The following is a 50,973-nucleotide window of genomic DNA, read 5'->3' as shown; positions in this document are numbered from 1 at the left end:
CTTGGTCATGATCTTTCTTCTGTTACTGTGGATGCTACTTGTTTGGTTGCTGGTTCGGTTACTACTACTTGCAGTCGTTGTGATTATGAAGATGTTGAGGTTCTAGCGGCTCTTGGTCATGATTTCTCTATTTTGATCGGACACAAAGACCCTACTTGCGAAGATTATGGGTATGATCGCCTCAAATGTAGCCGTTGTGATAGAACCATCACAAGTTATATTTCCCCTCTGGGTCACAACTGGAGTGAGTGGACTGTAACCAAAGAACCCACCTGCGAAGAAGAAGGCGAAGAGACCCAAATATGTCTCAATGACTCTTCCCATATCCAAATCCGCCCTATTCCAAAACTGGATTGCTACACTGTAATCTATGCACCCGGCGACTTTGGTACCTGGGATGCTGAAAACAATACCTACAAACATCTGCTCTATGGCGACGCTACACCTGATTTCAAAGAAGACCCCTACACAAATCACATCTCCGGCTGGACCTTTATCGGATGGGATCCAGTGATAAACACAACCGTATCTTGCTCAGTAACATACACAGCACAATGGGAACAAGAAGAACTGATAGTAGAATTCAAAGACTGGAATGGCTACCTTCTAAAGTCCGAGAAAGTTCTATATGGCAATAATGCAACTGCCCCACCCAACCCCACCCGGGCAGGCTACAGCTTCACTGGCTGGGATACAAGTTTCATCAATGTAACATCAAATCTCGTCGTTACAGCACAATATACCCAAATAACCCAAACCAATGGCTCCTCAAGTTCCTCTTCGTCTAGCAGATCATCTTCAAGTTCCTCTTCGTCTAGCAGATCATCTTCCAACACCGATATGCCAAACGATGACGTAGAATACAGCGATACTAAAAATTCCTCTCTACCTGTGGATATCGAAGAACCTTTGGTGATGTGGGCATTTGTAAATCTAGCATTGAGCATTGCTGGTATTATATTGCTACTTATAGCTGTTATTGGTGTGCTGTTAAAACAAAAATCAGAAAACAGCAAAACCAAGCAAAATGTTGCAGGCCATGGTAATTCGCACAGCACCGTGTGGTTAGTTGTAATGCTTGCTTTGAGTGTTGCAGGAATTGTAGTGTTTCTTCTCACACAGAATCTGCAGGGCAGTATGGTAATGACGGACAATTGGACAATCGTAAACGCAATAATCTTCGTGGTAGAAATCATCCCCATAGCACTCATATTCAAAAGCAAAAAATCGCCGAATTAAAAACCCAATTGCAATCCCTCAACAATCCCCTACACGGGGATCTTTCTCCTTTTTTATTTAATTTATGTCCGCTTGTTATGATGATTCCTTGTGAAACGCCTAAACATAAATCATCCAAAATCCTGTATAACTGTTCAATCATTTTTGACATCCTCGTTGATCAAATTAAGCATCTCCTCTATGCTAACTACCTCCTCTTTGCCGCTACATTACGATACATGTAAAGTATAATTTCCCTTATTTGATCGAACAGGAAGATTTTTAATTAGATAACCTTAAATTTCGCTTGGGATATGGACTATCCTGCGCGGCCGTCGTCTAGTCTGGTTTAGGACTTTAGCCTTCCAAGCTAATGATCCCGGGTTCAAATCCCGGCGACCGCACCACACTACCTTGATGTTTGCATTTGTTGTTGGTTGTTTTGTAGCACCGCTCCAGCAACCGTTGCTAGATTATTTACATATGGCCGTACAGATTCCTGTAAAGAACAACGTTATTGGTTAGATACTTCTGACATTACAGAATTTGATGCACCTATCACCTCAATAAATTGTAAAGTGGTCCAGTTGGTCTGGCTGGTATCCTTCTGCTGATCTTGTTTATGTCTGTGCTATACTTAGTGTATACAGAAGAAATGTTGATTAAAAAATGGAGTGATCTGTTGTGCTGTGCATAGATGTTATGAAAATTTGGCCCGAATTGGGTGTTTGATTTCATCGGAAAACCTGTATTGGTTTCAAGTTTGCCTAATACTAGTATAGAAACCTTCTTTACCCGAACCCGGTGTCATCGTATAGGAGTTATGTTTATGCCTTTAGCGTTTATTATTGGGACTGCGGGTTCTGGTAAGTCTCTTTTTACAGCTGCTTTTGCTGAGTGGTTGAAGCTGAGTAAACAGGATGTTGCTGTTGTTAATCTTGATCCGGGGGCACTTAAATTGCCTTATCAGCCTGATGTTGATGTCCGTAATTATGTGGATGTTGGCGATTTGATGGAAAAATATGGTCTGGGGCCCAATGGAGCTCTTATTATGGCGGCGGATTTGATTGCTGATGAGATTGACAATTTGACGCGTGATATTGAGGAGGCTCATGCGGATATTGTCTTGGTGGATACGCCTGGGCAGATGGAGCTTTTTGCTTTTCGTGCAAGCGGACCCTACATCGTTAACGAATTAACTAAAGAACCTAAGGCGCTTGTTTATCTGTTTGATGCTGTTTTTAGTGTTAATCCTCTCAACTATGTCTCTAACATGTTTCTCTCTGCTGCAGTGTATAATCGTTTCTTTCAGCCGCAGTTGCATGTGCTCTCTAAAGCCGATTTGGTTCCACCAAAGGATGTGCAGGCGGTTGCGTCTTGGTCAGCTAATCCCATGGCGCTCGAAGATGCTATTGAGGCAAAGCTCGATGGTACCAAACGCCTCTTTAGCCGCAACATGATGCAGGCTATCAACAAACTGGGCCTAAAATTCCTTCTATCACCCGTTTCCTCGAGGACCAATGAGGGTATGGTTAACATCAACACCGTATTGGAACGTATCTTAAATGATGGTGAAAAATACACTACTTAGCCATTGATTAGTGACCATGTGGCGGCAAATGCGCCCCGCTTAGCTTTTAGTTCTGACTCGGCACCTGCTACAACAATTACATCGTTGTCTTGGGGCTTTAGTTCTTCAAGCAGATGGCTGGCAGCATTTGGAAACTGTTTTTCTATATTATCACTCACCGACTCAATCCCAAGCTTGCCGTCTCTGTATACTATAACCAGTGCTTGGCGTGCGCCTGCAATGATGGCGGCATCCCGTTGGTTGATGCCTGAGCCGACTTTTTCTGCTCGGCCTCTCAATAAATAGGCATGATTAAATTCTGAGGGGGTTAAATCTGATTGGGGGATGGTTGCTTGTTTGGGAAACGCGGCTTCGAACTGTTGCCAGATTTCTCTGCCCTTATCGGTCAAGTTGGCGCCTCCTTTGGAGGTCTCAATCAGTTCGGCATCTTTGAGCCGGCTAATTATGGTGCGAACTGCCCCATCGCCGACCTGAAGCTTTTCTGCTAATTTATTTCTACCCAATGGTCTCTTAGCTAACAGTTCAAGTGTGTAGTATAGATGAAATATAGTAAACGATGTGAAGGGTCCAGGCGCTTTTCTATCTGCAATTTGTTGCATAAATTTCTTCAAAGACGCCGCCATATTTCTACCTCTACATACTTAACACAGCTAACTACTTATAATTTATCTGTTCACAGCGTATTCCTTTTTGTGGCTTGATTACAACCCACCAATAGCCTGTTGCTTAGCATTTTTAGTGTTGATGATGATGTAGAACTTTTTGTGTGAAGTTCTATTGGTTAAATTCACCACCAGTGTTGTGTGTTTGGGGTTGTTTGTTTGTGCTGGTTGTGGTTGTGTTGTGTTGATCATTTCAAATGGATTTTTTTTAGCAGAAAGGAATATAAGAAAATTGAGGGGTAGTGTACGTCAAGTTGCTTAACGGAAGAGAACCCCATGAAGCGAAACGGAAAATACTTGTTTACATCTGAATCTGTCGGTGAAGGTCATCCTGATAAGGTTGCGGATCAAATTTCTGACAGTGTTCTAGATGCTATTTTCACCCAAGACCCCAAGGCTCGTGTTGACTGTGAGACTATTGTTATGCAGGGCACAGTTATAATTACCGGCCAAATTACTACGCCTGTTTCTGTGGATATTCCAAAGATTGTCCGCGGAACCCTAAAAGACATCGGCTTTGATAATGCTAAGGACGGTTTGGATTGGGAGACTTGTGGTATTTTGGTATCCTTGACCGCTCAGAGTCCTGATATTGCTATGGGTGTTAACGAGTTTAATGGTCATGAGCAGGGTGCGGGTGATCAGGGTATGGTTTTTGGGTATGCTAGCAATGAAACCAAAGAACTCATGCCACTGCCCATCATGTTGGCTCACAAACTTGTGAAGCGATTGGCTGAGGTGCGAAAAGACGGCACTATGCCCTATTTGCGTCCAGACTGTAAATCTCAGGTGACTGTTGAGTATGAGGGTGGCAAACCCAAATGCGTCAAAACCGTTGTTATAGCGGCTCAAAACAATGGCTCCATCGAGGATGCGGTTCTTAAAAAACAAATCATTGAACAAGTCATAAAACATGTTATTCCAAGCGAGCTAATCCCTGCTGATATTAAATATGTTATCAACGGTACCGGTCGTTTTGTTATCGGTGGAACCCTTGCCGATTCAGGCTTAACCGGTAGAAAAATTATTGTTGATACCTATGGTGGTGTGGGTAGCCACGGTGGTGGTTGTTTTAGCGGTAAAGATCCCTCCAAGGTCGATCGTAGCGGTTGCTATATGGCACGTTACATCGCAAAAAACGTCGTTGCCTCCGGCTTAGCAGATCAATGTGAAGTTCAAATCAGCTATGCCATCGGCGTCGCCCAACCCATATCGGTGCTGGTTAACACCTATGAAACCGGCAAATTAGCTGATGAGCAAATTCTTGAGCTGGTCAAAAAACACTTCGATATGCGCCCCAAAGCAATCATCGACCAACTCAACTTATTGCGACCCATCTATAGGCAAACTGCCTCGTTCGGTCACTTTGGACGCGATGAACTCCCTTGGGAAAAAACCGATAAGGCAGACAGCCTCAATAAAGATCTTGAGGCAACCAAAGTCTAACTTATCTTTTCTTTTTTGTTTTTATTTTAGCGTCTTTTTGTTGTTTTCTGGTGTTTTCTGTATTTGCTACTCTGATGTGGTTTCCAGTGGTTCTCCAAAGCAACAACTCAGTTTGGTTTATCCGCCGCCTGGTGAGCCGTGAAAGGGTGCGCCTTCCCAGAGTAGCTTCCACCAGTCATCCTCAGTTATAGTTTCACCCTGCACAATTATATCTAACACTCTCTTCAACATCGCATGATGACGGCACTCATCCTCGAGTATGGCGTTTAGCAAAAAAATGACTTTAGCGTTATCTATTTCGGGAATTTTTTCTTTAAGGACTTTTATAAGCTCCGCCTCTATCGCAATATGTTTCTCCACCAACGCCCGCTGTTTATCAAGATCATCCTGAGCTAAGGCTGTCGAGGTACTGCTCAGCAAGGTGAGTGCTGAGGTATAGAGATCGGCATGTTTCACAGAATCCAACGAAACACCCCTTAGCACACCCTTGACAGCGGGATTTTTCATACCCACAAGTGCGCTCTCCAAAGAATCCACAATCTCATTCTCAACTGTTACTTGTTTTTTAAGAAAATCCACTAAACTATTGCTATTTTTCTTATCCTCAACCATAAACCAAACCTCATTTTTATTAAAATAATTTTTATTAAAATATCAATCGTTAAATTTTTGGATTAGCCTATTCTATTTTCCCTATCTCTTTTGTTACGTCAATGGGTGACTTGTAGGTTTTATTGGGAAGTTTAGCAATCAAATCCATGACATCTTGGGGTGCGGTTTTGCTTTGGGCACTATCCACCATGTTCTCTTTACTCGCAGGATAGTTCATACCCTTGAGATACTTTACAAGAATGGCTGGACTGACATGGCCTGCCTTTTCACTTCTATCTATCTGTTGCTTTTTTGAGCCTTGTCCTTGCCCAATTCTTCTACGATGGGTCGTTGTTGTTTGTTCACTCGTGTGGTTCCACCTCCAAACATCCTGGTTAAAAAATAAAAAAGGCGTTGACTCACCATCGTTATTTTTCAAGTTCTTTGCCTTCTTCGATGAGTCTTTTTACTTTTTGACCGCCTTTATGGCCGATTTCGCTGTAGAATTCGGGGCCGTGGGTTTCTGCGGTTTTTTCTCCTCCGAGGCGGCCTGCTTCTTCAACGGTCATTTTTCCTCTTTTTCTCTCAGACAACATTTCACCTCCTCCTTATTTGGTCTGGGGTTAATTTGTTTGTAAGATGAACTGATTATCGGGTTTCGTGTGCTTTGCCTTGTTCGATGAGTCTCCGGACTTTTTGTCCGCCTTTGTGTCCTATGGTTTCATAGAATTCTCTGCCGTGGGTCTCCGCAGTTCTTCGTCCGCCTTTTTGTCCGCCTAATCGTCCTGCTTCTTGGACGCTCATCGTTCCTTTTTTTGGGTAATCAGCCAACAAATTCACCTCCGCCTCCTTCTTCTAAAATTCCCACCCTTTGCTGGGTGTGTTTTTAGTTATTGTGTTTCGTAGCTTTTGCCTTCCTCGACTAGTTTTCTGACTCGTTGTCCGCCTTTGTGTCCGGCTTCTTCGAGGCTGGTTTTGCCTTCCGCGGCACGGGTGCCTTCATGTTGTTTGGCTCTCTGGGAGCCGCCTTTGCTGCCGATTTCGCTGTAGAATTCGGGGCCGTGGGTTTCTGCGGTTTTTTCTCCTCCGAGGCGGCCTGCTTCTTCAACAGTCATTTTGCCTCTTCTTTTGTCTTCGCTCAATATTTCACCTCCAAAAAATTAACGGCGCTTTGCTTTTCTTCCAGTGTCTAGCCCCAAGCATTCTTCATAAACATATGTGACTATATACAAACAGCAGCAATAAACCCCTAAATTAGATGCAAAAATATCTATTATAGTAGAAAAATAAACAAATGATTGGATGGTGAAAAAACAAACAATAGGTGAACGGCCATTACTATTTGTTTTCGTATTTTTTGCCTTCTTCGATAAGTGTGCGAACGCGCTGGCCTCCTTTTGGTCCGCCAATTCTTCCGCCTTTGCGTCCAATTTCACTGTAGAACTCTTCACCGTGGGTTTCAGCGGTTTTAAGCCCGCCTTTGCGTCCGGCCTCTTCTACAGTCATTTTTCCCTTTCTTTCTTCCAAAAAAACTTCACCTCCATCAACTCATCACCATCATCTAAAAAATAACTACAAAAATGGGAACCTATCACACTACATTTGTTGATCAGCGGGTTTCACGTTCCTTTCCGGCTTGAATTAGACGTCGAACCCTCTGCCCGCCGCGGTGTCCAGCTTCTTCAAGACTGGTTTTACCCTCAGCTTCTTTTGTGCCTTCATGTTGCTTAGCCCGCTCCGAACCGCCTTTGCTACCGATTTCACTGTAGAACTCAGGCCCGCGCTCAGCTGAAACTTTTTCACCGCCCTTACGACCAATGGTCTCATAAAATTCCCGTCCATGAGTCGAAGCGGTTTTCTGCCCGCCTTTCCTTCCGGCCTCAGCAACAGTCATTTTTCCCTTTCTTGGTTCTTCAGTTCGTGTACTCAAAAAATTCACCTCCTAATATACTACGGAAAAGTAAACAACAATAGAGCCGGATAACCGCTCATAAACATATGTTGTTGTGCGACACCAATAACACACCCATCCAAAAACACACAACCCAACAAATCAAAGCGCCTAGGCAGATATGTTAAGCTATATTTGGGAGTCTAACTAATGGTTGGGTATGCCGATAAAGATCCTCTTGATCAACCCACCTCAGACGTTTTATCCCGGCTCGGAGCTTCCGGCAGGCAACTTACCCTTGGGTTTGATGTCTATAGCTGCAGTGCTCAAACAGGCGGGTTATGAGGTGGAGATTTTGGATGCTTTCTTTATGGATGCGGGTTCTGCGCCTGCTGGTGAAACCGTTACCCTTGGTTTGTCTTTTGCTCAAATAGCCCAGCAAATTCAAACACGCAAACCCGACATCGTGGGTATTTCGGGGCCCTTCACGAGCCAAATCGGCAATGCCATCCAAACCAGCCAAACAGTAAAAGAAGTTGATTCCAAGATTCTAGTGGTTGTAGGGGGTCCGCATGTGACTTTGGTACCAAAAGAGTTCCTTGAACAAACTCCCACCGTTGATATAGTGGTCTGTGGGGAGGGTGAATACCCTATGCTTGAGATCGCCCAATACTACCAAGGCAAAACATCTCTTGAGCAAATCAAAGGGATTGCATATCGCCAAACCAATGGTGTCACTCTAACTGCTTCGGCTCCGTTTGTGGTGGATCTTGATGGGTTACCTTATCCGGCTTATGATTTAGTTGATATGGAGCAGTACCTAAACTCCAAACACATTGGGTATCGGAGTTTTCAAAAACGTGCCATATCGATGGTGACCAGCCGTGGGTGTCCGTTTAATTGCTGTTTTTGTGCGGTGCATCTGCACATGGGCCGAGGTTTTCGTGCTCACTCCGCCAAATATGTCCTAGATCATATCCAATATGTTGTGGACAAATTTGGTGTGAAAAATATCTTTTTTGAAGACGACAACCTCACCTTGGATCTCAAACGCTTTGAGGCCATATGTGATGGTTTAATTGAGTGCAACATAAAAGTCGGTTGGGAAACCCCCAACGGTGTCCGTGCCGACTGCCTCAACTTGGCACTGCTCAAAAAGATGAAGCGATCCGGTGCTAAGAGTGTTTTTGTGGGTGTGGAATCAGGTGATCAGCAAATTCTCGACCAAGTGATTTGCAAGAGTCTTAACCTTGAGGCGGTGGTAGAGTTTGCCAAAAACGCTAAAACGATTGGATTAAAAACAGGTGCTTTCTACATTATTGGTTTTCCGGGGGAGACCAAGCAGAACATGCGGCGCACCGTTGATTTTGCGCTGGGGTTGAAGCGTAAGTATGATGTGGGGATGCATTTGTTTATGGCTACGCCCTCTTATGGGACACCTCTCTATGAACTCTGCAAGGCTAAGGGTTATATTGCGGCGGATTTGTCTTGGGATGCGTTTGCGGCGGCGCGTCAGCCCAGTGGTATGCCTCTTATTACTACTGCGGAGTTTGTTCCTGCGGATGTTAAGGCTATAGCGGCTGAGGCACTTGCTCAGTATAGGCGGCTTTCATTGGTAAATCATATTAAACATCCCCGGAAGGCTTTGGGGACGGCTTTGGCTCAGCCGCAGCTTATTATAAAGTATATCAAGAGTCTGACTAAATAGTTGTTTTTGATTATGTGCCTGCGTGACACATGTAGAAAATCATGCCAAGATACACCTAGATGTATAGAAATGATAACATTTATATTGAAACACGTGACAAGTTAATTTAGTGACTTGCAAAATGAAGCGAGATGAAGCAGTCGCGTGTCTAAAAGACATAAACAATTGTTGCCGACAAATGTCCCCTGATGCCATCACCCTTATAAACTCCCCAGCCAACGACCCCCTCTCTATCGGCTACCAAGTCCACATCCAAACAATCCTAGACAACGAAACAAAAACCCAAATCCAAACCATAACCAAAGAACACCACCTAGCCGTCAAAGAAGAACCCCACAAATTCGTCATCTACCAACCCAAACCCCAACCAACAATCTAAACACACAAAACAAAAACAACTAATTCTATTATAGACAACGCGAACCCTAAACAACACTAACCTTTTACCTCCTCTCCCAAAACCCAGCACATACCCCAAATCCCTATTAGCACACCTACTTTTTAACTAAAAATGAGTTGTAAAGCAGACGCGCCAATTAGTTGCTAAGTGCCCACTTCTGTTGATAACTCAAAATTGTTAGTACATGCCTGCTTGATGGAAGTAATAGTTCTCCTCTTTTTTAGAACCAAAACTCCGCACCCCATCCCGTCGAAGCTGACTGCGTAGCTCCTCAGCATATTCTTGGGTAATTTCACCTTTTTTCTGCAGATACGAAATAATCTCCTCCGCCTGCTCAACAGTATCACATCGACGCAAAAAATCCACCGCCTCCGGATTAAAACTGCGTAGTTTATCTGGCATCTGAATTCGCTGTGTTGTCTTCTCTATCTCATGCTGATGGACCTTTTCACATTCACAAGCTTCCCGCTCAACCGCTTCTGCATTTTCACAAACCCCTTCAATGGGAACCTGATTTTCTCCCCCTTCAAGCTCACGATAGAGATTAGGAAACATTTTCCTAAGATCTTTCTTGCTCACAGCCATAATAATCAATCACACAAAAAACCCAACGAGCCTTATGTGCTTTTTTGCTAACAACACCACAACCACACAAGATACTCTACAACCAAGATCTCACGTTGCTGTTTGATTTACTCTTTGCGCCAATTGTGTTTTTTGCTTAACTGAAATTTTGCGACAAACCGAGTAGTGTTAACCGTTCGGTGTTTTGTTTATTTGTTTGTTGGTACAAAAAAAGGGGGTGATTATTGGTTTATTGTTTTTTTCTTAGGATGAGGATGCCGACTATGGCTATTGCAAGGACGCTGGCAATTGCTGTACCGATGGCGTATATCATGAGGTCTTGGGTTGTTACTAGTCCCGCTAAGTTGTTTGTGGTTGGTGTGGGGTTTGTGTCTTCGCCAACGAGCAGGTGGGTTTGTGCGGCGGAGTTATAGTATGAGTCGGTTCCGCTAAAGGTTGCTGTGACTGTATAGAGGCCCGGTACGTCAGGTTTGAATGCTAAACTGTATTGTCCGTTTGCGTCGCTTGTGGCTTTTCCTATGACGTAGTAGTTATCGTTAGGATCAACAATTGACACGGTGACCTCGACTCCGGTGGCCTCGTTTGGTTTTGGTTGTTGTTTGTAGAGATAGGCCATCCAGTCGCTCATGTAGCAATCCGCAATGGCTGGTGTGCCTGCTGCAGGACAACCTAGACAAGTTTGACCGGGTGATTGGTCTGTTATTGTGCCGGTGATTAATACGTTGGTTCCCAGAGCTGTTTCGGTTTGTGGTGCGGTGACAGTTGTTGCTGAGGGGCCTTTGCCAATTGCGTAGAGTTTGTTGTCATAGCCGTCATAGCCTGTTAGTATGCCGTCTGCTTGTGCTATGGAGGCAAAAAACGCTGGAATTTCCCAGATTTTATCTCCGGTGGTGGCGTTTATGGCAAAGAGTTTGTAGCCTCGATACATAGGCGTTTGCGGGGTATGCTGTATGGGTCCATAGTAGACCACGCCATTTGTGATGGTTACTCCGCCATAGGTGGGCAGGGTTCCAAAGGGATTATCAATTCCGGTGTCGCCTACATCAAATACCCACATACACGCTCCGGTAGTGGTGTTAAAGGCACAGACTTTTCCAGAGTAGCCCGCGGTATACATTATGCCTTTATCGATATTGGCATGCCAGTCATAGTAGGCCCAGTCGCTGACTCCCGGTAGAGTATTTAGGGGTGGGGTTACGGCTTGCTCACGTCCCGTTTTGATGTTGATTATGTGCCACTGCAGGGTTTCTCGTTCAAAGAGTCCATACACTCCGCTACCAAAGGTCGCGCCGCTAAAAATATATAGTCCAGGGTTTGAGGGTCCGCCTTGTCCCCAGCCGATGTTTGTGCGATTAACATACCAGAGTTGTCCACCGTTGGGGTTTGAAGCTGTGATTGGCATGTGCTCGGTTGAGTAGCCTACTTCGGCCCAGATGGGGTTGGTGGTGTTTGTGTAAAAGCTTCCAACCGCAACCAAGACACCATCGCGGTAGTCTAGTTGGCCTGAGGAGAAACTGGGCAATGAATTGTTTCCGGGGATGGAGGTGTAGGTCGTGGGTATGGTTTCGTTCCACTGTATGCCATTGTTCCAGGGGCGAACCATGGTTGTGTAGGGTTGGTATGATTCAGCTTGGGGGTTTAGTGTAGAAGCTCCTGAGTCTGAGCCGCCGGTTGCTTGGATCGCCCATGTTGAGTTCCAAAGTGTGAGCCAATGGTTTGCAGGGTTGAGTGTATAGACCAGTATTTCGCCGTTTGGACCCTGAATTGGCGTGAAGCTTTGTGCGCCTGTGTAGACTGTTATCAATTTTCCTGTGAAGGCATCGATTTGATACCAATTTGATCCGCTGGCATACCATAAATATGCTAGGGACCCTGAGCCTAGGCCCATGTTTAGGGTTGTTACTTGTCCGCAGGATATGTTTGGCATGGTTAGGTTTTCCCATACTAGTGCACCGGTGCGTAGATTTAGGCAGCGTACGCCGGCGTTTAGTTGGGGTTGGATGTTGTAGATGTAGTAGCCATTGATTATGAATTGTGTGAGTTTGTTTTGATAGAGTAGTCCGGTGAAGTAGTTTAGTCCCGTTTGGTCATATAGAATGGGTGAGCCAACGTTTGTTTCATCGACGCTTACCGTTCCTCCACTTAGGCCTCCATATGCTAGGGGTTTGGTCCAAAGTATGTGAGATGAGAGTGGTCCAGTGGTTGAGGTGGGTGCGTTGCCGCCAATGCCGCCTAGCCAGTTGCTCTTTAGAGTGTACCACTCAAAGTTGGTGCTATAGATGGGACTCTCCCAATAGCCTTCTGGGAGGGGTACATTGGGCCGGGGCAGTACTTCGGTGGTTGTTACTGTGAGGTTTTTAACTGTGCTTTCACTGGCTGTGAATGTGTAGAGTCCGGGTATGAATCCGCCTGCGCCAGGATCGGTAAACGTTAGGTTTAGTTGTGCAAAGAAGGCTTGGAATTGATAGGTACCCAATTTTGTGGGTATGAATGCCATGGAGGTATATCCGTTTGGTTGACTCATTGGGGGTGTTAGAGTGCTTTTTTGTCCATCGGGGTCAGTGACAGTTACAGTAAAGTTCCAGCCATAGTAGGGAGTGTTGGCAACTGTGGGGGTGTCTAGATTTGAAAATATGTAGAGGGTGACGGCTTGGTTGATGCCTGCGGGGTTGGGTGAGATGCTCATAAAGGTGTGAGTGGTAAGAGTGCGTAGGGGTGTGCCATTGCCGCCTGTTGTTGGTTGATTGGCCGCATTTGTGACAGCGATAAAGGATAGTAGCAGTATCATTAAAAGCATTGTAGGTAGAACTGCTTGAATTTTTTTGCTAGTTTTTAAAATTATTGTTTTTTGTTTTTGCATTTTCAGTCCTCTTTTAAGACTGAATCCTATTTTATACGGTCTGCATTTAATACTTGTGGTAATCCGAGTTTTAGCATTCCACTCACATATCTCGATTTAAATCGAATACCTGCCTTACTGATTTAACAAATATTGTTGATTATTAGCTGGCTAGAAATTTCAATAGTTGGTTGCTTTGTTGTTTTGGTTGAGGTGCTTTTTGTCTACCTGTTGATTAGCCGTTTTTGCTCAAATCAAGACCAAAGTAGCGGTTAGTTGCAAGTTAGCGTTTGGCGATGGTTTGATAGAGTTCAATGGTTTTTTGGGCGATTTTACTCCAAGTAAACTCTGCCAAGACGCGCTTTCGACCGTTTTTACCCAGCTTGGTTGCCCAATTATTTGTTTCAAGTGCACTGGTTACCCCCCAGGCAATATCACTTGGGTTGAAGGGATCAATATGGTAGCCGCACTGCTCCGGCCCGCAACAAATAACAATCTCTCGCATCCCACTCACTCCTGAGGCACCCACAACCACCGGTTTTTCCATACTCATAGCTTCCAGAGCAACAATACCAAAGGGTTCATAAAAACTAGGAAACACTGCTATGTCACATGACGCATAGTGAAGGATACGTTCTTCTTCGGGGATAAAATCAAAACAAAACTTGACATACTCCCCCATCTTGGTCATCGCTGTAAGATTAGTAAGATACTCTTGGAGATCACCCACACCCACAATAACCAATTTTGCTTGGGGTATTTTTGCTAATATGTGGGGCATGGCTAAGATGAGTTTATCCACGCCCTTCACCCCGACTAGGCGGCCTATGAAGAGTAGCATATAATCATCAGGTTTTATGCCATATTTGGCGCGCAGACGCTCGATGTCTTCTTTGGACACGTTTGCGGGATTATACTTCTCAGGATCCACTCCGTTATAGCTGACCTGAATCTTTTCCCGTGGAAACCCCAATCCAATAAGCTCATCTTTCATAGCATAAGAAACCGTAACCACCAAATCCGCCATCTTACCCGTGCGCAACTCAATATTACTAACTACTCCTGAACCCGTACCCATGGTGCGCCCCTTCTCGGTTGAGTGCACATGAAACGCAAACGGCAACCCCGTCTCACGCTTAACCGTTGTGCCCCCCATGGCCGAGAGCCAATCATGCGCCACCACCACATCATAGCGCATCCCCTCCTGGCGAATCAAATCATTGATCAACTTAGCCGCCGAGAGATAATTATAAACCATCAACTTACCAAACAACCGTTGCCCCCGACCCCACTTTTTAATATCCTCCGATATAACATCCGGCAACGAATCCGAGATATCGATATGGAGCGGTCGATGAACCTCAATCCCCCGCCAAATCTCACGAACCGGCATCGACCCCACATCATCATTCATCGTAAAAACCGTAACATCATGATCATTCAAAACAAACCGACGAGTAATCTCCGCCCCATAAGTACCCAACCCACCAACAATCTTGGGAGGAAACTCGTAAATAAAAACCGCAAGTTTCAAACAAGCCACCACCAAACAAAAAGAAACCTCAATACAAAAACCTTACCCCAACAACCCACCCAACCACCCACAACAAACGTCCTCCGTATACACAGGAAAGTTTGATTAGCCCCAAACCCTACAACATAGTAGGTTCTGCTATGAGTCTCTCCCCTATCAAACAAGAAATCCTCTCATCAATGCTACTAAACCAGCAACCCCAAACAGCCCAAGATATTGCCCAAGACATTCAAAAAGAACTCCAGCCCGTCACCATAAACCTCCTAGGCCTACAAAACATGGGCTATGTACTAAATGAAAAAGACCACTACACCCTAACAAAAAGCGGCAAACAAATCCTGGGCATACCTGAGCTCACCAAAGAGAAAGCAGAAGCTATTCTTGCATATGAACCCCACGATAAAGCCTTCAATTTTTATGCCGCAGACAACCAACCACTGCATGTCCATGCTCATAATCTGCGTGATTTCACCACCAAACTCGAAAAAGTTGATCTTGCATCCATTGAGTTTCACCTAAAGCGCGGTGACTTTGAAGCATGGTTTAGCTGTATAGGCGATGAAGAACTCACCAAAAAAACAATTTTGCTTAAACAAAAAAACCTCCCGAGCAAAGAACTGCTCAGCCAACTCCAAATCATCACCAAACAACGCTACATCGAGCTCGCCAAACTCGCAGACATACCCCTACTCCCAACCGAACAAAACGACCACTCCCACCATCACCATCACCACTAAGTGTCAACAATACGTATGGTATGACGAATCATATGTTGGTATGCGGTCGAATTTCTGAGGCAACCGTTTAAAAGATGAAAAGAAAGGGCGATGAAAAGAAGGGTTAGGTTATGTGGCTGTAGACGGGGTGGCCTTTGAATTTGAGGTTGGTTTCTGACCACTCGACGCTTCCGCTTGGGAGTCTTGTGCAGAGGGATTTGACGATGGCGCCTGTGGGTGTGAATCTGACGCCGTCTAGCATCTCGCCTTTGGTGATGCCTGATGCTGCAAAGATCATCTCGTTGCCTTTTGCTAATTCGTCCTCAGTGTAGGTTTTGTTGACATCGACTCCTGCGGCTTCTAGTCGGGTGAGTCGGTTGGCGTCGTCTTTTTTGTCACGCCAAACTTTGACTAGCATGGTGCCGCCTAGGCATTTGACTGCGGTGGCTGCGATGGTGGCTTCGGCTCCTGCACCTGCGCCTATTAGTAAGTCGATACCAGAGTTGGGCAGGCAGGTGACAATGGAGCCTGCGATGTCGCCATCAGTTATCAAGATGAGCCGGACCCCCATTTTTCTGAGGCGCTCAAGCAGGCCTAAGTGGCGTTCGCGCTCAAGCATGATTACTGTAAAGTTGGAGAGATCTAAGCCTTTGTTTTTTGCAACGGTTTGCACGATTTCTTCAAAGGTCATATCAGCCGATAGCTTGCCCCTAGATTGGCCATCAGTGGCGATTTTAAAGTAGTATCCATCATCGGGTAGCACTTGGAGACATCCCGCGGGTGCGCAGGCTAATGCCGAGATAGCGTCCTTTTTGCCCTTGGAGGTGGCTGTGGTGCCATCAACTTGGTCGATGACAAACTCGACTTTGGGGCCATTGCCGGTGCCGACTTTTTCTTTGTAACTAAAGGCCGGGGCATTATCTTTGGGGCCTTCACAGCATATGACCTCGCCGTCTACCTCGGTTTGGTTGAGAACTGCTCGGGAGAAATCCAGCGCAGTTTGATCTACTTTATCAGAGTCGCCTTTGCCTATGTGAAGAGCTGCTCCCACGGCTCCAGCTATGGTTATACGCGTTAGAGATGGAGATAACGATCTAAGAGATGTCATGTTATTTTTTCCTCTGGGTTTGCCATAAATCTACAAATTCAATATAGTTCTGAGCAATCTTTTCAGCCGCTTGTGCCTTATCTATTTTTGCAGTTCTAAATTCAACTAGGGGATCCCAAAATATGGTTCGTCCAACCGCGAACCCAATAATGCCTGGTATGCTGGCGCCCACTTTGAGCCACTCCTGAACTTTTTCTTTAGATTCCCCTCGTCCCAAGGTGATGACGCCTGCTTTGCGACCATTGCTTTGGGCTTGTGCAACAACTGCTTTGGCTGCCTCAGCCCTATCAACCCCTTCGAGTTTCCAAATCGCCGGCTCAACCCCGCCGTCTTGGATCTGTTTTATGCTCTCAACCATAAGCTGAGGACGTAGCTCAGTGTCATATTTCTCTTTTGACCCACCCAATTTAGCTAACTGCTCAGATGTAGCGGGCACGATGAGCTCAAAGAGAAACGGCCGATTGATCGATAGGAGATAATCACTGAGTTTTTTAAGACGTTGCAACTGCCGCACATTGAGTGCTACCTCGCTCTCAGGATTGTAGCGCACCAACACCTTAAGAAAAGTCGGCTCAAACTCCTCAATATGTGCACTGAATTGCTCGCCGTATTCAAAGTCAAACTCGTCTTGACCGGATTTTTCTGCCGGCATAGCAAATTGGAACCCTTGTTGCTTGGCTTCCCGAAGAATCTTTGACCCAAACTCTTCATCAACCAACAACCCTGCAATTTCTTTGGGAACCTTTTTTTGAAGCGCTAACTTGAAGCCTTCAAAAATTATTTGTTTAGCTTCTTGGATACTTTGCTTCTCCTCAGCCGTGGGGGGACGCCCTTTGATCCCAAATAATTTCTCGATAAACGATGCACGATGATCAAACGCTAAAATCAACAAGTCACTCTTCGACCAATCAGTCATGTGTTGTTACCGTACTTTTATCTGTTTTCTCTCCAATAAATGCATTATTGCTGACCAGCTTTAGGTCACCTCAAGCAGTTTTGGGAGAAAATAAAAATAATAAAACAACCATAACACTAAAAGAACAAACATGACCGAGCTACGTGTTGTCACCGTCAAATTAGCAGAGGAAATCTACCAAGAACTCGCCCTGCGCATCCCCGAAGGCGACCGAAGCACCTTTATCCGCGATGCCATAGCCGAAAAACTCCAAACAACCCCCAAACCCGACAAACTCTTAGCCCTCCAACAACGCATAACCCAACTAGAAGAACAATTCGGTCAAATCCAAAAATACCTAAACGATCTTGACATCCTCACATTCCAACACGGCAAAATCAACCCCTACCAATACGCCCAAGACGAAGTCGACCGCCAAATCATCGAATACCTCCTAAACTACAAATCCGCCACCACACCCGAAATAGCAGACTACCTAAAAACCAACCGCTGGCTAGTCCTAAACAGACTACAAAGAATTGAGAAAACCAGCCAAAAACAAGCCGGCAAATCCATCATCGAATACTACGCAGGCGAACGCTCAGGCAAGAAAAAAGCCTGGTGGCTAAACGAAACAATAATCCAAGAGTAACGATAATGAATTCAACTGGCCCTCTCTTATTTCTACTGCAGGCAAGTTGTATCTTTTATCAGTGGGTTTTTTTGGGTTTTTGTAAGTTATGCTGATAGTTTCAGTATTTCCTACATAAAGAAACGGAACGTCTGCTGACTCTTGATTTGACTCTATATTTTAATCCAGAAAACCCATATTAGACAGAACCCAAAAATGAAGGTGGGCTATCTGTGAAAGGTAGTAGGGGCTCGTAGTCTAGCACGGATTAAGGCATCGGCCTCCGGAGCCGAGAATCCTGGGTTCAAATCCCAGCGGGCCCGCCAACATTTCTATGCAGAATCTTATTTATCCAGTTAAAAGCATGGGTGCAATTTTTGGCGGGCGGTCTTTTATTTTGGTATGTTTCTATACTGAGACGACTGGTTATTGTTGGATTTTGAAGATGACGTATCGGTCGTTTGAGTAGATGAGTTGTAGGATTTTGCTGTTGATGATTTGGGTGTCGAGTTGGTTTCGGTCATAGACGATGAAGCCTATGTTGTTTTCGCAAATGTCGTCGTTGTAATCTCGAGTCATTATTGCAAACTCGGGTGTTAGGTTGCTAAGTATGCCCTCTAAGTTGTTAGGGGTGAGTTGAGGGTAGCTGTTTTTTGCGAGTGATAAGATCTGGTAGGAACACGTAACTGTTTGGTTAATGTCAACGTTGCTAAATGAGTATTGGAACCGTACCGCATCGATATTCCGGTTTGATAGGGCACCAATGTTTCCCCATTGGGGTCGGTCAGTAAAGTTGAAGGCGAAGGCGATGTCGTTTTGGCTATCATAGAGGCCTAAATAACCATTTTTGAGATCAGTGTTTACAAAGCTGGCAACAGCCCAGTCCGTTTGGGGGTTACCGGTTTCTTGTTTTTCTACTCGATTGCTGTCTGCATCCCAAGGGTTAACCCAATCCATTACTTGGGGGATTTGGGCTTTATCAAAGCTAAAGCTAAGATCCAAAAATGTGCTCAAATATAGCGTAACATTGGCTACTCCGCTTACTTGGGGTGTAATGGTCCATGAGATATCTATGGGGTAGGTGATGTTTTGGGCTTGCAGGGTTTTAGTTATGGTAAAGTTTTCATTCGAATAAATACAATTGATTTTTTCAATCCCATCTTGTTCTTCAAGGGTGATTTGCTTGCTAAGAGCTGAAAGGGGCAGTTTTTGTTCGATACCGTTTTGAGTGAAATACAAAAAGTCCCCATTAGTTGCGCTATAGGACGCTCGGTGCCAAACGTGATCTAGGGAGACATAGCTTTCATCTACAATGTCTCCTTTTGCTCCATAGGCCTTTAGCAGAGTTTGGGGATGCTCTATCTCATAGGACAGAGTTAAAACTGACTCCGCAATTAGGTTTCTTTGGATAACGGGGTTGGTTTGGGCAATCACGGGTTTATCTGAGAACTGCTGGAACCAAAACCCAGGAATCTCGGTAACCACCACGGTTTGGTTTTCGGGGTAGTGGTCTCTTAGCCAAATGCCTGCTTCGTAGGCCTTTATGTCTGTGGTGGCATAGAATGTGCCGGCTTCCATTATTTTCCCATACACAACCTCAGAGCGAACTCCCACCGCCAAACACGTCACCACAATCAAACCCACAGTGGCTACTCTAACCCAGGTTTTGCGGAATTGGGCTCGATGGTTAGCATAAAAGCGTGGTATTTTTTGTGCGGCATATGCGATGGTGACTGCTGCGAAAATAGCCATAAGCGGTGTGAGGTAGTAGATGAACCACTGAAATGGCAGATAGAGGCCAAAGAGGTGTGATTCTGCTAGTATAAATGGAACAATTAATGCGGAGAGTAAGCCTATGAAATATACTGTGCGTTTGGGGGTTTTGAGTTGTTTGTAGGCAAAATATACTCCTGCGATGGTTAGAAGGGTTATAAATCCAAAGTTAATTATAAACGCGTTTAGGGTGGTGGCGCCTATTTGGTAGGCGTAGGCTTTTTGGCTAAAAAATACATGTTCTAGCATTACGCCCAGATAGCCTATCATGGCGCCAAAGTAGTAGAGGAAAAAGACTATCCCCCCTCCAAGAACTAAAGCCGCTAGTACTTTGAGGTAGGCGCCTCGGGCTTTTCCTTGGGATTTTTTGAGCATATAGATTAAAACGGGGATTAGAGCCAGTACTGCTACAAAGGTTGCAAGTTGGTGGGCCATCATGACTGAGAATGCGGCAAAGAAGGTAACCATCAGATAGCCGAATTTTTCAATTGCCAACGGGAGATAGATTAGTAGTAGCATCAGAAATGCTATGCCCAATGCGGTTGTGCTACCGCCCCATTGGTTGAGTTCAAACACTGGAAAACAGAACAACAATAAAATTGCGGCGATGGCGCCTGTTTTTTTGCTAAAGGCTCTTGAGGTGAGCAGATAAACTGACATAATCATGAGCCAGTCAACAATGACTGCTAGTATCTTGACTAGAAAGATGAGTTGTCCGATGTCGCTTGCGCCGCTTAGAGATATAAACATGGCCAAAACGATCTGGTAGAGCGGTGGGGTCCAGCCTAGGTTGCCTAACGGTATTTGTCCGGTGTTTAGAAATATGCGTGCTTTCTCAAGATGCACCGAGGGGTCATTGCCCAAAATCACCCCATTCATTGATAAGATGGAGTAGAAGAGAATTAGAATAACTGCTGAGAAAACTGTTATGAAGGCCAGTTCCAGTTTCTTTTTATCGTTTAGCAGGGTGTGTATTGCAACCGTTGGGTTCAATCTTGGTTTGGATCCCCGTTTATTCTAAAGATTGCAACTTCTTTGTTAATAAACACAAGGCTAAAGGTTGGGTCAAGACGAAACTTGGGTACGATTTTCGCCTCGGCGGGATCGCTTAAGCGGCAGATAACATAGGCAACGCTTCTGGTTTGCAATTCAAAGCGATAATCAAAGATAGACATGGCCTGGTCTTTTTCCATGGGTTGCAATGCGGTAACTAGGTTATCAGTTACTATTTGGCTAAATGCATTGTTTATTGTTGTGGGGTTAGTGTATAGGTTTGGCTTGTTGGATGCTGAGTAGGCGCCTGCGAGTATCTGAATTTCTCCTTGGGGTTGATCACCTAAACAATAGGTTAGCTCGATGACTTTTACAACCTCTGAGTCACCTATGGTGTTAAGATCCACCTCTTCTGGGGGGGTAGTAAAGATTAGTTGTCCAAAGGATTTGGTGCCTGTCTCAACTAGAGCGATGGTGGCTTTATTGTTGTGGGGTATTTGGAAACCGGTGGTTTCTACGTTGATATGCACTCGATTAAAGATGACCCCTGAATGGAGACTGGTTAGCGTTGAGGTTACATTAGCAAATCGTACATTGCGATAAAGTGTTGTTGAGAGGGTGTAGTTAAAGTCGGTGTTGCCTCGTACAACTGTTATTGTTGCTTGGGTTTCATCGTTTTGTATGGTCATGTCTTTTACGGGGAGTTCTGAGAGTCTGATGGTTGGTTGGGTTTTGCCGTTGAGTTGGTATTCGATTTTTGTGGTTTCACTGTTAAAGTTAAAGAATGAATAGGTGTAATACGTCCAGTTTTGTGCAACTAGAATTTGGGGGTTGTGGCGGGCTATGTATCCGCCGTCATCGCGGACTTGGAGATAGCCATTATCAATTACATAGTTGGTGTCAAGAAGAGTTCGGGCAAATGTTGCGTTGTCGACTTCTCGATTAACTGTTAGGTACTGGGGATCAACTGCGCTAAGGGTGGGTCTTTGGGCAAATCCGCTAAACCACCAGCCATACCATGCATCGGCAACAAATACGGCGTTGGATGCCGTGTTTGTTTTGGCCCACTGAATGGCATCCCAACCCGGTTGGGTCATGGCTTGATAGAAATTTTGCAGTGTGTGACCCACCTCAAGATCTGGGGTCATAAAGATGGGCAGTGCTATAAAGGAGAATAGCAAAAAGAGCACTATGAACCCTGAGTAGAGCCGTTTTGTGGTCAGAGCGGCGGCGAGGCGTTTTGGAATTTGTTGCCATTTGGTTAGGTAGCTGTTTAGAGGTTTGGCAAAAAACGCTGAACCATACTCAATTAGCACGGCTATAAACATCAATACCGGCAGGATAAGAAAATACATAAACCGATTATAGTCAACAGGAATGCCCACCAAGTAGCTCTGGGTCAAAATTAAGGGCAGAAACACCCACATAGAGAGGAAAAACGCGGGTAGCGTAAGCGTTTTGTTGAAGAACTTTTTAGAGAAAACAAAAAAGGCAATAACAACCCCAAAGAGCGGTAGCACAATCTCTAACGGTAACAATTGGGCGGAGAGGGTTGCTCCAGCAATCTCACTTGAGCCATACTCACTTAGATATGCCGGAATCGCCTTGATTAAAAAAGGCAAAACCAAAACCGCCCCAAAACTTATCGATAGTAGCCAATAGAACACAGTTTTTCTTGCGGTCTGGAACTTTTTGGGGAACAGCAAAATAAACAGTGCCACCCCCACTGTTATACCTCCGAACATGGCCGCGCTTAACGAATGTGTCAGAAACAGGGTGGCTGTTAAAATTGAGGTGGAAATTAGAAACGGTACCTTGGAGAAACGATCTTTTTGGATATAGAGATAAAATGTTAATGGAATTAGCATAAGCGTTATGATGTTGGGATAGCCTGCCCAAAACAGCATCTCCATATCAAAGCGTGAAATCATTGCTAAGAACGCAACGATAACAGCTGCCGGGGTTGACCAGACTTTTTTGGTTATCAAAAACGCACATACAACCGTGAGCGCTGAGAAAAGACACACCACCACAGCGTGGGCTACGTATTCAGGCAGACCTGTTAGTAGCATAGTGCTTGCTGTGAAAATATGATAACCCGGAAAAGTTAGTGAAACTCCACCGCCTATATGGTAATAGTTGTAGAGAAAATCCGTAGGACCCGAACCAGTGATGGAGTATATGACACTGTTGTGTAATCCAATGTCTGCTCCTGGGGGGAACCCTGACCAGAACAACAAAAGCATCCGATACACAAACGAGAACACAAATATAGCAAGTACCACGATATGGGTTCTGGTCGATTGTAGCATTTACTTTACCGCTTAATATACATCGTTTGATTTGTTGGTAAAAGGTTAAATATGGATTTCGAGTATAAAAAGCCCAGAGTATACAAACAGGAAAAAGGTGTTTAATATGTCATGGCTTAAATCTATGATGGAAAAAGAACCACCAGAACCAGAGAATCCCTTAGGTATAGTAGTTATCGGCAACATTGAACCAGACATGCATGACACTGCAAAAGAAGCAGTCCGCCGCACACTAAAACGCGCAGGCTTCAAAACCATTGACGTCGGAAAAAGCGTTGCACCCCAAGTATTTATCGACAAAGTAAAAGAAAACAATGCAAACCTAATCGCACTCTCAGTCAACACTGTCCCAGCAAAAAACAACCTAGCAAAACTTGACGAACTTCTCAAAGCAGCAGGTCTCAAAGACAAAGTCGGCATCATCATGGGCGGCGCAGCGGTCAAAAAAGAAGATGCAGACGAATTCGGCGCACTCTTTGGTAAAAACAAAGAAGAAGCACCAGAACTCGCAAAGAAAGCAATCAAGAAATAATCGTAGAAGTGGCATAGATGTCATTTATATTCAAAACTCCACAAAAAACATACGATATTGGGAACGCCAAAATTGGCGGTCAACCAGGCGAAAACCCAACTTTTCTGATTGCTTCAATCTTCTGGCTAGGCCAAAAGATGGTAACAGATGCCAACAAAGGTATCTTTGACCAAAAAGCAGCTGAAGACGTCATCAACACAATCCAAACACAAAGCGATATCACCGGCGTAAAGTTTGCACTAGACATCGTCGGCACAACCGAGACTGCATTTGAAAAATACATCGACTTCATCCCCTCACACACCGACGCCCCACTCATGCTCGACGCAATGAGTCCAAAGACCCGTATGGCTGCTGCCAACTTGGCAAAAAAAATGGGCCTAACTGATAGATGCATCTACAACTCTATCTACAAAGGCGTAACCGACGCAGAACTTGCAAACCTCAAAGAAAGCGGCATCAAAATGTCCATTGTTCTAGCAGATGATCCAAAAGACACAACCCTTGACGGCAAAATGAACGTCCTAGTCGAAGCACTAGCTATGGCTGAGAGAGCCGGTATCACAAAACCACTCGTCGACACAGCCGTCCCCGCATTCGAACCAGACATGGGTTCATCTGTAAGAGCCATACCAATCATGAAAGAAAAGTATGGTCACCCTGTAGGTCTAGGAAGCGGCAACCTCGTCACAACCATGGGCTGGGTCAAATCAAGCTTTGAAAAAGAATTCCGCAAAGGAACCGTCTGTTCAACCAACACCATCATGCAAATGGCAGGCGCCAACTGGCTCATGACCGGACCAATTGAACAAGCACAATGGGTCTTCCCAGCAGTAGCAATCACAGACACATACCTCGCATCCATCGGCGCAGACCTAGGCACAAGACCAACCGACGAAAGCCACCCAATCTACAAAGCTTTCATGTAAAATTCCCCTCCTCCTACTTTTTATTTTTTTTTAGAGTATTTAACTTGAAACCCCTCAAATGGCTCGCAATAATCCTCATCTTCACAGCCCTGACTCTGCTTGTAACTTATCTCCTCCCAGTCCCAAGTGATGCCGTATTCTCCTACAACCTCATCCCACGCTACATCTTTAGCTTCACATTCATAGCATTCATACCCGGCTACTGCCTAGTCACCATACTATTCACCGGCAAAAACAAACTTGATCTCCTTGAAGAACTCGTACTCTCAGTTGCACTGAGCTTTGGATTAACAGGACTATTGGGATTGTTCTTAGGACTCTCCCCCATAGGTATCAACTTTACCTCAGTAACAGGCTCGCTAAGCCTACTGGTGCTAGTACTCGCAATTATCGCCTATATGCGAAAACTAAGAGAGCCTAATACGTAAAGCGCGTAACAGATACGCCCCTGATGTTTTCACAGCTGATCGCCCATAGGTTCCGCCCTTACGCATCATATGCAACACATAGCCCGGTCGCAGGTAAAACTGCTGATAGGCCTTATAGCGCAATTGCGCCAACTTTTCCATACTCATCGTAGGTGTCTCAAAGATGGGTCCTGCAGTGTCATATTTATCAAAATCAGTTACCCGTAGCCAGCCGTTTTTAACAACTTGCTCATACATAGGCGTCCCCGGATAGGGCGTGGCTAAATAGAAACCCACATCCTCAGGATTTAATTGTTGCACAAAACGAATGGTTTGCTTAGCCGTCTGCTCAGTTTCTCCTGGAAAACCCAAAACTACATTAGCAATAGTCATCAACCCCACATCATGCGCTGTTTTATAGGCTTGGCGGGTTTGTTCTAATTTTATACTCTTATTCATAGCATTAAGAACGGCCTCGGAGCCTGATTCTACACCCATCCAAACAGCAATACAGCCGGCGTCTTTCATGGTCTTTAACAGTTCCCGATCCACCATGTCCACGCGGGTGCCACAGTCCCAAATTAATTTGAGGTTGCGGTTGTGGAGTTCTTTGCAGATCTGAAGCACGCGTGCTCGATCCACACTAAAGGCATCATCATAGAAGGTAACCTGGTCTACACCATAGGTTTGGTGTACAAACTCCATTTCATCCACTACATTTTTTGCACTACGCATGCGATATCCTCGACCAAACATGCGCACTGTGCTACAAAAATCACACCAATAAACACACCCGCGGCTACTAACTAGGGGAATGAGGAGTTTGCCGTTGTGCTTGAGATTATCAAGCGGCATCAAGTGATGGGCCGGGAAGGGGATGCTATCGAGATCTTTTATGTAGGGCCGATCAGGGGTGCGACAAATTTTATCGTTGTCACGATAGGTAATGCCCAATACACCCGATAGGGTTTGGTGATTTTCTATTTTTTCTGCCAGATCAACCAGAGTCTCCTCTCCCTCGCCACGCACAATAAGATCCACCGCGGGGTATTCCCTTAGGGTGTTTTCATCCCAAAATGTGCCATGGCTCCCACCCACTGCGGTGATGGCACTTGGTTGAGCCTCTTTTGCGATGGTGAGAATCTGCATGGCTGATTTGTAGAGCAGGGTGGTGGCAGTTACACCGATAAAATCAGAAGGTGTTTGCAAAATCCGATCCCGGAAGGTATCGTAGCTGAGTTTTTCGGCTTGGCAGTCTATAATTTTAACTTGATGACCTGCTCTTTCAGCTACAGCGGCTAAATATCCAAGACCCAGCGGTATAAATGGCGGATGGGAATGCACACTGGGCGGATATGGCGGATTGACTAAGGTTATCTTCATGAGGGTTGCCTGAAGGGACTTCTAAATAATAGAAACATATAATGCTTTCTTACAGCAAGCACGTACAATTCTAAATTATGATGCTTTTCAGTTTTATGTCATTTCGCTGATGGTTTGAATCTTTGACTCCTAAAAGTTGAAGAAACAGAAAATAGGAAACTAAAATTTTCCTCCATAGAAACAATACTCAGCTATTAGGCTACTCCAGTACTGTGGAGGTATACAAGGAGTAGCAACAGCCTATCTTTATTATTTGTTTGACCTGCAAAGTGGTTTACAGTTTTGTATATCGGGCATATTTGGTTTGCATGGTTTGCAGTTGGACACATTTTGCTTGTTGACAAATGTTATGGATACGTATGTTCCTGCTTCTAGGTTGATGGTGGCTGTTCCTGTTTCTAGATTTATTGTTGAGCCGGTGTTGGGGTCTATTATTATGATGTCTATTAGGCCCATCCGGGTGGTGTTAGTTCGTTTTCTATGGCTACGTATCTGTTGTACTTGTTCACAGTAATGGCGGCTCTTGTTTGTGCTGAGAGTTCTATGTTTATGAAGCCGACTGTTGGATTGTTGCTCGAGAGGGTTTGCGTCATGTTAACAAAACGCACCCCTGATAAACGCTTACTGTTTGAGTGAAATTAACTCACACTCGTTTCCCATATAGTGGTCAGTGTTGCAGAGGTAGCCTTGATTTTAGTGGTCATCTCTCTACTCGAAGCTCAGAGAGCTTAAGAGTGTGAATACTCCAACGCGTTTCTTGAAAACCTCTCTCTTAATTTTTCATCTCCAAACAATGCCCAGCTCTTCTCTGCTATAGCTAAAATATCTCCGTTCTCCACCAAAGCCCAGTCACATTGTTTTGAACTGATTGTTCTATGTAGTAACTTAGTCTGCCAAAAAGGGGTTAAGAGAGTTTTATATGCATGGCTCGCAGTGCATATGCCGCTGAAGTTTTTAGACCCGATCTGCCATAGGTTCCGCCGCGGCGCATCATTTTAAAGATGTAACCTGGGCGGAGGTAGAATTTTTGGTGGGCTTTGTATTTGATTTCGCGGATTTTCTCCATACTTAGCTCAGGGGTCTCAAAGGTTGGGGTGGCGGTGTCGTATTTGTTAAAGTCAGTTACGCGTAGCCAGCCATTTTTGATAACTTCTTCATACATGGGGGTTCCTGGATAGGGGGTTGCAATGTAGCAACCAATGTCGTCGGGGTTGAGTGAGTTGATAAAGTTGACTGTTTCCCATGCTGTTTCCTCTGTTTCGCCTGGAAAGCCGATGACTGAGCTTGCAATAGTCATCATTCCGGTTTTTTGTGCGAGTTTGAAGGCGTCGCGCACTTGGTCACGGTTAATTTTTTTGTGCATTTTTCCTAAGATTTTTTCTGAACCCGATTCTACGCCAAACCATACCGTTATACAACCGGCATCATGCATTTTCTCAAGCAATTCTTTATCCACTGCGTCTACTCGGGTTTCGCAGTCCCATTCAACGTTGAGTTTTTTTGCTTTGATATCTGCGCACATTGTTAGGGTGTGTTGGCGGTTGATGGTGAAGGCGTCATCATAGAATGTGAATTGGCTCTCGCCATACTTGTTTTGGAGCATTTCCATCTCATTTACGACTGTGTGGGGGTTGCGGGTGCGGTATCCGCGGCCAAACATGCGTACGGTGCTGCAGAAATCACACCACTGGACACATCCTCTGCTGGTGACTAGGGGAAAGATGGTTTTACCCATGCGATGAAACGCATCTATGGGCAACAAATGATATGCGGGGGAGGGCAATGAATCTAGATCAACAAGAAAGGGTCGGTCTTCATTGCGGATGATTTTGCCGTCTGTGTTGCGATAAGTTATTCCCAAAACACCTGAAAAGCTCTGTTTGTCTTGTAGGCGTTGGAGTAATTCCATAAATGTGATTTCGCCTTCTCGGCGTACAATCACATCTATCGCGGAACATTCGTTTAGGGCATTTTCATCCCAAAACGTAACATGGCTTCCACCCATCATGGTGACGGCCGTTGGATGTTCTTCTTTGGCAACTGTGAGAACATCTTTGGCTGAATTGTAGAGCAACGTTGTTGAAGTTATGCCAATTACATCTGGTTTTTCTTTACTGATGCGTTGCTTAAATGTCTCCACAGTTAAACGTTCAGCCTGACAATCGATAACGTTAACTTCATGGCCTGCTTTCTCAGCCACTGCTCCTAAATATGCAATGCCTAATGGAATAAACGGAGGATGAGCATGTGCATTTGGAGGATAGGGCGGGTTAATGAGTGTAACCTTCACGTCTATTACCTTGTAGTAGGTGGATAAACAGCTAAACGAAATATAACGTTTACGTAAACTTGAGTTATATGGGTGTTAGGTGTAGGCAACGAAATTTGGTCATGTCTTTATCGCTTTTAGAGGTTTGGTCAGTTCATTGATCAGGTGTTTATAAAGGGTCGACCTAAAGTCTCGTTACGACTAACCGCACAAGCAATTCACCAATTTTTTCCAAAACTGCCGAACGTGAATTATAAGGTTGTATCTCTGGATTTTAGTGTCTTCTTGCTTGTTTGATAGTAAGCCGGTTGCTGTAGTGCCTGTCTTCTTTACTGTTGCTTTTTTTTGTAGATAGTGCATATTTTTTCCAAAACTCGTTAGCGATGGAGCTGGTTTCTGCGAAGACTTAATAAGGCTGCAAAGTCATGTTTTGGTAAAATTAATGGTGTATTAGACTTGAAATTTGGCGTGTTTCTCTATCAACCTGAGCCTGTTGAAGGCGTCGACTATAACTTTTACCGTCAAAAGTCCGAATCTGGCATTGTCGGTAAAGTAAACCCTGAAATGTACACAAACATCGCGGTTTTCGGCGACAACAACATGGCCGCACAGCGTCCTGACTGGGTATCTGTTAGCAGCTTTGGTCCCGCGTTGCGCACAAATCCACGCTTTAATCTGCGCTGGGACGTTGTTTGCATGACTAACCCTGAAGCCCGCGAATATAACCTTAAAATCATCAAAGAATCTGCCAAACTCAGCCCCGGCATAAGCATCAGCAGTCAGCACTTCGCAGACCAAGGCTTCTGCACCTGCCCCCGATGCATTGCCGCACAAGCCAAAAGCGGCTTGAGCTGGGTTGAGTGGCGTGCAAAGACCGTCACTGACTTCCTTGCTGAGGTCAAAGAGATCGTCTCTGGTAAACCCCTCTTTGTCAACTGCTTACCTGACCCCATGCTGGGCAAACTACGCTTTGGTTATGACTTTGAAGCAATGGCCCAATACGCCGACTACTTTGTCATACCCATGTTTAGCAAAGGCTACCCCACACCATGGTACTGGGAAACCATCGCAAGAGGCTTCAAGAGTGTCCTCAAAAAACCTGTCTTTGTCAACTTTTATGTCCGCGGACCCAACGAAACCTGGGACACTGTCGCACCAACTAACCAAATCATGACAGTTGCTACCCGTGTTGCCCGCCAGGGTGTAGATGGTATCATTTTCCTAGCCGAGAAAGCAGAATACATCCAAAAGTTCCAAAAAGAAGCTGCCGCAGACAAACAAACACGTGAAGCCCTAAAAGGCCACGGCGGCGACGACGTCTTGGAACTATTTGCCCGCTGGGAAAAACTCTACAAATAATCCCACCCCTTTCTTCTTTATTCTTTTTTGTTCTTAATAGCATTCCATTCTGTTTATCCTAGAAGCTCGCGTTTTACTTGTATAGTGATCTGGTCTGGATATGCTGTAAGTATTTTTCAGTCTTTTGAGGTGGTTGCTATTTGTTGTTGGTTTGCTTAACTTTTCTGATCTTAGCGCTGTCTTTTAGAAATCTGGTGTCTGAATGTCTCTCCACAGACGGTTATGGTTGGGTGACGTTTGGGTATTTTATGTCTGAATGTGGGTGTGTTTAATTGACTTCAAATTAGTTGAATCAATCGCTAAGTAGTTGTTATGTATGTGTGATTATTGTGTTTTTTTGGTGTTGTGTGTTGTGATTTGGATATATTCTCTATATTGAAATGTTATTTAAATATCATCGAAACTTTGGGGGGTTGGCAATTTATGATAAACCATAAATTTGCTTGGTGAATATGATGAAAGAAAAAATTAAAAGTTTTATAGCAATAATGCTAACGCTGTCTCTTGTTGTCGGTTGTTTTGCAACCTTGTTGCAGACAACAAACGCAGCAGACAATAGTGTCTATACACTCACCGCATGGGTAGACGACACTAGATCAACAAACACTATCTATCGCAACGGCGTCTCAGCCCCTGCAATATCCACCCTTATGAAACTAGTCAACGACAACGATGGCACTGTGATTTATGCCATGTGCGTAAACCAAACAATCACAACCGACCTCAAAGTAAAGTATCAAATGGTCGACCTAAACAACTACCCTGACCTCACCTCAACTCAAAAAACTCAAATCTTAACCCTGCTCAACTATATCTCCATCAACTACGGACTTGACACCAAAGAAGGTGCCGCACTAGCACAAACTGTCATATGGCGCATAATCCACCCCGACATCGACTATATTATTCCCCAAAAAGACGTAGGCATAACAAAAGAAGACATCGACAACGTATATGCACACATCAACGACCTGCCACTAAACTATAATTTTAATGTAGCCATAGACGGCACAGCCAACACAGCAACCCACAAAGATACCGACTATAGCTATTATGGCCCCTTTAGCATTTCATATGACCACGAACTATCTGACCTAGACTACCGATTGACTGACCTGGACTTCGATTTAACATTCACTCCCACAAAAACAGATGCAATTTTTACAGATAAAACCTATACAGAAATAAACCAAGTAAAACACGGCAAGGACTTTTATGTAGGCGTACCCAACGACACAACCGAAACAACCTTCAGCTTTAACGCAACCGCCTCAACCGGTGTCACCCTAATAACGGGTATAAACTTTCTAGTCAGTACCAGCGGCACAAACCAACCCCTAGTCGTCTACCAACCCCTCATCCAACCCCTTGTCAACCACGAAACTACCCTCTACCACTACTCCTGCAACGCCAGCTTCACCCTAGCACCAAAAGTACTCAATGGCACACTCATAGTCAACGTAGAAACCGGCACCAAAGTCAACATCAAAGACTCCATAACCGGCGGCTACACCAAAGAAGCCATACCCGATGCAAAAGGCAAATACGACCACGCTACATACAAACACAACCTCGAAACAGCCCTAGGCAACAAAGGCAACTGGTTTCAATACAACGAGTTTACCACCGGTACCAACCAACATTTCGATCTCGTACAAGGCGATAAACTAAATCTAGTCGGCGGTTACACAATCACCTATAATCCTACAACTAACGAATTTACCCTAACCCTAGACGATGCCCTCATAGCAAGTGGTGCCCAACTCTCAATTTCTAACACCATCTTGGTTGCAAAGAACAAAAACGACAAAAACTATAACGCAAACAACATCTGGACCTCAGCTCCAGGCCAACAACAATTCTCCTTCAACGGCCACTCCTACACCTTTAAAGCAAACTGGGTAGACCCCTCAAAACCAGTTTATATCTACCTACACCTCGACGGCCTCACAGGCTATACAAACACCAAAGGCACAAACATCGGAGACACATACACAGTTTATGTGATCGATACAACCGGCAAGGTAGTAGATTTCCAAACCATGACCCTGGCCAGCGGCACAACATCAATCATTGGCTCTGCTACATTTAACAACCTCAAACCCGGCCAATACACAATCGAAGTAGTCGGATTCAAAGATACCAAACTATACACTGTCTCTGCTGAAGTCAAACCAAACGAAACTACAACCATTAAACTCTAGTAATCTAAAAAGTACCCTTGAGGACAAGCCGTCCTCTTTATTTTTCTGATTTATACTATATTGATAGTTCTGCAGTGGTAGTAACAGATTGTTGATAAACCCAAAAGAAGAACCTACCCTTACTTGACAAATTGCTTCGTGTTAGTTACCCTTGATAATTTGGATTAACGCCGCTTTTATGAAGGGCGGCAGATTAACTGTAGCATATTTTGGGTTATCGTTGGTTTGTTGGGTTACGGTGTTCCAGTCTTTAAAATCGGTGGGGAGCAAGTTTTTGTTATAGTCATCATCCATTTTTACTGCGGCTAAAAGTGCGGCTAGTGCTTGAGGATTGCACTTTAGCATCTGAATGAGTTTTTCAGTGGTTACTGCCAGACCCTCTACTTTAGATATCTCAGCAACTAGTTTTTCAATGGGGAGCTGACGTTCTTTTAATCTATCAAGCACAGTTCGATTTGCCCAGATGGGTTCCTGTTTTAACAGAGCCTCAGTAACCGCTTTTCGGGTGCAGTGACCAACGAGTTTGCCCAGATTGGATGCAGGGCCGCCTAACACTACTTCTTTGCCTCTGCTTGTTGAGACAACCGTGACCGCATCAGTTATGGAGCCAGTGGCAGAGTCGCCTGTGTAGTAGCTGCGCACATCAAAGTCGCGAAGCGCCGCAGATTTGGCTTCCGTTGCAGTTATAAGCGCAGCAACCATACAGCTCTCACTTGGATTACCATCAATAAAGACAATGATGTTTATGGTTCCCATAATTTCCTCTACAGCCATTTCTTCACCGCTGGATTCTCCGTGTGAGCAACCCGCTGTAGCCGCAACATAAATGATGTAATCCTCTGCTTTTTTACAAACCAAACTATAATTTTGAATTTTAGCCGCTGTAACCATTGCCAGATAATCCTGAGCAATACCCACCTTTGCCGCTGAAGAAGTTATGAGCTGCATCGGATCCATATGAAGCGCGAGATCACTATACCCTTCCGGCACACCAATGTTTAGAACAGCTTTGACTTGTTTGTTCCCGCCGTTAAAAATGGCTGAACCAATCGTCTTTAGGGGAGTATTACAAATTACGGCTAAAACGTTTTCTTTGATGATAAGTCGGGTATCTTTGGCGAGGTTGAACTCTTCCAATGCCATTCCCATTACCGTTTAGGGTTTGGTTGGATTTAGGGTGATGGCTTTATTTGGACATAAATTCACACAAACCCCGCACTGGGTGCATTGCACTACTGCAATAACTTGGGGTTTGCGGTTCTTGCCTTCTTCTAATGCACCCTGAGGACAAACGCCTATACAGATTTGTCCCGTGCAAGGCGTACACTTGGTCAAGTCGATGGTTAGTGGTGAGGTTTGTTGTTTGCCCATGTGAATCAACAATTAAATAAGCGCCAAGAATATATCTGTTGTGAGCAAGGTATTGGCCATGCAGATAGGGCTAGTTACATACAAACCTGAACATGTTGAAGGTTATGATCTTCATGTTTACTATTCTAAATGGGCTGACGGACAGGCGTTTCCAGCTGCCATAGGAATGCAAAACGATGTTACCGTCTTTTGTGATGCCAAAGCAATACGCGAGGATCCCTCAATTGTCCAAACCTCTCCATACGGTGAGGCACTGAGACGCAACCGACGCAACAATTTACCCTTTGACTACATATGCCCCACCCATCCCGGCTATCGAGCCAAAGTCTATCAATACCTCGACAGCCTCTCGCAACAAGACATATCCGGCGTAACACTCAATCTCTACCACTTTGCCGACCAAGATTTTTGCACCTGCCCAAGATGCACCGAGTTGCACCAAAAAAGTGGCCTAGATAAAACCACTTGGCGCGCCCAAACAATAACCAATTTTATAGCTGAGGCTAAAACCCACACCAAGGGCACCTTTGCAGTGGAAATGTTTCCTGATCCCGTGCTGGCCAAGGAACGCTTTGGCATAGACTTTGATACCATCGCAAAGTTGGTGGATTATTTCCATGTGCCTCTCTCCTCGCGAGACTACTTTACTAACTACTGGGTTGACACCATTGTACGTGACTTTACAGCCACCCTCAAAAAACCCGTGGTAGTTGAACTCAGCGCAGAAATGCCCACCGATGAAAAACTCGAAGCGCTTTTAAAAACAGTTGCCTATATCTCCCGTCACAACCTAACCGCCACCCTGTTCTTGGTCCATGACTCTGAAAACGCACGCCAAATCGCACGATTCGCCGTCCACAACAATAGCTTCCGAGAATGGATAGACAGCTACAAATTCACCAAAATGCAAAAAATCATAGATAACTGGGCAAAAATCTACTAATCACTTATTCCTTCTCTTCCCACAGTAAACTAACACAAAGCCTTGTTTGTTAACTGTGTTTGTTTGTATTTTTCTCTTCTCAGATAGGTTATGCTGTGGAGGATTCTGAAGGTGCTGGTGTCGAGGTACCCTTGGTTGCTATAGGTTTTGCAGTTCTGACGGTGGTTATTGTTTTGGTTGTTGGTTTGTTTTTTGTTTCAAAAAGAGGCCGAGTTGCTAAAAACTAGCTATTTGTGTCTTTGTTTTTGGTGGTTTGATGTTACTGTCAGGGCTTGAATTTAACTACACATGCAAACTGGTTTACAGAGGAACTGTTGAGCGTTTGTAGCTCAAAAAATTCGCAATCTGAAATTGTGCAGTTAAATATTTTTGTTTGTTGTGGGTTTTAGGGTTGTTTGAGTTTGTGGCGGTAGTTTTTTAGTTGTTCCATGTCTAACTCGGTTGTTAGGATGCTGTCTTGGGGTGCGTCGGTGACTTCGCCTAGGATGCCCCAGGGTGCGATGATGGCGCTTCTGCCGCCGCGCATGTTGGAGCTGACGTTGCCTATTTTTAAGATAAACATGCCGTATTCTTTTGCAATGGCCTCTGTTAGGGGGTGGCCTTTGACAACGGGGTGGTCGCCCATGGCTGCCACGGGTAGGGTGACGATTTCTGCGCCTAATTCGGCGACTTTTTTAACAAGTGCGGGGTCAAAGCTGTCTGCGCAGACAATCATGCCCAATCGGCCTATTTGTGTGTCTAAAACTAGTGGGGTGTTGCCTTTGGATACACCTGCGTCGAGTTCGATTTGTATGGGGTTGATTTTTTTATATTTGGCTATCATGGTGCCGTTTTGCCAAAGGGTGCTTGTGTTGTAGTATTTACCGTTGTCTTCTTGAAGAACTGAGCCGCCTAAGAGATAGATATTGCCGATTTCTTTGGAGATTTTTTGGAGAAAGTCCAGAGTTGCGCTACAGGTTTCTTTGCTGATTTTTGGGGCATCGGCAAATTCTGCCATACAGCAAGGAACCGTAAAGTATTCGGGCAGTGCGATAAGAACTGGATTGTCTTTGGCGGCTCTTTGCACTGCTGTTTGGGCCGCTGTTAGGTTATCTTGAAGGTTACTGCGAATTTCCATGTGCAAGATGCTGACTTTCATGCTTAAACCTGTAATAGAGGTGCTGGTTTGGGGTTTTTAAGTTTACTGTCCGATACTTGTTTGGTTTATCTGTTTGTCAGGGTTAAAATCTTTGAGTGTGTAGTCCTGAGTGATGTTTATTCTTTTTTGATTAATTTTCGATTTGTAGCTTGACATTTTTATGCCTTTTATCTGATTAGTTAACTTTAAGTTAACTTTATATGTGCGACAGATGACAAAACCTGTTACTTGAGTGGTAAAAAGATGAGTTTCAATGAGTCCGAAGTTAACAAACTCCTATCGGAAGCAAGAACCCTTGTAAACAAAGTCGTCGAACAAAACCTCGCCGAGGGTTTTCTCTTCTCCGCTGGAACAGACACCCAAATCATAGCTTATGAAGCCATAAAATACAACCCCGGCATTCCCTGTCTTACCCTAGCCTTCAAAGACGGCCAACCCAAAGACGCTGAATACGTCAAAAAAATGGTTGAACTCTTCCACCTAAACCATGAAACCTACCAATTTGACCGAGCAGACGTCTTTAAATTCTATCCTCAAGGTGTCGAAGCCCTCAAAAAATTCGACCCTATGGAAGTCCGAAACAGTCTCCCAGTCTATATCGGTTTAACACTACTCAAAGCCAAAGGTATCAAAACCGTCTATACCGGTGATGCCCTTGACGAATTGTTTGGTTACCCCTGGCAATTCCACCTAACCGAGGAACAATTCGCCGTCAAACAAAAAGAGATGTGGGCCGAAATGGGCTTTGCGTCATTTCCAATGGCGGCATCGCTTGGCATGGAAATCAAAGCACCCTACCAAGATCCCGAATTCATGGATTGGGCAAAACAACTCCCCATTAAGTACAAAATTAATTTCAACAACGGCGTCAAATACGGCAAATGGATCCTGCGCAAAGCATACGAAGACGTTTTCCCCCAAGACATCATTTGGAGACCCAAAGCACCCCTTGAAGCAGGCACCGGAACCGAAATCCTGCGCACCTACTTCAACGATATCATCGATCCCAAAGAATTCGCCGAAAAGAAAATTTCCATAAAAGATGAAGACGACGTAGAAATCCAAGACCAAGAACAACTCCTCTACTACGAGGTCTTCCGCAAGAAATTTGGCAAACCCAAAGACGTCTACCCCAAAATCGACGGTGCCATCGAATGCCCCAAATGCCACAGCCACCTCAAAACTAAAATCCAATTCTGCAAAGTCTGCGGAGCCTACCCCATCTAACCCTTCTTTTCAACTCTTCTTTATCTTTAACTCTTCTTTTATCTTGTTTTTGGGAAAAGACTTATTTTCCTTAGTCCGCTAATTTCAAACTTATTGAGGAGTATCTTTGGCTAATCTGTCCCAGCTCAAAGTTGCAATGGCAACATCGATCTTTCTCTCAGCCTTTATCTTTGGGCTCTTAATAATTGGTATCATATACTTTGTGGGCTTTGATCTATTTATGGGGTTACTTATCGCCATAGCGGGATCAGCCCTTTTCATTCTGTTCCAATACGCTCTTGGCCCTGTAATTGTGGTTGCAACCACCCGCCTGCATTATCTAAAACCCGGCGAAAACCCCTGGCTGGAAAAAGTAGTCAAAGAACTAGCTGATAAAACAGGCATACCCATGCCCAAACTAGCAACCGTACCCAGCAGTACCCCTAACGCCTTCACTTTTGGTCGAAGTACTGCAGGCGCAACCCTAGCAGTCCATGAAGGATTACTAAAACAACTAAACGAAGGCGAAATCCGCGGCGTCATAGCCCATGAACTGGGCCACATCAAACACAAAGACTACATCGTCATGACTGTTCTCTCAGCCCTACCCCTAATCACCTACTACATCGCACAAATAACCCTGTTCGCAGGCGTCCTAAGCGGCGGATCCCGACGCAGAAGCAACAACAAAGACAACTCGGGTGCAATTCTGCTGGTGATAGGCGTTGTCTCATATATCGTCTACATAATCACCTTCCTCATCGTCATGCGTCTGAGCCGACTACGCGAACACTACGCCGATGCCTTTGCAGCCTACCTAACCGGCTCACCCCGAAATATGCAAAGCGCCCTATCAAAAATCACCTACGGCCTATCCATCGCTCCACCCAAATCACCCGAAAGCGCCCGAGCCTTCTACATCGAAGACCCCGACATGGCAAAACAATCCTACGCCTACATCATGAACAAAAAGAACCAATATGACCTCAACAACGACGGCGTACTAGATGAACGAGAACTAGAACTAGCCATGGAAAAAGAAGCCAAAACCGCAGCCGCACAAATGAACAACCTCTTCTCAACCCACCCCACAACATTCAAACGCATCTTACTGCTCCGCGAAATCGAACAAGAAATGGAAACCGGCCAGTACAGCAACGACAAAATGTACAACCACGTCTAACCAACATCTTTATTCTAATTTCATTTTATTTTTATGGCAAAAATTTTTGTGGGATATGCGAAGACTAATATTTTCCGACTGCTGATTACTACAAACTTGGAGGGACATCAAATATGGTTAACTATTGTCCTGAATGCGGCGGAGAAATGCACTACATCTCGTTAACTAAACATTATGTCTGTAAAAGTTGCGGTTTATCCTGTACCGGGCAAGAACTAAACGACCTCCATGATAAAAACCGCCCCGATTATGAAACCGACGATGAAATAAAGCAAGCTCGCCGCAAAGAATACCTAAAATGGTACCTTAGCAAAAAATAAACACCGCCAAAAGCGAAATCAACCCTTTAGCTTTGGCTATGTAGAAAATCAACTCCTAAGTCCACCAAAGCCTTAAGCCTCTCATTAACTACTCATCATGGGGTATCGCTGTGAATGTTGATATCGAATTCATCTGCATAGGTAACGAATTGCTCATCGGCAAAGTAGAGAACACAAACGCCCACTGGTTAGCTACACAGGCTACCCTGCTAGGTGCCACGGTGCGACGAGTCACAGTCATCCAAGATATAGTTGAAGAAATCGCTATCTGTCTCCAAGAAGCCTCAGCACGCAACCCCCACTTTATAATAACCACCGGCGGATTGGGACCCACCTTTGATGATAAAACCTTTCAAGGTATCGCCAAAGCCCTAAACCAACCCCTTAAAATAAACCCCCAGGCCCTTGAGATGGTAAGGACAAAGTGTAATGAATACGCTCAAAGGCGCGGGCTCACCCAAGAGATAGAAATGACTCCACCAAGAACAAAGATGGCCACTCTACCCGAAAACGCCCAACCCATACCCAACCCTGTTGGTACCGCACCTGCCCTAAAGGTCCAAATCGGCTCCTCCACTCTGTTTGCTTTGCCAGGAGTCCCCTTGGAAATGATGGCCATTTTTACTCAAACCATAGCTCCCCTAATCAAACAGACCGCAGGATCGAGTATTTTTTGTCAGCAAAGCCTTTTTGTGAAAGGTATTGCTGAGGCCCAATTAGCGCCTCTAATTGATAAGGTGATGTCTAACAACGCTGGGGTCTATGTAAAATCCCACCCCATAGCGTTACATTCCGATAATGTGCCCCACATAGAACTTCATCTAACCCTCACAATTGCCCAGGAACACAACCCCGACAAGATGCTTCAAAGAGCTATAGAGCAACTGACCCAGCTAATAGAACAAACTAAAACATAACAACCAATCCGATAACGGTAGAATTTGGGCATAACAATTTAAGACATTGAGTAACTGGAAAAGACTGTGACCATCCATGAAGACTTCAGTGCTTAAACTGGTTTGTTTGTTGGTAGTGTTGGCGGCTGTTTTAGCACTGATGCCTCTTGACAGTATAGCGGGACAAACTGTAGATGATCATAGGGTATCTTTTCTGATATTTAATCGTCCTGAAGGTGACAAAACATACGAGCTCACCCTAACCATACCCCAAACCCTTTATCAGTACTATACACAAAAGAGTCATTATGTGTTCTCCAGTCGAGATTTTTCCAAATTTGTCACACCCCAGGCATTTCAACAAGTGGCTGACACACTTTGGCAGCTATATGATAACCCCGAAGACTTTACCAATGCTGTTTTGACCATTGTTCACCAAATTACCTATGAAGAAACAATTCCCAGTTTCTACCCTGTGGAAACGTTGGTCAGAGGCAAAGGTGACTGTGACCTTTTTGTCTACATAGCGGCTTCAATTCTAGAGGCCGGAGGCATCAATACTGTTCTGATATTCTATGAAGAACAAGCACACATGCAACTAGGCGTGGATCTAGGTCATCCGCCTGCTGATGCGCGAGTCGAGGCGTGTTATGTTGACTATCAAAATGTTTACTACTATATTGCAGAATGCACCGGTAGTGCATGGCGAACCGGTTGGCGCGTCGGTGAATGCTCCACAACTTATCAAAACGTTAGCTTTCAAGTGTCACCGCTTATAGGTATGGAAAAAACCTCCATCGGACAAATATCGGCAAATCTTCGAGAACTCGACTCCAGTACAATTAATCTACAGGTTTCTCCCTCATTTATGCTAGAAAGCACAGAGCTAACTATAAGCGGACAGATTTTGCCCATAACTCCAAACGAGAATGTCACTATCCGCGCACAAATTCCCAATCAGGGCTGGGTAACAGTCGCTACTATACTCACCCAACAAGATGGCCGTTTTAACTGTACTTGGACCCCTTTATCTGTCGGTCCAATCGATTTACAGGCAAGCTGGATAGGTAACAGCCAATACAACGGGGCATCAAGTAACTCCTATAACATAGTTATTTTACCCCTTTATTTTGTTGCATTACTGATCGTTGCAGCGGTTGCCGTTTTTATGTTTGCGGTGCTGTTTATCAAGCTACGACACCGGCGGCCTCAATTACCGCCTGAAGTCAGTGAACCCGAATCCCAAATTATAACAAATCCTGAGATCCCCCAAGAGACACCTGACGCTATGCCCGAATCTTTTGAAAATACGGCAAATTCTTAGGATAGTGAAAAATCACCTGATCAATAGCGAGCATATGTGCGTATTGTACCTGTGCTTTGATGTTTGTCATATCTGCTTTTTGATTTTAAGGGTTGTGAGGTGTATTTTTCCATCCGGCGGGTGCATTTTTTAACTGTACGATTTTTTCGTCCAGTTCTATTTCTTAGCATTGGAGATCGAATAAAAAGCAATCTATATCCGCTGTAGATGTTTCTATTGGTTATATTGATGATCAGTTCACATTTTATTCTCTTTATTTTTGTTATTTCTATTTATTGTGTGCAGTTGATATAATGAGTTAATTGAGTAGATATTGAATATTGATTAGAGTAAAAAATGAATAAAAATGAATAAAGAAAAGTAAGCTGTTGTTACTTTACGATTTCTCGTTTCTTCCAGCGCAGGTTTTTGCCCTTGCATTTTCTGCATTTGAGTGCAGTTTCCGCGTTGCGGGCGCCGCAGTCTCGACAGATTTTCATGTAGAGCCGATGCTTCTGCGCGATGGTTTTCTTCACTGGGTCTAATATCGGCATTTTACTGTTAACCTTCTGTTTTGGGTAACTCTTTGATGGTCACGCCTCAAATATACCTTTTGGGCGTTCTTTATGTTGCTACTTGATTACTTCGATGGTGACATATGAGTGTGTGTCTTCTATACCGTCTATGTTGTAGAGTTTCTTTAGAACTTCGTCGAGTTTTTCGTGTTCCACGATGATTACGCTGTCAATTTCGCCTGCGACTCGAAATGCTCGGGAAACTTGGAGTTCACGAAGTTTTTCGTAGACGTGGATGCGTTTTAGTGGTGAAACTTTGATTAGTATGAATGCGGGGGTGGTGGTTATTCCTAGGCCTTTGATGCCTTTTTCTGTGACGTCTATGAAGCCTCTTCCTGTGCGGATGTAGCCGTGGGTTTTGAGTTTGCGGAGGTGTATGTTTAGGGCTTGGCGGCTTACGCCTAGTTGGGTTGCGAGTTCGTCTTGTTTGATTCTTAGGGTGTAGGTGTTTGTGGATTTTCCTTTTTCGTAGAGTGTTTTTAAGAGTTGAATTGAGCGTTTAGTTAAGGGCTCCAAGCTGGTCACTTGTATGTTTGTTAAGTTAAAACTTTACAATAGTGAGGTCGCTTAAGTATTTGGTGTTTTTCTAATCAGAAACTTATCACATATCTCTCAATACTTTATATGTTTATTTGGTTGCTGATGACCTGCTTGAGACTTCCGCAAGATCTTGGCACATTTACCACAATGTATTTATGTCAAAAAAATGCTACTGAACCAACTTAAAAGTAAACTAGGAGTGAAGCGGAACGTGACGGAAAACATCAGTGCGGTCTTAATCGGGAAAAAGCCAACAATGAATTATGTTCTTGCATGCATTACCTTTTTCCATGGCGGCGCAAAAGAAGTCAGCATTAAAGCACGCGGCAGAAGCATAAGCAGAGCCATTGATGTTGCTGAAGTGGTACGGCACAGATTTCTGCCCGATGTTAGAATCAAACGGATCGGCATCGGTACAGATCAGTTCCAGCCCCATGACCAAGATGAAGGGTTTCAGGGTAGCGCCACCACAAATGTAAGCACTATTGAGATAACGTTGATGCGTTAAGTCACGATTTAAGCAGAATTCCTTCTTTGCAGGAAACCGACTCGCAAATGAAAACCGAACTATGCAGTTTCTGCCTAAAAAGCGGCATATTATGCCAGAAATGTTCATCTAAAGTTAAGGCTGGCGAAATAAGTGATCTAGATCTCAAAATCACTCGCTTGCTTCTCAACCTAGAAGAGAAGTATCCCTCCCTGCAAAACGTCTGCTTCTACAAAGCAGTCGACGTTGAAAAAACGTTAGCCATCCTCGTAGGACACGGCGATGTCCCCAAACTTTTAGGTTACGGCGGTAAAATAGTCAAAACCCTAAGCGATGAAACCGGCAAAAACATCCGAGTACTCGAATATGGCGTTGACGACCGTAAATTCCTCGAAGACCTTTTTGTGCCCTTTAGCATCTTGACTATAAACACAATCTGGCTCCCAGATGGAACCACCGAAACCCGAGTTATTCTACGGCGCAAACGTGGGCAACAACTGCCTATGGACCTCAAAGCACTCAAGGAAATCGCCAACAAAACCCGCAAAATGTCTCTGCGTGTAGAAATCGCAGATTAGGCTGGCCGCAGTATGGACTTGGACTCCATGGGCGACTGGGTTAGAACCCAGTACACCTCACAGGTAACCCCTGACCTAGATGGGCAAGAAGTGACCCTCTTTGGATGGGTCCAAGAAGTACGAGATCTAGGAGGCCTTCGCTTCCTCATACTTCAAGACCGCGAAGGTACAGTCCAAATAACCATACCCAAAAAACGTATCTCCCCCCAAGTTTTAGCCAAATCCGACTCACTCCAAAAACGCTTCAGCTTCGCCATAAAAGGCACTGTTAAAAAAACTAACATGACCCAACGCGGAGTCGAAGTCATCCCCACAGACATCAAAATTTTCAGTACCGCCACCGAACAACTACCCATAGACATCACCGGCAAAACCCCCGCCAACATCGAAGTCCGCCTCGACGCCCGCCCCCTTGACCTCACACTAGAAACAAGCCTAGCCGCATTTAAAATCCAACATGTAGCCCTTCAAGCTATTCGAACTTTCCTATTTGATCAAGACTTCATGGAAGCTCACAGCCCACGTATCATCGCCTCCGCAACCGAAGGCGGCGCTGAATTGTTCTGCATCGACTACTTCGGACAAAAAGCCTACCTAGCACAAAGCCCCCAACTATACAAAGAAGAACTCACTCTGAGCTTTGAAAAAGTCTTCGAAGTCGGACCCTTTTTCCGCGCCGAAGAATCCCACACCCGGCGCCACCTAAGCGAATTCACTTCCGTTGACGTCGAAATGGCATTCGCAAACGCCGACAACGTCATGACCCTGCTTGAACAAACAATCCACCACACCGTCGGCGTAGTTAAAGAAAAATGCCAAACAGAACTCAACCTCCTAAACCACAACCTCGAAGTACCCCCCCTACCCTTCAAACGCCTAACCTACACCCAAGTCCTAGAAGACCTAAAAACCCAAGGCGTAGACATCCCCTGGGGCGAGGACATCACAACTGATGCCCTCCGAGTCTTGGGCAAAATATACCCCGACTTTTACTTCATAACCGAGTGGCCCACACACACCAAAGCCTTCTACATCAAACCCCAAAACGACAACCCCAAAATCAGCGAAGGCTTCGACTTAATGTATGGCTACATCGAGCTAACATCCGGCGGCACTCGCATCTGCGACAAAACCCAGCTCATCGAACGTCTAAAAGAAAAAGGCCTAAACCCTGACTCATTCAAGATGCACCTCCAAGCCTTCGACTACGGCATGCCACCACACGCAGGATGGGCCATTGGTCTAGAACGCCTAACCATGATTCTAACAGGCATAAAAAACATCCGCGAAGTCACCCTCTACCCCCGCGACCGCGTAAGACTAACACCCTAACTCTCTGCAAAGCCCCTTTAAAAAAGAAAATCAGAAGAAAAATTTTCTTCTGCACTATACACGGCGATTCTTTGACCGCAAAAACAACTCTGTTATGTATTGATCAACGGGTTTCTCGCTATTTTTAGCAATACGCTTCACAGCATCATTAACCCCTGTGGAGTACTGCACTGCCTTTTTGGGCTTATCCACAATAACCCCTGGCATACCAAGATTTTGGGCGGCTCTGCGCAAAACCAGTTTGCGCAAGGTATCTGCTTTTGGCTCGAGTTTACATTCAAGCGGCAATCCTAAAGCAAACTCAGCTATAGCATATGAAGCAAAGGGGCACCTCAACTCTACATCATAGAATCCCATGAGCTTTCGATCCCGCTCAAGATTGTTCTCATGCATACTGATAACATCTTGATACATGGTTTTGCGAGTACTTTCGGTGCCGTTTTTGCAGGCTTGATTGACATAGCGCTGATAGCCGCCAAATAATTCATCTGCTCCCTGTCCTGCTAGCACCGCTTTAAACTTGGACTGTACTGCCTGCTCTGCTAGCCAGTAAAAAGGCACTCCGATAGCTGCTTTTATAGGATCAGGCTCCTCAATAAGCGTCACCACACTGGGCAGGGCCGATTCAACATCTGTATCTTTGAAGAGCTCTATTTGCATAGGCAAATCCAGTGCCTGAGAAGCCTCAATGGCCTCCTCAGTTTCAGGCTGATTTTCTAAACTAACATGAAGTAAACTAACTCGTTTACCCTCTTTGGCCGCTAAATAGGCCAAAAGACTACTATCCAACCCCCCCGAGAACGCAACCGCTACCTCTTCTAAATCCTCAACTCGACGCCGAACCGACTCCACTAAAAGCGTTTGGAGGGTTTGAGTAGCCTCTTCAAGTGTTATCTGCTTGGGTTGAGCATAACTTGGGGTTTTAATTGGTTTAAATCTAAACCCAGCTTTATCTGCAAACCCAAGTGTCCCTGGCGCAAAAGACTTGACTTCTTCAATACCTAACTTCCAAAGCGCCGCTCGATTGGTTGCATAGGCAACAAGGTCTCGATTTTCACCAAAATAAAGCGGCTGCATACCCATGGCATCTCTGCCGGCCATTATTGTGCCGTCTTTTAGCATCCAAAATGCATAATCCCCCTCTGCTTCCCCAAGTAGCGTCTGCAAAGAAGCCTCACCCTGCTGAGAATTCTGCCCAATTTGTGTAAGATAGGTTGCCTTGGGTATTGGAGCATAGATTCGCCCCTCAAACAATACTGTTGCATCTCCTAACGATAGAAAATCATACCCTGCCGCTGTTTTGGATTGTGTGGTAGCAAACCCTGTCGCCACAGAGGTTTCGCTGCTCTGTTTACTGAGCAGTGCAAGATTTTTGTCAAAATTACCCTTCTTTGAGGTCATAAGCCCAAAATTCAACGGTTGCCCCACATCAACACTTTTAAGAACATCTAACACCGGTTCGATAACACTCTTGCCTTCCTTACTCAAAACCGCAACAGTAACCTTCACATCAACAGCTCCAATACCAGTGCTAATGCACGCTAAAACATTAACCTTGAGCAACAACTATCACAAGACAAATCACAATTAAACTAAAACACATATGTAATTAGCACTAAAGCTGGTCAAGAAAGTTGCCAAGTTGGTACTAAATATCTGAAACACGTGAACTGTACCATTTTTGGTTCTGATGGATTTTGTTTTAGGTTATTTTCGATAACTGGAGCATTATATGTTAACTACCCTTTTTATTTTATACATTGAGGTATTCCTTTTTCATGTGTTCTTCCATATTTTGATACAATATTGTGTTTTAAACCTCAATCATTTAACAAAAGAAATTTTTATAAGATAAGTGCTGATATAATGCAACTGTGCAGGTATCGCTTTCTAGATTGGAGGAAAAGAAAGATGAATAAAAAATCCAAAAAATATCTCACAGCACTTCTTCTTAGTGTCCTTATGTGTTCTGTGGGTTGCTCGATTATGTTGCAAAGCACCGCTGCTGAAGAATTGACACCTGCTCAAAAAGGCCTAAATATGTTACGAGACGTACTCTGCCTTGACTTAGGAAAATACACCATTACAACCTCAACAGAAACTATGACTATCCCCCTCACAGTTCCGGCTAACGCTTGGACTTCCGATACTGTAACCTACAGCCTCACCTCTGCTGAGACCCAACTAAAAATACAGTGCTTCTTTGGAAACGGCTATTTCATTTCCCTAGAAGTGCTTGAAAATCAAGGTGCATCGGAACTAAAGCTAATCGATAACGACACAGCAAACATCCAACTGCTCCTTGAGGCTTATCAGAAATACTTTGTGGCTACTTACAAATACCAAGCAAGACCCATCCTTGGAGAACTAAGCCCCTGCCTAGACGGTATAGACATAACCAATGACTATACCAAAACGGTTGGCAATAGGCAATTTGACGTATTAGTATATGATAACAACCGAACCGAATTTAGGTGGAGTTATACCGTAAATCCGTTTTTAGGTGACCCCCAATTTAGTGACCCCGCTTATGAACGGGAAAGTTTTGTAGTGTTAAAGTTCACTGATGGCTTTTTAACTGAATTTCGTGACATCTACCCGATTCCGGGGCCTGTCCCTAGCCCAAGTCCCAGCCCACCACCAAGCCCTAGTCCAACTAGTTCTATCTCAGAAACTGATGTTAAGTCGAATATGACTCAGCCCCAACCTAGTACGATAAGTAGCGCTGATGTAGATAGTCCGGGTGCAGATTCACCTTTTAGTATTGATATTGGGGCATCTTTAGAGGTTGTAGTTTTGGCGGTTCTAATAACAGCTGTTATTTTGGTTGGTGTTTCATTTTTTATCTTGAAAAGAAATAAAGTTCCCATTAAAGAACCCTAAATTACCCTGCCGCGTTTTTTACTCTATAGGGCAATGCGCTTATGTACAATCATAAAACCTGCCAAAACAAATGCATTATTTTGTATGTGCTAAACTCTGCTAATAGATGCTGATAGCGGTGGTGTATGTTGTTTGGTGGGGGCTAGGCGTTAATTTCTAATAATAGTTGATTAATGCCTGAATTTGATACTTTACTGGTGATTAATGTGGTGAAGAGTAAACTTCATATGGTGTGAAAACAATGAATTGAATATTGTTGAATTTGAGTGTGAGAAAATGAAATGCTCAAAGAGTGTAATTATGCTGATTGTGGTTGGTGTGGTAGTTTGTCTGATTTTAGTCGGCACTTATAGTGCCGTTACCAGTTTTAGCACTCAAGATACCCCAATAGATCGCACTCCTAAGGGACCACAAATTCAAATTCTCTCACCCCGAAATAACACCACCTACCAAACACGAAATGTTATGTTCAATATTACAGCAAACAACGCCACAGCAAAAATTACCTACTTCTTAGACCGAGAAGAAAGCAATATGTACATTGAAATGTATCCTCACAACAAGGGGGTTAACATGGATGGATTTCCTGTTACAGATGGAGACTTTAACATCACCTACATCGAACCTGGTGAATTCTCCCGAGATTTAATTCATGGGGTTCATACTTTGACTGTTTATGCTTTTGATGAGGCGGGTAACGTTGGGGATTGCCAAATCATCACCTTTATGATAGATCTGCCCGTTCCACCAGTAGTATCGATGACGCGGCAAGAACTTCAGGCGACTATTGACTACTTTGAGTCTGAGGGGTTAATAGTTGTGCCGCCTGATCCTAAATCTGCATACATAGGAAAGCGCGATATTGCATGGTTTGAGAGTAAAGAAGAGTTTGTTACTTCTTTGAAGGAAAATGGAGTGACAGCAATTATTAAATTTGACACTTCTCCGGATATTTCATTTTGTGGCTTTGCAGGACCAGGGCCTTTGCTATTTATGTATAGTTTTAGAGTCATAATTATCTGATTTTATTTCTTTCCACCCTATCTTCAAACAACGCCACAAAACCCCAATAACACAAAATAAAAACGCGTATTATATAGATGGCCAGAAATTTTGTGACAAGAAACCGAGTTGCTTAGAAGTCAAAGAGTCCTTTTTGCCGAGTTTCCTGGGGGGCCTTAGTTGCGGCTGTGAGGTCTTCTTCCCATTCGTCTTTTTTATCATAGCCGCCGACTTGTTCTTTGATTTTTTTAGCTAAACGCGGACCCACTGATGGCAACGCTGTGAGTTCTTCAATGGAGGCACGTTTGAGGTCCTCCACGGTTTGGAAACCTGCATTAAAGATTATGCGTCCACGAACTCTACCCACACCCTCCAAGGTAACAATAGGCATCAATTCGCGTTTTATACCCATAGACACCCGCTCAACTAGTTCATTACTCAGATCAGTTACCTCTTTGTTTTTATTTGCAATCACCGGAGCGAGTCTCTCAACGGCATGGAGCAACCACTTTGCACTCTCAATAGTGCGATAGAGATCCCCCGGCTGAACATTAAAGCGCTCCAAGAGTCTATCCTCGGATGTCTCCTCTATCCAAGCATTGAGCACCATCGCCATTTTAACCTCTCCTAAAAAGTCCGCATAACCGATGTAGTCTCGTTGGCTGGGTGTTTCCACTAACAACTCTTGTTGATGCTCCTCAAGGGTGTCAGTAAGTTTTTCCATTTCCCGCTGATAGGGTCTCATAATTGGTCCCATATCGGGGGTATGCGCAATGAGCTGAAGCAGACTAAACTCAGTGAGTACTGGCGGCTTGGTTTGTAGTGCATCTCGGATGATTATGCCGCTTAGTGGATCGATGTAGAGTTCACTTATCCGCTTACCCAACTTGGTCGCAACAATATCATCACCCATTACGCATATCATTTCTTCATCATGTAGGAACCGAAGAATTTTGGCGATGACATTTTGGATCGCTTTGACGTCGTATTGGTAGGCGTAGAAGGTTTTGCGGAAAAACTCATAGATTCCCTCCTCAGTATGAGCGTAATCGCTGGCAATGGTTGAGAGAACATGGGTGCGCAGGATTTTCTCAACTGCAAGACGTGACCAAATCCGTTCCGGCTTGGCTAGGACATAGTTTTCCATAACAAAATCTGATTCATCGGCGGTTTTAGCCACAATAACTGATTCGCCAAATTTGTCGTATTTTGGTCTGCCTGCGCGGCCGGCCATTTGTTTGTAATCTAGGACCGGTATGGGATAGTTACCCAAACCTGCTTCGAAGCGGCGGTAGTCTTGGATGATAACTGTTCGTGCGGGCAGATTGACTCCCCAAGCCAGAGTTGGGGTTGCGGTTAAGACTTTTATTTTTCGGTCTTTAAATCCCTGCTCGATGATGGTTCGCTGGGCCCCGGGTAGGCCTGCGTGGTGGTAGGCCACTCCGTTGCGTACTAGGTCTGCGAGTTCTTCGCCTATTTGGGTGCGTTCGCCTGATTCTAAAATTTTATGGGCTTCTTTTTCAAGGACGCTTTTGGTTTGTTCTTCGAGGCTTTTTTTGACTATTTTTGAGCCAGTTTTGGGTATGAGAATTTTATCCATGTGGCTGGCAACTTGTTTGGCCGACGAAACCGCATTTTTACGTGTTGAGGCAAAAATTAAGGCTTGACCGCCATTGCGCAGGGTGTTTAGAACCATGTTGATGACTGTGAAGCGGGTTTCCTGTTCGATTTTTCGGTTCTCTCCATCTTTGTATTGGATTTCGTCTTGGAGAATCACGCCTTCTTTTAGATTGATAGGTCGCCAGCTGGTGACTATGTATTTGGCGTTGAGCCAGCCTGCAATTTCATCCACATTGTTTACGGTTGCTGATAATGCCAGAATTTGAATATTGGCGTTGTACTGCATTAGCCGGGCCAGTACAATCTCTAAGGTGGGTCCTCGTCCGGCTTCATTTAGCAGATGTATCTCATCAACAATAACTGCCGAGATGCTATCCATCCATTCCGCTCGATGTCTAAGCAGTGAGTCGGCTTTCTCGTTGGTGGTAACGATGACATCATATTTGGCCAACCAATTATCAGCCGTATCAAAATCACCTGTGCTGATTCCAACTGAGACCTTGGTGCCGTTGGGTTTTTGGATAGACGTGTATTTTTTGAATTCCTCAAATTTTTCACTAGCAAGTGCTCGAAGCGGACAGAGATAGATGGCTTTACCTCCCCCCTCTAAGATATGCTTAAGCGCACATAGCTCTGCAATAAGGGTTTTACCTGAGGCCGTGGGACTGGCCAGCAAAATATTTTTTCCCTCAAGCACTCCCTCACGTATACAATCTGCCTGAGGCGGAAACAATTCACAAATACCCTGCGCTTGGAGGACCTCTCTAACGCTTTGGGGCACATTTAACTCTGAAATCTTCAAGGCTCACAACACACAGGTCTCTACTGGACTATATGCACTTATTAGCGTTTAGGGCTTTTATCCCAAAAACCACTCATACCACAGATATTCCGTTAGGGTTTAGCGGTGGGGGTTGAGTTGTTTGATTGGATAATTGCCGGAGCAAATTTGGGGGTTTTAATGGTATATTTTATACAGTAGTAGAATAACACATAGGTTGTAGGGATACCTATTATGATGCCTCGTATGGCCGCTTTTAGTCCCATTTTTATTCCCTTCGATGCTATCTGCATTAGAGCTAAAACCAAGAAATACCCAGGGAAAATAAGGCTTAGGTAAATATTTTGGATTAGTAGGCCGCAAACGCTTAGGACTAAAGCGGGCAGATATCCCAGGTAGGTTAGGTAGCGTTTGTTTTTTCGGAAAAACGTTGTAACTGATTTACTTGCTGAAGAAATACCTGATTCGGTGATGATGCCCTCCGCTTGGAGTTTGCCTTTTTTTCTCATACCCCGCAGGGCCTCTTTTAGCGACATATCTAAACCATAGATGTTGCTGTACTTCTGAGTTTTACAGTTAATATCTAAACCCACTGAACGATCGGTGCTGATTATTTTAAATCCTCTCTGTCTTGCTCTTAGCGAAAAATCGCGATCTTCACCAAACGTCAAGTCGGAATCAAAGTGCAACTTATTGGTAACTTTTTTAGAGATAAGTATATTGCTTTGACCGCATTATAAATAAGTGTTGATTGTATATGTTAACACGTGCTTAGTTATGAATAAAAAGTACAGTGTTAACTTGACCAAAGATGAGCGTTGGATAATTTTTGAGACAAT

General features: G+C 44.5%; 50 protein-coding genes and 2 tRNA genes. 26 read left to right on the top strand and 26 right to left on the bottom strand.

The genetic code is table 11. From position 1 onward, the window contains the following. From FWF39_RS03625 to FWF39_RS03615, 3 genes are all read left to right on the top strand, one after another. A partial coding sequence (locus FWF39_RS03625) for an InlB B-repeat-containing protein (protein WP_343382077.1) occupies positions 1-1,239 on the top strand: 1,239 nt, incomplete at its 5' end. Between the two features lie 307 nt (positions 1,240-1,546). Next, positions 1,547-1,625 (top strand) — tRNA-Gly (locus FWF39_RS03620). A gap of 422 nt (positions 1,626-2,047) precedes the next feature. Further along, a complete protein-coding gene (locus FWF39_RS03615) occupies positions 2,048-2,809 on the top strand; it encodes an ATP/GTP-binding protein (RefSeq protein ID WP_343382076.1) in 762 nt (253 codons plus the stop codon). On the opposite strand, the gene FWF39_RS03610 is transcribed toward FWF39_RS03615, so the two are convergent. Next, the gene (locus FWF39_RS03610) at positions 2,806-3,408 is read right to left on the bottom strand and encodes a winged helix-turn-helix domain-containing protein (protein ID WP_343382075.1); all 603 of its coding nucleotides are present in this window, start codon (positions 3,406-3,408) and stop codon (positions 2,806-2,808) included. The two genes, FWF39_RS03615 and FWF39_RS03610, sit on opposite strands and share 4 nt — an antisense overlap. A gap of 339 nt (positions 3,409-3,747) precedes the next feature. Here FWF39_RS03610 and metK point away from each other — a divergent pair, with 339 nt between their 5' ends. Next, positions 3,748-4,917: a methionine adenosyltransferase gene (gene metK, locus FWF39_RS03605; protein ID WP_343382074.1), complete on the top strand. Its 1,170-nt coding sequence runs from the start codon at positions 3,748-3,750 to the stop codon at positions 4,915-4,917. Positions 4,918-5,034: 117 nt separating this feature from the next. Here metK and FWF39_RS03600 read toward each other — a convergent pair whose 3' ends face one another. The 7 genes from FWF39_RS03600 to FWF39_RS03570 form a co-directional block, all read right to left on the bottom strand. Then, positions 5,035-5,529: a hypothetical protein gene (locus tag FWF39_RS03600; protein ID WP_343382073.1), complete on the bottom strand. Its 495-nt coding sequence runs from the start codon at positions 5,527-5,529 to the stop codon at positions 5,035-5,037. Positions 5,530-5,596: 67 nt separating this feature from the next. Next, positions 5,597-5,947 (bottom strand): DUF2795 domain-containing protein, encoded by a 351-nt coding sequence (locus tag FWF39_RS03595; protein ID WP_343382072.1) that lies wholly within the window; start codon positions 5,945-5,947, stop codon positions 5,597-5,599. Beyond that, complete coding sequence (locus FWF39_RS03590) at positions 5,937-6,104, bottom strand: KGG domain-containing protein (RefSeq protein WP_343382071.1); 168 nt, start codon at positions 6,102-6,104, stop codon at positions 5,937-5,939. Before FWF39_RS03590 ends, FWF39_RS03595 begins: the two co-directional genes overlap by 11 nt. 52 nt (positions 6,105-6,156) lie before the next feature. After that, complete coding sequence (locus tag FWF39_RS03585) at positions 6,157-6,339, bottom strand: Em GEA1 (EM1) (RefSeq protein ID WP_343382070.1); 183 nt, start codon at positions 6,337-6,339, stop codon at positions 6,157-6,159. 59 nt (positions 6,340-6,398) lie between these two features. Then, the gene (locus tag FWF39_RS03580; protein WP_343382069.1) at positions 6,399-6,650 is read right to left on the bottom strand and encodes a hypothetical protein; all 252 of its coding nucleotides are present in this window, start codon (positions 6,648-6,650) and stop codon (positions 6,399-6,401) included. 196 nt (positions 6,651-6,846) lie between these two features. After that, positions 6,847-7,035, bottom strand: coding sequence for a KGG domain-containing protein (locus tag FWF39_RS03575; protein WP_343382068.1), 189 nt, complete (start codon positions 7,033-7,035; stop codon positions 6,847-6,849). An 82-nt stretch (positions 7,036-7,117) separates the two neighbouring features. Beyond that, positions 7,118-7,438: a KGG domain-containing protein gene (locus FWF39_RS03570; RefSeq protein ID WP_343382067.1), complete on the bottom strand. Its 321-nt coding sequence runs from the start codon at positions 7,436-7,438 to the stop codon at positions 7,118-7,120. 181 nt (positions 7,439-7,619) lie between these two features. Here FWF39_RS03570 and FWF39_RS03565 point away from each other — a divergent pair, with 181 nt between their 5' ends. Beyond that, positions 7,620-9,107, top strand: a complete 1,488-nt coding sequence (locus FWF39_RS03565) for a radical SAM protein (protein ID WP_343382066.1) — start codon at positions 7,620-7,622, stop codon at positions 9,105-9,107. Positions 9,108-9,228: 121 nt separating this feature from the next. Further along, positions 9,229-9,486 (top strand): hypothetical protein, encoded by a 258-nt coding sequence (locus FWF39_RS03560; RefSeq protein ID WP_343382065.1) that lies wholly within the window; start codon positions 9,229-9,231, stop codon positions 9,484-9,486. 198 nt (positions 9,487-9,684) lie between these two features. On the opposite strand, the gene FWF39_RS03555 is transcribed toward FWF39_RS03560, so the two are convergent. From FWF39_RS03555 to FWF39_RS03545, 3 genes are all read right to left on the bottom strand, one after another. Then, on the bottom strand, positions 9,685-10,092 hold the full coding sequence (locus tag FWF39_RS03555; RefSeq protein WP_343382064.1) for a DUF2095 family protein: 408 nt from the start codon (positions 10,090-10,092) through the stop codon (positions 9,685-9,687). Between the two features lie 229 nt (positions 10,093-10,321). Beyond that, positions 10,322-12,952, bottom strand: a complete 2,631-nt coding sequence (locus FWF39_RS03550) for a hypothetical protein (RefSeq protein ID WP_343382063.1) — start codon at positions 12,950-12,952, stop codon at positions 10,322-10,324. 262 nt (positions 12,953-13,214) lie between these two features. After that, positions 13,215-14,465, bottom strand: a complete 1,251-nt coding sequence (locus FWF39_RS03545; protein WP_343382062.1) for a glycosyltransferase family 4 protein — start codon at positions 14,463-14,465, stop codon at positions 13,215-13,217. A 101-nt stretch (positions 14,466-14,566) separates the two neighbouring features. On the opposite strand from FWF39_RS03545, the gene FWF39_RS03540 reads away from it, so the two are divergent. Further along, positions 14,567-15,202 carry a hypothetical protein gene (locus FWF39_RS03540; RefSeq protein ID WP_343382061.1) on the top strand — a complete coding sequence of 212 codons (636 nt, stop codon included), beginning with the start codon at positions 14,567-14,569 and terminating at the stop codon, positions 15,200-15,202. 103 nt (positions 15,203-15,305) lie between these two features. On the opposite strand, the gene FWF39_RS03535 is transcribed toward FWF39_RS03540, so the two are convergent. Next, complete coding sequence (locus tag FWF39_RS03535) at positions 15,306-16,289, bottom strand: fructose-bisphosphatase class II (RefSeq protein ID WP_343382060.1); 984 nt, start codon at positions 16,287-16,289, stop codon at positions 15,306-15,308. 1 nt (position 16,290) lies between these two features. After that, a complete protein-coding gene (locus FWF39_RS03530; protein ID WP_343382059.1) occupies positions 16,291-17,205 on the bottom strand; it encodes a DUF2090 domain-containing protein in 915 nt (304 codons plus the stop codon). 130 nt (positions 17,206-17,335) lie between these two features. On the opposite strand from FWF39_RS03530, the gene FWF39_RS03525 reads away from it, so the two are divergent. Further along, the gene (locus FWF39_RS03525; protein WP_343382058.1) at positions 17,336-17,836 is read left to right on the top strand and encodes a hypothetical protein; all 501 of its coding nucleotides are present in this window, start codon (positions 17,336-17,338) and stop codon (positions 17,834-17,836) included. 226 nt (positions 17,837-18,062) lie between these two features. Further along, a tRNA-Arg gene (locus tag FWF39_RS03520) sits at positions 18,063-18,141 on the top strand. A 100-nt stretch (positions 18,142-18,241) separates the two neighbouring features. Here FWF39_RS03520 and FWF39_RS03515 read toward each other — a convergent pair. Both FWF39_RS03515 and FWF39_RS03510 read right to left on the bottom strand, forming a co-directional pair. Further along, entirely contained in the window at positions 18,242-20,581 is a 2,340-nt protein-coding gene (locus FWF39_RS03515) for a glycosyltransferase family 39 protein (protein ID WP_343382057.1), read from the bottom strand. Further along, the gene (locus tag FWF39_RS03510; protein ID WP_343382056.1) at positions 20,578-22,893 is read right to left on the bottom strand and encodes a hypothetical protein; all 2,316 of its coding nucleotides are present in this window, start codon (positions 22,891-22,893) and stop codon (positions 20,578-20,580) included. Before FWF39_RS03510 ends, FWF39_RS03515 begins: the two co-directional genes overlap by 4 nt. Before the next feature lie 106 nt (positions 22,894-22,999). Here FWF39_RS03510 and FWF39_RS03505 point away from each other — a divergent pair, with 106 nt between their 5' ends. The 3 genes from FWF39_RS03505 to FWF39_RS03495 are packed head-to-tail and all read left to right on the top strand — an operon-like array spanning position 23,000 to position 24,782. Further along, the gene (locus tag FWF39_RS03505) at positions 23,000-23,425 is read left to right on the top strand and encodes a cobalamin-dependent protein (protein ID WP_343382055.1); all 426 of its coding nucleotides are present in this window, start codon (positions 23,000-23,002) and stop codon (positions 23,423-23,425) included. A gap of 17 nt (positions 23,426-23,442) precedes the next feature. Next, on the top strand, positions 23,443-24,354 hold the full coding sequence (locus FWF39_RS03500) for a tetrahydromethanopterin S-methyltransferase subunit H (protein ID WP_343382054.1): 912 nt from the start codon (positions 23,443-23,445) through the stop codon (positions 24,352-24,354). A gap of 44 nt (positions 24,355-24,398) precedes the next feature. After that, positions 24,399-24,782: a DUF1616 domain-containing protein gene (locus FWF39_RS03495; protein WP_343382053.1), complete on the top strand. Its 384-nt coding sequence runs from the start codon at positions 24,399-24,401 to the stop codon at positions 24,780-24,782. Here the strand turns inward: FWF39_RS03495 and FWF39_RS03490 are convergent. The 3 genes from FWF39_RS03490 to FWF39_RS03480 form a co-directional block, all read right to left on the bottom strand. Next, the gene (locus tag FWF39_RS03490; RefSeq protein ID WP_343382052.1) at positions 24,762-26,144 is read right to left on the bottom strand and encodes a cobalamin-dependent protein; all 1,383 of its coding nucleotides are present in this window, start codon (positions 26,142-26,144) and stop codon (positions 24,762-24,764) included. The two genes, FWF39_RS03495 and FWF39_RS03490, sit on opposite strands and share 21 nt — an antisense overlap. Positions 26,145-26,590: 446 nt before the next feature. Continuing rightward, positions 26,591-26,737 (bottom strand): hypothetical protein, encoded by a 147-nt coding sequence (locus FWF39_RS03485; protein WP_343382051.1) that lies wholly within the window; start codon positions 26,735-26,737, stop codon positions 26,591-26,593. Between the two features lie 311 nt (positions 26,738-27,048). Then, a complete protein-coding gene (locus FWF39_RS03480; RefSeq protein ID WP_343382050.1) occupies positions 27,049-28,434 on the bottom strand; it encodes a cobalamin-dependent protein in 1,386 nt (461 codons plus the stop codon). A 435-nt stretch (positions 28,435-28,869) separates the two neighbouring features. Between FWF39_RS03480 and FWF39_RS03475 the strand changes: the two genes are divergently transcribed. Next, the gene (locus FWF39_RS03475) at positions 28,870-29,772 is read left to right on the top strand and encodes a hypothetical protein (protein WP_343382049.1); all 903 of its coding nucleotides are present in this window, start codon (positions 28,870-28,872) and stop codon (positions 29,770-29,772) included. A 455-nt stretch (positions 29,773-30,227) separates the two neighbouring features. Further along, a complete protein-coding gene (locus tag FWF39_RS03470; protein ID WP_343382048.1) occupies positions 30,228-31,976 on the top strand; it encodes a carboxypeptidase-like regulatory domain-containing protein in 1,749 nt (582 codons plus the stop codon). Positions 31,977-32,117: 141 nt separating this feature from the next. Here the strand turns inward: FWF39_RS03470 and FWF39_RS03465 are convergent, their stop codons facing one another. Both FWF39_RS03465 and FWF39_RS03460 read right to left on the bottom strand, forming a co-directional pair. Beyond that, entirely contained in the window at positions 32,118-33,119 is a 1,002-nt protein-coding gene (locus FWF39_RS03465; RefSeq protein ID WP_343382047.1) for an adenosylcobinamide amidohydrolase, read from the bottom strand. 12 nt (positions 33,120-33,131) lie between these two features. Further along, the gene (locus FWF39_RS03460) at positions 33,132-33,347 is read right to left on the bottom strand and encodes a 4Fe-4S dicluster domain-containing protein (protein ID WP_343382046.1); all 216 of its coding nucleotides are present in this window, start codon (positions 33,345-33,347) and stop codon (positions 33,132-33,134) included. 58 nt (positions 33,348-33,405) lie between these two features. Here FWF39_RS03460 and FWF39_RS03455 point away from each other — a divergent pair, with 58 nt between their 5' ends. After that, entirely contained in the window at positions 33,406-34,290 is an 885-nt protein-coding gene (locus tag FWF39_RS03455; protein WP_343382045.1) for a hypothetical protein, read from the top strand. A gap of 95 nt (positions 34,291-34,385) precedes the next feature. Beyond that, positions 34,386-34,517, top strand: coding sequence for a hypothetical protein (locus FWF39_RS03450; RefSeq protein ID WP_343382044.1), 132 nt, complete (start codon positions 34,386-34,388; stop codon positions 34,515-34,517). Between the two features lie 158 nt (positions 34,518-34,675). Here FWF39_RS03450 and FWF39_RS03445 read toward each other — a convergent pair whose 3' ends face one another. Next, a complete protein-coding gene (locus FWF39_RS03445) occupies positions 34,676-35,428 on the bottom strand; it encodes a carbon-nitrogen hydrolase family protein (protein WP_343382043.1) in 753 nt (250 codons plus the stop codon). Positions 35,429-35,671: 243 nt separating this feature from the next. On the opposite strand from FWF39_RS03445, the gene FWF39_RS03440 reads away from it, so the two are divergent. The 5 genes from FWF39_RS03440 to FWF39_RS03420 all read left to right on the top strand — a co-directional run bounded on the left by FWF39_RS03440 (position 35,672) and on the right by FWF39_RS03420 (position 40,357). Next, positions 35,672-36,655: an asparagine synthase C-terminal domain-containing protein gene (locus FWF39_RS03440; RefSeq protein ID WP_343382042.1), complete on the top strand. Its 984-nt coding sequence runs from the start codon at positions 35,672-35,674 to the stop codon at positions 36,653-36,655. Between the two features lie 106 nt (positions 36,656-36,761). Then, positions 36,762-37,817: a zinc metalloprotease HtpX gene (locus tag FWF39_RS03435; RefSeq protein ID WP_343382041.1), complete on the top strand. Its 1,056-nt coding sequence runs from the start codon at positions 36,762-36,764 to the stop codon at positions 37,815-37,817. Positions 37,818-37,930: 113 nt separating this feature from the next. Then, on the top strand, positions 37,931-38,137 hold the full coding sequence (locus tag FWF39_RS03430) for a hypothetical protein (protein ID WP_343382040.1): 207 nt from the start codon (positions 37,931-37,933) through the stop codon (positions 38,135-38,137). Between the two features lie 110 nt (positions 38,138-38,247). Next, complete coding sequence (locus FWF39_RS03425; RefSeq protein WP_343382039.1) at positions 38,248-39,054, top strand: molybdopterin-binding protein; 807 nt, start codon at positions 38,248-38,250, stop codon at positions 39,052-39,054. A 76-nt stretch (positions 39,055-39,130) separates the two neighbouring features. After that, positions 39,131-40,357, top strand: a complete 1,227-nt coding sequence (locus FWF39_RS03420) for a hypothetical protein (protein WP_343382038.1) — start codon at positions 39,131-39,133, stop codon at positions 40,355-40,357. Between the two features lie 371 nt (positions 40,358-40,728). On the opposite strand, the gene FWF39_RS03415 is transcribed toward FWF39_RS03420, so the two are convergent. Together FWF39_RS03415 and FWF39_RS03410 are read right to left on the bottom strand one after the other, a co-directional pair. After that, positions 40,729-40,890: a 50S ribosomal protein L40e gene (locus FWF39_RS03415; protein ID WP_119815852.1), complete on the bottom strand. Its 162-nt coding sequence runs from the start codon at positions 40,888-40,890 to the stop codon at positions 40,729-40,731. A 78-nt stretch (positions 40,891-40,968) separates the two neighbouring features. Continuing rightward, positions 40,969-41,427, bottom strand: a complete 459-nt coding sequence (locus tag FWF39_RS03410; protein ID WP_343382037.1) for an Lrp/AsnC family transcriptional regulator — start codon at positions 41,425-41,427, stop codon at positions 40,969-40,971. A gap of 235 nt (positions 41,428-41,662) precedes the next feature. Between FWF39_RS03410 and albA the strand changes: the two genes are divergently transcribed. Genes albA through aspS form a run of 3 tightly spaced genes read left to right on the top strand, consistent with a single transcriptional unit; the run spans position 41,663 to position 43,848 of the window. Continuing rightward, a complete protein-coding gene (gene albA / locus FWF39_RS03405) occupies positions 41,663-41,959 on the top strand; it encodes a DNA-binding protein Alba (RefSeq protein ID WP_343382036.1) in 297 nt (98 codons plus the stop codon). A 47-nt stretch (positions 41,960-42,006) separates the two neighbouring features. Further along, the gene (locus FWF39_RS03400) at positions 42,007-42,516 is read left to right on the top strand and encodes a hypothetical protein (protein WP_343382035.1); all 510 of its coding nucleotides are present in this window, start codon (positions 42,007-42,009) and stop codon (positions 42,514-42,516) included. Positions 42,517-42,528: 12 nt separating this feature from the next. Then, a complete protein-coding gene (gene aspS, locus FWF39_RS03395) occupies positions 42,529-43,848 on the top strand; it encodes an aspartate--tRNA(Asn) ligase (protein WP_343382034.1) in 1,320 nt (439 codons plus the stop codon). A 54-nt stretch (positions 43,849-43,902) separates the two neighbouring features. Here the strand turns inward: aspS and FWF39_RS03390 are convergent, their stop codons facing one another. Beyond that, positions 43,903-45,336 (bottom strand): asparagine synthase-related protein, encoded by a 1,434-nt coding sequence (locus tag FWF39_RS03390; RefSeq protein ID WP_343382033.1) that lies wholly within the window; start codon positions 45,334-45,336, stop codon positions 43,903-43,905. Positions 45,337-45,759: 423 nt separating this feature from the next. Between FWF39_RS03390 and FWF39_RS03385 the strand changes: the two genes are divergently transcribed. Together FWF39_RS03385 and FWF39_RS03380 are read left to right on the top strand one after the other, a co-directional pair. Beyond that, the gene (locus FWF39_RS03385; protein WP_343382032.1) at positions 45,760-46,731 is read left to right on the top strand and encodes a hypothetical protein; all 972 of its coding nucleotides are present in this window, start codon (positions 45,760-45,762) and stop codon (positions 46,729-46,731) included. A 276-nt stretch (positions 46,732-47,007) separates the two neighbouring features. After that, positions 47,008-47,754 (top strand): hypothetical protein, encoded by a 747-nt coding sequence (locus FWF39_RS03380; protein ID WP_343382031.1) that lies wholly within the window; start codon positions 47,008-47,010, stop codon positions 47,752-47,754. A 112-nt stretch (positions 47,755-47,866) separates the two neighbouring features. Here FWF39_RS03380 and FWF39_RS03375 read toward each other — a convergent pair whose 3' ends face one another. Together FWF39_RS03375 and FWF39_RS03370 are read right to left on the bottom strand one after the other, a co-directional pair. Beyond that, positions 47,867-50,155 carry a DEAD/DEAH box helicase gene (locus FWF39_RS03375; protein ID WP_343382030.1) on the bottom strand — a complete coding sequence of 763 codons (2,289 nt, stop codon included), beginning with the start codon at positions 50,153-50,155 and terminating at the stop codon, positions 47,867-47,869. Between the two features lie 92 nt (positions 50,156-50,247). Beyond that, entirely contained in the window at positions 50,248-50,805 is a 558-nt protein-coding gene (locus FWF39_RS03370) for a hypothetical protein (RefSeq protein WP_343382029.1), read from the bottom strand. Positions 50,806-50,973: the final 168 nt, after the last annotated feature.

Source organism: Candidatus Bathycorpusculum sp. (assembly GCF_009778815.1).
In the GTDB taxonomy this organism is placed as follows: Archaea; Thermoproteota; Bathyarchaeia; order Bathyarchaeales; family Bathycorpusculaceae; genus Bathycorpusculum; species Bathycorpusculum hydrogenotrophicum.
Note: the sequence above shows the minus strand (reverse complement) of the source record. Positions and strands in the feature narration are given on the sequence as shown.

What these genes read in the sequence shown, in the direction of transcription:
- FWF39_RS03550 (WP_343382063.1), bottom strand. Translation starts at nt 12,952, where the DNA reads ATGCAAAAACAAAAAACAATAATTTTAAAAACTAGCAAAAAAATTCAA.
- FWF39_RS03525 (WP_343382058.1), top strand. Translation starts at nt 17,336, where the DNA reads ATGACCGAGCTACGTGTTGTCACCGTCAAATTAGCAGAGGAAATCTAC.
- FWF39_RS03415 (WP_119815852.1), bottom strand. Translation starts at nt 40,890, where the DNA reads ATGCCGATATTAGACCCAGTGAAGAAAACCATCGCGCAGAAGCATCGG.
- FWF39_RS03600 (WP_343382073.1), bottom strand. Translation starts at nt 5,529, where the DNA reads ATGGTTGAGGATAAGAAAAATAGCAATAGTTTAGTGGATTTTCTTAAA.
- FWF39_RS03530 (WP_343382059.1), bottom strand. Translation starts at nt 17,205, where the DNA reads ATGACTGATTGGTCGAAGAGTGACTTGTTGATTTTAGCGTTTGATCAT.
- FWF39_RS03380 (WP_343382031.1), top strand. Translation starts at nt 47,008, where the DNA reads ATGAAATGCTCAAAGAGTGTAATTATGCTGATTGTGGTTGGTGTGGTA.
- FWF39_RS03505 (WP_343382055.1), top strand. Translation starts at nt 23,000, where the DNA reads ATGTCATGGCTTAAATCTATGATGGAAAAAGAACCACCAGAACCAGAG.
- FWF39_RS03590 (WP_343382071.1), bottom strand. Translation starts at nt 6,104, where the DNA reads ATGTTGTCTGAGAGAAAAAGAGGAAAAATGACCGTTGAAGAAGCAGGC.
- FWF39_RS03465 (WP_343382047.1), bottom strand. Translation starts at nt 33,119, where the DNA reads ATGGCATTGGAAGAGTTCAACCTCGCCAAAGATACCCGACTTATCATC.
- FWF39_RS03440 (WP_343382042.1), top strand. Translation starts at nt 35,672, where the DNA reads ATGAGTTTCAATGAGTCCGAAGTTAACAAACTCCTATCGGAAGCAAGA.
- FWF39_RS03400 (WP_343382035.1), top strand. Translation starts at nt 42,007, where the DNA reads ATGAAAACCGAACTATGCAGTTTCTGCCTAAAAAGCGGCATATTATGC.
- FWF39_RS03470 (WP_343382048.1), top strand. Translation starts at nt 30,228, where the DNA reads ATGAAAGAAAAAATTAAAAGTTTTATAGCAATAATGCTAACGCTGTCT.
- FWF39_RS03485 (WP_343382051.1), bottom strand. Translation starts at nt 26,737, where the DNA reads ATGACGCAAACCCTCTCGAGCAACAATCCAACAGTCGGCTTCATAAAC.
- FWF39_RS03615 (WP_343382076.1), top strand. Translation starts at nt 2,048, where the DNA reads ATGCCTTTAGCGTTTATTATTGGGACTGCGGGTTCTGGTAAGTCTCTT.
- FWF39_RS03385 (WP_343382032.1), top strand. Translation starts at nt 45,760, where the DNA reads ATGAATAAAAAATCCAAAAAATATCTCACAGCACTTCTTCTTAGTGTC.
- FWF39_RS03610 (WP_343382075.1), bottom strand. Translation starts at nt 3,408, where the DNA reads ATGCAACAAATTGCAGATAGAAAAGCGCCTGGACCCTTCACATCGTTT.
- FWF39_RS03560 (WP_343382065.1), top strand. Translation starts at nt 9,229, where the DNA reads ATGAAGCGAGATGAAGCAGTCGCGTGTCTAAAAGACATAAACAATTGT.
- FWF39_RS03490 (WP_343382052.1), bottom strand. Translation starts at nt 26,144, where the DNA reads ATGAAGATAACCTTAGTCAATCCGCCATATCCGCCCAGTGTGCATTCC.
- FWF39_RS03500 (WP_343382054.1), top strand. Translation starts at nt 23,443, where the DNA reads ATGTCATTTATATTCAAAACTCCACAAAAAACATACGATATTGGGAAC.
- FWF39_RS03535 (WP_343382060.1), bottom strand. Translation starts at nt 16,289, where the DNA reads ATGACATCTCTTAGATCGTTATCTCCATCTCTAACGCGTATAACCATA.
- FWF39_RS03555 (WP_343382064.1), bottom strand. Translation starts at nt 10,092, where the DNA reads ATGGCTGTGAGCAAGAAAGATCTTAGGAAAATGTTTCCTAATCTCTAT.
- FWF39_RS03430 (WP_343382040.1), top strand. Translation starts at nt 37,931, where the DNA reads ATGGTTAACTATTGTCCTGAATGCGGCGGAGAAATGCACTACATCTCG.
- FWF39_RS03565 (WP_343382066.1), top strand. Translation starts at nt 7,620, where the DNA reads ATGCCGATAAAGATCCTCTTGATCAACCCACCTCAGACGTTTTATCCC.
- FWF39_RS03455 (WP_343382045.1), top strand. Translation starts at nt 33,406, where the DNA reads ATGCAGATAGGGCTAGTTACATACAAACCTGAACATGTTGAAGGTTAT.
- FWF39_RS03510 (WP_343382056.1), bottom strand. Translation starts at nt 22,893, where the DNA reads ATGCTACAATCGACCAGAACCCATATCGTGGTACTTGCTATATTTGTG.
- metK (WP_343382074.1), top strand. Translation starts at nt 3,748, where the DNA reads ATGAAGCGAAACGGAAAATACTTGTTTACATCTGAATCTGTCGGTGAA.
- FWF39_RS03420 (WP_343382038.1), top strand. Translation starts at nt 39,131, where the DNA reads ATGAAGACTTCAGTGCTTAAACTGGTTTGTTTGTTGGTAGTGTTGGCG.
- FWF39_RS03445 (WP_343382043.1), bottom strand. Translation starts at nt 35,428, where the DNA reads ATGAAAGTCAGCATCTTGCACATGGAAATTCGCAGTAACCTTCAAGAT.
- aspS (WP_343382034.1), top strand. Translation starts at nt 42,529, where the DNA reads ATGGACTTGGACTCCATGGGCGACTGGGTTAGAACCCAGTACACCTCA.
- FWF39_RS03460 (WP_343382046.1), bottom strand. Translation starts at nt 33,347, where the DNA reads ATGGGCAAACAACAAACCTCACCACTAACCATCGACTTGACCAAGTGT.